This window comes from Streptomyces incarnatus (assembly GCF_001027185.1).
GTDB classification, from domain to species: domain Bacteria; phylum Actinomycetota; class Actinomycetes; order Streptomycetales; family Streptomycetaceae; genus Streptomyces; species Streptomyces puniciscabiei.
Genome location: NZ_CP011497.1, coordinates 5314543 through 5369277, shown reverse-complemented (window position 1 = coordinate 5369277; position 54735 = coordinate 5314543). Strand labels below are relative to the sequence as shown.

Below are 54735 nucleotides of genomic sequence, written 5' to 3'. Positions count from 1 at the left end.
CTCCGGCGCTCGACACCCCGGTTCACTCACGGAACGTCACAACTGGTCGGGGGCCTGAAGAACCCGTCCACGTGCGGGCAGAAACGATCTGTCAGAAACTGTGCTCCGTCCGGGACACTGGACAGTGGCTGGAAGGGCCCGGGGCCAGCCTCTATGATCGGCACACTTTCCGGCACGGACAGGCACGGACACAGATCGAGTGCACTGCGGGAGCGAGCGGTGAGCGGAACGTCCGAAGGGCCGACGCCCGCGGCAGACCTCGACCGGTCAGCCGTCACAGACAGTGACCACACCACCTACCACCGTGTCTTCGCGGCCGCCCCGGTCGCCATGGCCGTCGTGGACCGCGCCGGACTCGTGGCCGGCGCCAACGCGGCCTTCGGCGAGCTGCTCGGCACCGATCCGGACGCGCTCACCGGGCGGGTCGCCGCCGACCTGGTGGACCTGGCCTCGGACACCCGCAGCTGGCACGCCTACCGCGAGGTGCTGCGCGGCCGGCAGGCGAAGCTGCGCTGCACCCGCCGGCTGAAGCACCCCGAGGGGCACTCGGTGTGGGTGCAGGTGACCGTCGCCCCCCTGAGCGGGGAGGCCGGGGTGCTGCTGTCCGTCGCCGACATCAGTGCCCGGCGTGAACTCCAGGCGCGGCTGCGGCACTTGCAGATGCACGACCCGGTGACCCGGCTGCCCAACCGCACGCTGTTCTTCGAGCGGCTCACGGCCGCGCTGGAGGCGGAGTCGTACGAACAGAGCGGCACCGGCCGGATCGGCCTGTGCTACCTGGACCTCGACGGCTTCAAGGCGGTCAACGACACCCTCGGCCACCGCGTCGGCGACCGGCTGCTCGCGGCCGTCGCCGAGCGCCTGACCCGGGTGGCCGACGAGGCCGGTTACGCCCGCGCGGTGACCCCGCTGGTGGCCCGGCTCGGCGGCGACGAGTTCGCGCTGCTCGTGGAGGACTCCACCGGCACCGAACAGCTCGCGGAACTGGCCGAGTCGGCGCTCAACGCCCTTCAGGAGCCCTTCGACCTGGCGGGCCAGCGCCTGTCGCTGACGGCGTCGATCGGCGTCGTGGAGCGGCACGCGGCGGGCACGACCGCGACCGGCCTGATGCAGGCGGCCGACACGACCCTGTACTGGGCGAAGGCCGACGGCAAGGCCCGCTGGACCCTGTTCGACCCCGAGCGCAACGCGCACCGGATGACCCGTCAGGCCCTGTCGTCCACTTTGCGCCCCGCCATCGACCGGGGCGAATTCGCGCTCGAATACCAGCCGTTGGTCGGCATGGAGGACGGCCGCCTCGCCGGGGTCGAGGCGTTGATCCGCTGGAATCATCCTCAGTTCGGCACACTGACGCCGAATCGGTTCATCGGACTGGCCGAGGAGGACGGCTCGATCGTCCCGCTCGGCCGCTGGGCGCTGCGGACCGCCTGCCGGCAGGCCCGCCGCTGGCAGCTGGACCACCCCGAGGAGCCGCCCATCTTCGTCAGCGTGAACGTGGCCGTGCGCCAGGTGTGGGACTCCGATCTGGTGGCCGACGTGGCGGAGATCCTCTCCGACACCGGACTGGCCCCGCATCTGCTCCAGCTGGAGCTGACCGAGTCGGCGGTGATGGGCTCGGCGGGCCGCCCGCTCCAGGCGCTGCAGGCCCTCAGCGACATGGGCGTGCGCATCGCCATCGACGACTTCGGGACCGGCTACTCGAACCTGGCGTACCTGAGCAGGCTGCCGGTGAAGGTGCTGAAGCTGGACGGATCCTTCGTGCGCGGCTTCCAGTACGAGGAGGCGCCCAAGGGCGTGCCGCCCAATCCCGCCGACGAGGTCATCGTCGAGGCGATGATCCAGCTCGCCCACCGGCTCGGCATCACCGTCACCGCCGAGTGCGTGGAGACCTCGGCCCAGGCCACCCGGCTGCGCCGCATCGGCTGCGACACCGGCCAGGGCTGGCTGTACTCCCGGCCGGTGCCGCCGGATCGTATCTCCGAGCTGCTCGGCGAGCAGACCTACGTGGTCGGCAAGCCGTAGGCGTCCGCGATCAACTCGTAGGAGCGCAGGCGGAGTTCGCCGCGGTGGGCGTGGGAGACGAGCATCAGTTCGTCGGCGCCGGTGCGCTTGTGCAGGTCGTCCAGGCCGGAGCGGACCTCGTCGGCGGTGCCGTGCACGATGTTGGCCGTCCAGGAGGTGATGAACTCCTCCTCCATCGGGCTGAACTCGTGCTTCTCGGCCTCGTCCGGGTCGGGGAAGAGGCCGGGCCGGCCGGTGCGCAGCCGGAGCATGTTGAGGGCCACCGCCCGGGTCTGGCGGCGGGCCTCGCGCGCGTCGTCGGTGGCGAGGGCGGAGACGCCGATGAGGGCGTAGGGCTGGTCGAGGACCGCGGAGGGGCGGAAGGTCTGCCGGTACAGGTCCAGGGCCGGGATGGTGTTCTGCGCGGAGAAGTGGTGCGCGAAGGCGAACGGCAGGCCCAGCATTCCGGCCAGGCGCGCGCTGAAGCCGGAGGAGCCGAGCAGCCAGACCGGCGGGCGGTGCGGGGACTGCACGCCGCCCGGAGCGGTGGCCTGGACGGGGCCCGGGATCGCGTGGATCCGGCGGTACGGATGGCCGTCGGGGAAGTCGTCGTCCAGGAAGCGGATGAGCTCGGCGAGCTGCTGCGGGAAGTCGTCGGCGCCCTCGTTCAGGGTGTCGGTACGGCGTAGGGCCGCGGCCGTGGCGCCGTCCGTGCCGGGGGCGCGGCCGAGACCGAGGTCGATCCGGCCCGGCGCCATCGCCTCCAGCGTGCCGAACTGCTCGGCGATCACCAGCGGGGCGTGGTTGGGCAGCATGACGCCGCCCGAGCCGAGCCGGATGCGGTCGGTGTGGGCGGCGAGGTGGGCGAGGATCACGGCGGGCGAGGAGGAGGCCACACCGGGCATGGAGTGGTGCTCGGCGACCCAGTACCGGTGGAAGCCGCGGGCCTCGGCGAACCGGGACAGCGCCACGCTGGTGCGCAGCGCGTCGGTGGCGGTACTGCCCGCGCCGACGGTCACCAGGTCCAGTACGGAGAGCGGGACGGGCGCGGTCCCGTGCGCGGTGCCCCGGATCTCGTCTGCCTCGGCTGCCTCGTCTGCGGACACGGTGTGGGCCTCCTGTGTGTGGCGTGGGCTGTCCCGAGGCCTAACAGGAGGCAGTCTCCGCTTATTCCGTCGCCCCCTGCCCCGTCGGCTCCTGCTCCGTCGACCCCTGCCCCGTCGGCTCCTGCTCCGCCGCCCCTGCTCCGCCGACTCCTGCTCCGCCGCCCCTGCTCCGTCGCCCCCTGCCCGTCGCCCCCTGCTCCGTCGACCCCAGCCCCGTCGGCTCCGCGACGGCGCCCGTCCGGCCCGCCGGGACGCGCTCAGACCTGCACGATCGGCTCCCGGGTGAACAGCATCCCCAGGGCCGGCGCGTTCACCCGCCGGTCGGCCAGCCGCAGCCCCTCCCACACCGTCACCTGGTTCGCGGTGAGCACCGGCTTGGACAGCGCCTTCTCCAGCAACGACAGATGCGCGGCCGTGTGCAGGGCCGTGTCCGGGAGCAGTACCGCCTGCGCGTCCGGGACGTCGGCCGCCCGGGCCAGCGTCAGCACGTCCTCCTCGCCCCACGTGCCGACCTCCGCCGCCGTGATGATCCCCGAGGACCGCATCCCGGTCACCTCCAGGCCCCCGGCCCGCAGGAAGTCGGTGAACAGCGCGGCGATGTCCTCCGGGTAGGTCGCGCCGACCGCGACCCGCCGTACCCCGATCTCCCGGGCGGCGTGCACGAAGGCGAACGACGTCGAGGACGCGGGCATACCGGCCAGCCGGGCGAGCGTGCGCACCTGCTCCTGGGCGCCCTCCCAGCCGTGCACGAAGCCGCCGCTGGTGCACGCCCACACCACCGTCTCGGCGCCGGTCAGCCGCAGGCGCTCCATGCCCGCCGAGAGCCGCTCGGCGGAGCCCATCTCGCGCAGCGCCGCCACCCGGTGCGCGTCCTCGCCGATGTCGGTGTGGACCAGGTCCACCCGGATGTCGCTGCCCAGGAGCTGCTCGATGCGTGGATAGTCGTCCTCGGCGGAGTGGCCCGGGTAGAGGAATCCGAGTGCGGTCATGACCGTCCTTTTCCGTGTTCCGGCGTCGTTTCGGCGTCTTCAGCGTTCCGGCGTCTTCAGCGTTCCTGCGTCTCTTCCGGCAGTTCCCGCGTCGCTTCCGGCACTGCGGGGGGCCAGACACGCGCGGCCTCGTCCAGCAGCGCCTGATACGGCCCCACGGCCCGGGTACCCAGCCGGCGCAGCGCAGCCCACATCGTGACCTGGTTGGCCGACAGCACGGGGATGCGCAGCTCGGCCTCCAGCTGGGGGATCACGTCGTACGTCGGCAGGTTGGTGCAGGAGATGAACAGCGCGTCGGCGCTGCCGGGGCGGACCGCCTGCCGGGCCATGGCGACGACGTCCCGGTACGGCACCTGCCAGATGTGCCGGGTCAGCCCCATGAAGGCGCACCCGGTGACCTCGACGCCGGCCTCGGCGACGAAGTCCTCCAGCGCCCGGGTCACGGACACGGTGTACGGCGTGACCAGCGCGACCCGTCGGATCCGCAGCTCGGCGAGGGCCTCCAGCAGCGCGCCGGAGGTGGTCACCGAGGGCGGCGCGCCCGCGAGGCTCATCGCCGCGCACATCGCCCGCTCCCCGGCGATGCCGCCGACGAAGCTGCCGGAGGTGCAGGCGTAGGCGACGGCCTCGGGCGCGACGGCGGTCAGCGCGCGCACGGCGTCGCCGAGGGTCTCGTGCTCGCTCACCAGGCGGGCCAGGTCCAGGCTCACCTCGACCGGCACGAATGGGGTCCGCGTCAGATGCAGCGACACCTCGTCGGGCACCCAGCGCCACAGCTCGCGGTCGAGGGCGAAGTCGAAGGGGGCCACGACTCCCACACCGCGCTGGGGGCGGGGGCCGCCGAGAAAGGAGACGTCCATGGCTGGCACCGGCCTCACGCTGGGAGACGAGTGGGCAACGGATCGTCGGGGGAATGGTCGGACAGGCCCCCGGTACGCCCGTGTTGACGAAGGTAGGTTCGGGTGCGAGCGTGGTCAATCCGCGCATAGTACGCGCACGTCAGTACGCATGATCCGCGCACGCCGTTCGCTCGGAGCCGCCCCGTATGACGACCCTCCCGACCCTGCTGGTCCTGGACGCCGAGCCGCCGCCGCGCCTCGGCCGGCTCACCGGCCGCGCCCGGATCGTGCACACCGACGCCGCGCATCTGGCCGAGCGGCTGCCGCAGGCGGACGTCCTGCTGGTGTGGGACTTCGCCTCGCACGCGGTGCGCGAGGCGTGGCCGGGGGACGGGCCGCGCCCGCGCTGGGTGCACACGGCGAGCGCGGGCGTGGACCATCTGATGGGCCCGGAGCTGGCCGCGTCCGACACGGTGGTCACGAACGCGCGCGGCATCTTCGACCAGCCGATCGCCGAGTACGTGGCGGCGCTGGTGCTGGCGGTCGCCAAGGACCTGCCGCGCACGCTGGAGCACCAGCGGGAGCGGACCTGGCGGCACCGGGAGGGCCGGCGGGTGGCGGGCACGCGCGCGTGCGTGGTCGGCTCGGGCCCGATCGGCCGGGCGATCGTCCGCACCCTGAAGGCGCTCGGCGTGACGACGGCGCTGGTCGGGCGGGTGCCACGGACCGGCGTCCACGGGCCGGCCGACCTGGACCGGCTGATCTCCCGCGCGGACTGGGTGATCGCGGCGGCGCCGCTCACCGAGGAGACGTACCGCATGTTCGACACCCACCGGTTCGGCGTGATGCAGCCCTCGGCGTTCTTCGTCAACGTCGGCCGGGGTCAGCTCGTCGACGAGGACGCCCTCGCCCACGCCCTGACCCGGCGCTGGATCACGGGCGCGGCCCTGGACGTCTTCACCACCGAACCCCTCCCCGAGGACAGCCCGTTGTGGGGGCTGCCGGGGCTGATCGTCTCCCCGCACATGAGCGGGGACACGGTCGGCTGGCGGGACGAACTGGCCGCGCAGTTCGTGGAGTTGTACGAGCGGTGGGCGGCGGGCAGATCACTGGTGAACGTGGTCGACAAGAAACGCGGTTACGTCCCCGGTCACTGACCTCTCGGCCCCTTGGATCCCTTGGACCTCTTGGAGGGTGCATGCAGCTCACCGACCTGACGGCCGTCCAGCTCCTGGAGGGTTACCGCAAGGGCGAGTTCAGTCCCGTGGAGGCGACCGGGCAGGTCCTGGAGCGGGCTCGCCGGATCCAGCCGGAGGTGAACGCGTTCGTGCGCCTCACCGAGGAGGACGCGCTGGCCCGGGCGCGGGAGTCGGCGGAGCGCTGGCGGCGCGGTGAGCCGGCCGGGCTGCTCGACGGGGTGCCGGTGACGGTGAAGGACATCCTCCTGCTGCGCGGCCACCCGACCCTGCGCGGCTCCAGGACGATCTCCGAGCAGGGCGGCTGGGACGAGGACGCCCCCTCGGTGGCCCGGCTCCGCGAGCACGGCGCGGTGTTCCTGGGCAAGACGACGACCCCCGAGTTCGGCTGGAAGGGCGTGACCGACTCGCCGCTGACCGGCGTCACCCGCAACCCGTACGACCACGCGCGCACCGCGGGCGGCTCCAGCGGGGGCAGCGCGGCGGCGGTGGCGCTCGGCGCGGGCCCGCTGTCGCTGGGCACGGACGGCGGGGGCAGCATCCGCATCCCGGCCGCGTTCTGCGGGATCTTCGGGCTGAAGCCGACGTACGGCAGGGTGCCGCTGTATCCGGCGAGCGCGTTCGGCACCCTCTCCCACGCGGGCCCGATGACCCGGGACGCGGCCGACGCGGCCCTGCTGCTGGACGTCATCGGCGCCCCGGACGCCCGCGACTGGTCGGGCCTGCCGCCTGCGCCGGGCTCCTTCACGGAGGGGCTGAGGAGCGGGGTGCACGGTCTGCGGGTGGCGTACTCCCCGTCCCTGGGCGGCCAGGTCGCGGTCCAGCCGGCGGTCGCCGCGGCGGTACGGCGGACGGTCGCCGCCCTCGCCGACCTCGGCGCGTACGTGGAGGAGACCGACCCGGACTTCAGCGACCCGGTGGACGCCTTCCACACCCTGTGGTTCAGCGGCGCGGCCCGGGTCACCGAGCGGTTCTCCCCGCGCAAGCGGCAACTGCTGGACCCCGGCCTGCGGGAGATCTGTGTGCGGGGCGCCCGCTACAGCGCGCTGGACTACCTGGCCGCGGTGGACGTCCGCATGGACCTCGGCCGGCGCATGGGCCGCTTCCACGAGCGCTACGACCTCCTGGTCACCCCGACCCTGCCGCTGACGGCGTTCGAGGCGGGCGTGGAGGCGCCGAGGGGCGCGGCCCACCACCGCTGGACCGGCTGGACGCCGTTCACCTACCCCTTCAACCTCACCCAGCAGCCCGCGGCGACCGTACCGGTGGGCGCGGACGGCGACGGCCTGCCGGTGGGGATGCAACTGGTCGCCGCCCGGCACCGCGACGACCTGGTCCTGCGCGCCGCGCACGCGCTGTACGAGGCGGGAGCGGTGCCGGCGCCCGCCCCGCTGCCCTGAGCCCTGCCCTGAGCCGCGCGCCGGCCGGTCTCACGCCCGACGGAAACTCAGCGTCTCCCCCGCCGCCCCGGCGCGCCACAGGTCGTTGCAGGCCTCGGCCATCGCCTCCAGGCCCTCCACCACCTGGCCCCACACGATCCCCGGCACCCAGCCCACGTCACCGTTGAGGAGCAGGTTGTTGCGCTCGTAGAACAGGGCCAGGTCGACCACCGTGGTGCCGGGGCGGACCTCGCGGTCGTAGCCGTAGGCCTTCGTGCCCAGTTCGGTGCCGGCGAAGGAGAAGTAACAGAGGTCGCCGGGAATCGGGGTGACCGTCGGGTTCTCCAGTGGGGGTTCCGTGGAGGCGAAGGGCGGGAAGAGGGCGTAGATCTCGTTGCGGGCGTACTTGGCGTGGTAGACGTCGCCCGCGAGGGGGAGCGCCTGCCACACGGCCTCGCAGGTCAGGGGCGCGCGGTCGGCCAGCAGTCGGGCCGTGCAGTGCACATCGCGCTTCTGCAGCGAGACGGTGACGAATCGATCGGCCATGAGAACAAGGGTGCATAGCCCGGATCCGCTTGGGTAGCCGCGCCGCCATGGCTCCACCACTTGGGAACGACGTACACACATTCCGGTCGGAACTCAGACACGCCAGACACACCCGGCGCTCGGTGCTCGGTGGCCTCGCCGCCCTCGGTGTGCTGGGCGCGGCGGGCTGCTCCCGGGTGGCCGAGGCGTCCGGCAAGCGGGGCGGTGACCTGCTCGAACGCCTTCGCGCGCAGGGTGTCGTACGGCTCGGGATCGCCGGTGAGATCCCCTTCGGGTACATCGACAAGGACGGCCAACTCACCGGTGAGGCGCCCGAACTCGCCAAGGTGATCTTCAAGCGGCTGGGGGTCGGCCGGGTCCAGCCGGTGCCCACGGAGTTCGGCTCGCTGATCCCCGGGCTCAACTCGCAGCAGTTCGACGTCGTGGCGGCCGGGATGTACGTCAATCCGGAGCGCTGCCAGCAGGTGATCTTCGCCGATCCGGACTACCAGATGCTGGACTCGTTCATCGTCCGCAAGGGCAACCCGCTGGGCCTGCACTCATACAAGGACGTCGTCGCGAAGAAGGCGAAGTTCGCCACCGGCACCGGATACGCCGAGATCCAGTACGCGGTCGAGGCCGGGTACAAGCAGGGCGACATCCTCATCGTCCCCGACCAGGTCGCCGGGCTGAACGCGGTCGAGGCGGGCCGGGTCGACGTCTTCGCCGGTACGGCGCTCACGACGCGGGAAGTGGTGAAGAAGTCGAGCAAGGCCGAGGCCACCGCGCCGTTCGCGCCGCTGGTCAAGGGCAAACCGCACGTCGACGGCGGCGCGTTCGCGTTCCGGCCGACCGAGACGGCGCTGCGGGACGCCTTCAACGTCGAGCTGCGCAAGCTGAAGCGGAGCGGGGAGCTGTTCCGGATCCTTCGGCCCTTCGGGTTCACGAAGGCCGAGATGACCGACCTCACCGCGAAGGAGCTGTGCGGCGGATGACCTCGGGACTGTGGGAACTCGTACTCAAGGGCGTCTGGACCACCGTCCAGCTGCTGGTGTTCAGCGCGCTGCTGGCCGCCGCCGTGTCCTTCGTCGTCGGTATCGCCCGGACGCACCGGCTGTGGATCGTGCGGTTCGTCGCCGGCTTCTACACCGAGGTGTTCCGCGGCACCTCGGCGCTGGTGATGATCTTCTGGGTGTTCTTCGTGCTGCCAGTCGCCTTCGGCTGGCAGCTGGTGCCGATGTGGGCGGGCACGCTGGCGCTCGGGATGACCTACGGCGCGTACGGCTCGGAGATCGTGCGCGGCGCGCTGAACGCGGTGGACCCGGCGCAGAAGGAGGGCGGGATCGCGCTCAGCTTCACGCCCTGGCAGCGGATGCGGCTGGTCGTGCTGCCGCAGGCGGTGCCGGAGATGATCCCGTCCTTCTGCAACCTGCTGATCGAGCTGCTCAAGGGCACCGCGCTGGTGTCGCTGATGGGCATGGGCGATCTGACGTTCAGCGCGAACCTGGTGCGGCTGGCGCTGCAGCAGAGCGCGGAGATCTACACGTACGTGCTGCTGATCTACTTCGCGATCGCCTTCGTCCTGACGCGGCTGATGCGCTCGCTGGAGAAGCGGCTGAAGGCCGGGATCGGCAAGGACGCCGGTACGGAGTCGGCGGCGCGTGAGCTGAAGCGCGCCCAGACGACCGGAGTGGGGGGTCGGGTCGCATGAAGTGGGACTGGAACGCCGTGAGCGACTTCATGCCGGACTTCTGGCAGGGGTTGCTGGTCACCCTGGAGGCCGTCGCCCTGGGGTCGCTGCTCTCCTTCACCCTCGGTCTGGTGTGGACGCTGCTGATGCGGACGCCGAGCCGGTGGGTGCGCTGGCCGGTCGGGGTGGTCACGGAGTTCGTGCGCAACACCCCGCTGCTGGTGCAGCTGTTCTTCCTGTTCTACGTGCTGCCCGAGTGGGGCGTGACGTTCTCGGCGCTGACCACCGGTGTCTTCGCGATCGGCCTGCACTACTCGACGTACACGATGCAGGTCTACCGGGCCGGCATCGAGGCGGTGCCGGCCGGCCAGTGGGAGGCGGCGACCGCGCTGAACCTGCCCCGGCGGCGGACCTGGACCGTGGTGATCCTGCCGCAGGCGATCCGCCGGGTGGTCCCCGCGCTCGGCAACTACGTGATCTCCATGCTCAAGGACACACCGATGCTGATGACGATCACCGTGCTGGACATGCTCGGGCGTGCCCGGCTCTTCTCCCAGCAGCACTTCCAGTTCACCGAGCCCCTGACCGTGATCGGGGTGGCCTTCATCCTCATCTCCTATCTGGCCTCCCTTCTGATGCGAGCCCTGGAGCGACGCCTTGTCCGTTGAGACCCGAACGAAGCCGTCCCTGACCGACGCCCAGCCGGGCGAGCTGATCCGCCTGGAGAACGTCACCAAGCGGTTCGGCGCCAACACCGTGCTCGACGACCTGAACTTCACCGTCGACCCGGGCAAGCACGTGACCCTGATCGGCCCGTCCGGATCCGGCAAGACCACGATCCTCAGGCTCCTGATGACCCTCACCAAGCCGGACGAGGGCACGATCACCGTCGACGGGGAGCAGCTGTTCCCGGCGCCGGAGAAGCAGGTCCGGGAGGTCCGCAAGAAGATCGGGATGGTGTTCCAGCAGTTCAACCTGTTCCCGAACATGAGCGTGCTGCGGAACATCACCGAGGCTCCGGTGCAGGTCCTCGGCATGTCCAAGGACGAGGCCGAGGAGCGGGCCCGGGAGCTGCTGGAGCTGGTGGGGCTGTCCGACAAGTGCGACGCGAAGCCCACCCGGCTCTCCGGCGGACAGCAGCAGCGGGTGGCGATCGCCCGGGCGCTCGCGATGCGGCCCCGGGTGCTGCTGCTGGACGAGGTGACCTCCGCGCTCGACCCGGAGCTGGTCGCGGGCGTCCTCGACCTGCTCAGGGACATCGCCCGCAGCACCGACATCACGATGCTCTGCGTGACCCACGAGATGGGTTTCGCCCGGGACATCTCCGACCAGGTGCTGATGTTCGACGGCGGACGGGTGATCGAATCGGGTTCTCCGGAGAAGATCTTCACCGAGCCGGAGCAGGACCGCACCCGGGAATTCCTCAGCGCGGTCCTGTGACCACGGGGTGTGAATCCGGAAGATGCCGAGGTCCAGCCGTTGGGTCATGACGTTGGCATATGCCAGAGGGTCTGCGCCGCAGTTGGGAGGGGTCGGGCGGGCGGAAGAATCTCGCCAACCCCCTCTCCCCGTACCGGGTTTGCCCGTTATCGTGGTAGCGATCCGCCGACCGGATCTCGCGGCACACACAGGCGAGCGCAGGGGGATGCACCGTGGCGCTGATGCACGAGCCGACCGCCCCGTACCATTCGGCCCAGGACGCCCTGCGCGTGCTGGAGAGCGTCGCCCGCCACCCCGCCGGCGTCACCGACACCGAACTGGCCCGCCGCACCGGCCTCGGCCCCGAGCGGCTCACCGCCCTGCTGCGCATGCTGCGCCGGGAGGGCTACGTCGAGCAGATCACCGACGGGGCGTACGTCACCGGCGACACCCTGCGCCGCCTCACCTCCGCGCACGACCGGGAGCGGGCCCTGCGCGAGAAGCTCCAGCACACCCTGGACCGGCTGCGCGACTCGGTCGGCGCGGCGGTCTACATGAGCCGCTATGTCGACGGCGAGGTCAAGGTCACCCAGTACGCCGCCGGGCCCACCACCCCCGCGGTCAACGAGTGGGTCGACTTCCGCACCGCCGCCCACGCCACGGCGGTCGGCAAGAGCCTGCTCACCCAGCTCGACCACAACGCCCGCCGCGACCATCTCTCCCGGCACAAGATGGCCCGCCTCACCTCGCGCACCATCACCAGCGACAAGCTCCTGCTCTCCCGCCTGGAGTCCCAGCCGCCGACGGTGCCGGTCCTGGACCTCCAGGAGTACGCGATCGGCACGGTCTGCGCGGCGGTCCCGATCACGGCGGGTGCCTCGGTGGGCTGCCTGGCGCTGTCGCTTCCCGTGGAGCACGCGCACCGGCTGAGGAGGGCGGCGGAGACGCTGAACCGGAACGCGGCGCCGGTGCTCCTGTCGCTGACGATCTAGGTCCGAAGGGGTGGTCACGAGCACCCCTCAGGACCGGGTAGTATTTTCTTCGTCGCCAGCCGAGGAAGATAAAATCCGAGGTCGGCGGGAGTCATGCGCCGCTAGCTCAGTTGGTTAGAGCAGCTGACTCTTAATCAGCGGGTCCGGGGTTCGAGTCCCTGGCGGCGCACACGGACGAAGGGTCCTTCGCGATTGCGAGGGGCCCTTCGGCGTCCCCCTCCCTAAGCCTCCGGTAGGTCTCCTCCCCCGGCGGCCGCCACCACACCGGATCGGCGCACGCGTACCCCTCGCGCCGCAGCCGCGCCCGGTGGATCTTGTTCGTGGCCGTCACCGGCATCCGCTCCACCACCCGTACGAACCGGGGTGCCATCTTCGTCCCCAGGTCCGGCTGGGCCGCCAGGAACTCGGCGAAGCCCCTCGGATCGAAGGACCCGGCGATGGTCGCCATCACCTGGTCCCCGGTCACCGGGTCGGGCACCCCGTACACGGCGACGGCCACCGCGCCCTCGTACCGGGCGACGATGTTCTCGATCATCGCGGAGGCCAGGTTCTCCCCGTCGACGCGGATCCGGTCGTCGCCACGGCCCGCGAAGTACAGGTGGCCGCCGGCGTCCCGGTAGAACAGATCACCGGTCCAGTACGCCCCGCCCCTGCGCCGCTCGGCCTCGGCGGCCGGGTTCCGCCAGTACCCCTCGAAGGGGTTGGGCCCCCGGTTCACCAGCTCACCTATCGCCTCCTCCCCGTTCAGCAGCCGCCCCGAGGGGTCGAACCGGGCCGACGGGCACTCGCGCCCGGTGGCGGGGTCGAGCACCACAAGGCCCGGCCCCGCCGGCCCCACCGCGCCCTTCGGGGTGCCCGGCGCCCACTGGATCGCCGCCCCGCCCTCGGAGGAGCCGTAGCCCTCCACCAGCCGGACCCCGAACCGCCGCTCGAAGGCCGCCGCGTCCACCGCGCCCGCCTCGGTGCCGAAGCCGAGCCGCAGGGGATTGTCGCGGTCGTCGGCCCGCTCCTCGGTGGCGAGGACGTACTGGATCGCCCGCCCGACATACGTGAAGTACGTCGCCCCGTACCGGCGCACATCGGGCAGGAACCCGGACGCCGAGAACCGCCGCCGCAACGCGACCCCCGCGCCGGCGGCGAGCGCGGGCGCCCAGTCGGCGATCACCGCGTTGCCGTGGAACATCGGCATGCAGATGTAGTGCACGTCGTCCGCGCCCACCCCGAACTGCCGCACCAGCGCCTGCCCGGCCGCCGCCAGCCGGCCCTGGGAGCAGAGCGCGGCCTTGGGGGCGCCGGTCGAGCCGGAGGTGAAGTACAGCAGCAGCCGGTCGGCGGGAGCGGCCCGGGAGGGGTCGGGCACGGCGTCGGCGTAGGGGGCGAGGAGGGCGGCGTACTCGTCCCCGTCCGTCACGAGGATCCGTACGCCCGGCAGCTCCAGGCCCGCCAGCAGCGGCAGGTGGGCCCGCTCGGTGACCAGGAGCGGGCACTCGGTGTGCAGGATGTCCCGGGCCAGTTCGGCTCCCCGGCGCGTGGGGTTGATCCCGGCGACGGCCGCACCGGCCAGGGCGGCGGCGCCGAGCCAGAGCGGGAACTCCTCGGTGTTGTCGAGCAGCACCCCGACATGCGGTACGGCGCCCGCCGGCAGCAGGTCGGCCAGCAGTGCCGCCCGTGCGGCGGCGCCGGCGGCCGTCTCGTGCTGTGTCAGCACCCGCCCCTCGCACATGAGCCCCGGCCGGTGGTCCCCCCACCGCGCCGCGACCAGCTCGGCGACCGTGCGCGTCATGGACTCCATGGAGCCGCACGGTAACTGACTGAGCGTCAGATAGGGAGGGTCACGGCATCATGCCGCCCGACTCCGAGAACATCGTGTGGGCGGTGGTGATGAAGAAGACGCAGAAGGCGATGGCCGCGCCGAGGAAGGCCACCGAGAATCCGGTGCCTACGGCCAGCTTGGCGGGCGCGGGCGGGCGCGCGGTGGCCTGCTCGGGCCGCTCCGGCAGGTACCGCACGGCGGCGAAGTCGCCTTCCACGACGGTTGCCGGGCCGCCCGCCTCCTCGAAGCGAACGGTGCGGCCCTCGCGGGTGGTGAACTCGTAGACGTGGTGCAGGGTCGTCCGCACCGACGTGTCCCCGCCACCCCCGCTGGTCGTGGTGTACGCCCGCAGGCAGCACGCCTCGGCGGTCAGGCCGCGCGCCCAGATCCTGCTGATCCGCCGGGCGCGGACCAGCAGCCGGAAGGCGCCGCACCCGAGGCCGACGATCATGAGGGCGGGTATGGCGTAGAAGAAGAGATCGAACATGAGGTTCCCCCGAGGTCGGTACGCCGCCCCCGCTCGGCCGGCGTGCGAGGAACGTACCCGCCGGTAGGGGCGGCCGGCCTCAAGGGAACCTCAGTTTCCGTGCTGTGGCGGAACGGTCCTCAGAAGGTGACGTCCGAGCAGGCGTAGAACGCGTTGCCCGTGTCGGCGATCGTCCACACCGCGAGGATGACGTGGTGCCCGCTCAGCCCGGTCGGCAGGGTGCCGCTGTGGCTGAGGGTGGCCGGTGGGCGCTGGCCGTTGTAGGGGACCGTCAGGAACGGGGTGAGGTCGAGGTCCGAGCGGGACAGGGGGTGGTTCTGGTTCCAGCCCTGTTTGGTGACGAAGTACTTGAAGTCCGTCGTGGCGTGCTGGGCGGTGAACTGCCAGCGGAAGGTGTACGTCTGCCCGCCCGTCACCCGGGTCGTGGGCCAGGCGGCGCCGGACGGTGTGGTCGGCGAGCTGAGCTGGGCGAACCGGCTCAGGCCGCCGTTGCAGAGCTGGCCGTCGGCGGGCCCCGCGGCCGGGAAGCCCTTGGGGCCCTCGACGCTCTGCGGTTCGTACTGGATCTCGCCGCAGCCCGTCACCGTGCCGTTGGCGCAGAGTTTCTGCCTGCTGATGGGGAGGTCGGTGTAGCCGTGCCCGCTGGCGCCGCCGGTGGAGAGCGCGAACGCTCCGGCGGTCATCACACCCAGCACGACCGCGGACAACTTGGTCCTGGTGCGCATACTGCCGCTCCTGAAGAACGTGGGGAGTTCGATGAGCTGTGCAGGTAGGTCTAGACCAAGTGCCAGATTATTGCCGTCTGTTGACTGTGTCCATACAAAAGACGTGCCCATCGCGACCGCGGTGGAGCCCGCTCTACGACGGCTCCCCGCGCCCCGAGCAGAAGGCGACCGTCAGGTCCCGCACCAGCGCCTTCCGCTCGTCGTCGTCGGGCCCGACCAGCCCGCGCGCGGTCAGCCTGCTCATGGCGTCCTCCACCGCGTCCACCACCGAGTCGAGCAGACCGGCCCGCTGCCGGGCGTCCAGGCGGGTGATCCGGCGCCGACGGACGGCGTCGGCGACCTCCGGGGCGTACTCCACCCGGAGCGGCCGCACCGAGAACACCTCCACACCGACCGGCGCGGCCTCCTCCGCCACCAGCCGGGTCAGCGCCTCCCCGGCCGCCGTCACCCCGCCGCGCGTCCCGCCCGCCGGCTCCACCGGCACCCGCGCCAACGCCGCCTCCACGCACTGACGCAGATACGCCTCGTGGTCCTCGACGCCGAGCACCGCCCGTGCGGTGTCCCGCATCCGCCACACCACCAGCACCACCACCCTGAGCGGCATCCCGTCGTGATCCGCCGCCGGCATCGCCTCGCTGCGCCAGTGCCGCAGCCGCACATCGACCCGGCGCCGCCGCAGCAGGGGGTTCACCCAGATAAGGCCGGTGCGCCGTACCGTCCCCCGGTAGCCGCCGGACAGGTCGAGCACCCAGGCCCGCCCGGTACGCCCCCGGGCCAGCCCGCCGAAGCCGAGCATCGCCAGCGCCCAGGCCCCGGCGTACGCCGCCCACTGCGCCGGACCGGGCCCGGCAACCAGGGACGCGGGCAGCGACAGCGCCTCCGCCACACTCGGCGGCAGCAGCCCCGCCCACCAGGAGGTCACCAGAGTGCCGGTGACCCCGCAGACCCCTGCCAGCGCCCCGACTGCCCCCGGCAGCACCCGCGCCGGGCGCTCCACCAGCTCCGGGTCCACCTCCGGCAACTGCCGCCGGCGCACCGGCACCGGCTGTCCCGGCGACGGCTGCTCACCGGTACCCCGCCGACGGGCCACCACGGCGGGCTCGACCGGCACCTTCACCGGGTTCAGCGGGTCCGCGTCGTCGCGGAAGAGCAGATGGACGGGGATCTCGACGGTCGCCCCGCCCGGGACCGGCCGGCCCGGCCGCCCGACCGCCCCCGGGGCACCCTCCGGCTGCCCCTCGGACTCGGGCGTCGTGTGTGACGTGCTCGTACCCATGCGTGCCTCCAGCCTCCGCGCCAGACGCGTCGTTGAACAGGTGAGTTGAGATGGACAGGGGGATGGGGGTGGGTGATGAGGGTCGGGGGATGAGGGTGGGAGGGAAGGGGAGAGGGGACGGGGGGAACAGGTGCGGGTCGGGAGGGAAAGGGGCGGGAGGGGTAGGGGCGGGAAGGCAGGGATGCGATGAGCAGCGCTCTTCGGGCTCTTCGGGCTCTTCGGGGCGGGGATCGGCCGGCCCCTCGCCACCGCCGGATGCCCGGCGGCGGCGATCCGGATCGACCGCGGCCGCGGCCACGGTCGGGAGCGGTGTCCGCGTCGCGCGCGGTGGCCTCGGAACCGGGAGCGGCCTCGCGAGCGGTTGCCCGGAGACCAGGGGGCCGGGCCGGGTGGTCGGAGACCGGGTGCCCGGCCCGACGGCCGGAGCCCGGTCAACCGGCGGGCGCCCGGCGGCCGGTAGCCCGGCCCGTCGGCCGGACACCGGTCCCCGGCCGCCCGCCCGCCCCGGCGGTCAGAGGCCCCGCCTGCGGTCAGAGGCCCCCCTCGCGGTCAGAGGTCCGTCTCCCGGTCAGAGGTCCGTCTCGCGGTCGGGGACCGTGTCCGCGAACAGCCGGCGCCAGGTCTCCGGCCCCGGAAAACCGTCCGCCGCGCCGCCGCGCCAGCCCTGGGCGCGCTGGAAGGCCTCCACCGCGCGCCGGTCCGCGTCGCCCCAGCGCGGGCCGGGATCGGCGGTGTAGAACGTGCCGTATCCCTTCTCCACCAGTCGCCGGCCCAGTTGCGTGACGTACGCGTTCTCCGCACCCGGGCGGAAGTGGCCCCGGCCCGGATAGCCGACCACCCCGTGCGAGGCGGGCACCCCCTGCGGGGCGGGCACCCCCTGCGGAACCGGCGCCGCCTGCGCGGCGGGCACGCCTCCGCCGGCGACGGGGCCGAAGCGGGCGACCCCCGGGTCGGGGGCCTGCTTCCCGGCCGGGTCGGGCGGCGCGCCCTCCTTGCCGTCGGTCAGTCCCTTGTAGCGGTAGGGGACGTACTTGTCGGCGTTGCTCCAGTAGGGATACGGCGTGGGCTGGGAGCGGGCGTGCGGGGGTGTCTGCTCGTACACCGTGTAGTAGGTGTGCGCGGAGTCCGTCCAGCCGCCGAAGATCACCACATGAGAGCCTTTCTCGGGGTTGTCGGGATTGTGGTAGAGCAGCATGTCACCGGGCTGGAGATCGGCCTTGGTGATCTTCGTGCCGAACTGGTCGAGGCTGCCCGTCCATTCGTTGCTCGGCAGGCCCCAGGCCATGGAGACGTAGCCCGAGCAGTCCTGCCGGTATCCGTCGGTCCAGTAGCTCTCCATGCTGTACGGCACCTGGGCGGCCACCCAGACCTTGGCCCGCTCGATGATCTTGGCCCGGGTGGTGGCGGGGGTCGGTACGGTGCCGGGTCCCGCCGGGTTGCCCTTCGGGCCGTACAGCGGGCCCCTGGGGCCCTGGGGGGTGTCGGTCTCGTCGTCGTCGGGGGCGTGGACGCGCTCCTCGACGGTTCGGTCGGGGGTGACGGCGGCGGCCTGGGCGGGCGCGCCGAGGACGGCGGACGCGGCGGCCAGGGCCACGATTCCGCAGGCGGCCGGGCGCACGCCGGGTCGGCCGGGCGCCTGGCCGGGGCCGGCCCGTCGCTCCTGGGCGCAGCCGGGGCAGTCGCAGTCGCCGACGGGGTCGAATTCCTGGAAGACGGGAGCCGTCGCCATGCGATCTACCTCACATTCGGAGGGGATTTGTCCGCGAGTGTGCACGTTGATCAGTTTGCTAACCGGCCACCGCGCCGCCACTTTGACGGTCCGAATGATGTACACGGCCGCCCCGAGCCCCCGCCGATCATCCGGGGGTGGTCACGGGCACCCTCCAAGGTCAGGTAGAGTTATCTCCGTCAGCAGGCGCCGCTAGCTCAGTTGGTTAGAGCAGCTGACTCTTAATCAGCGGGTCCGGGGTTCGAGTCCCTGGCGGCGCACCGACCGGGAGGCCCCTCGCGAAAGCGGGGGGCTTTTCGCATGTCCGGAAATCACCTCCTGTCCGGAACCGAGCCCTCCCCCCGACTGGCCGGATACCCTCTCGCCATGGCAGCCCGGGACCTCCAGGAGCGGATCAAGAAGCTGATCGTGGACCGGCGGCTGCCCTCGGGCGCCCCGCTGCCGACCGAGCCCGAGCTGATGGAGTACCTCGGAGCCAGCCGGAACTCCGTCCGGGAGGCACTGAAGGCGCTGCAGGCCATGGGCATCGTGGAGATCCGGCACGGGTTCGGGACGTACGTCGGCTCGATGTCGTTCGCACCCATGATCGAGGGGCTGGCCTTCCGCACCGTCGCCGGGCACTACCGGGGCGAGGACTCCCTGCTGCAGCTGCTGGAGCTGCGCGAGGCCGTGGAGACCGGGCTGGTCTCGCGGCTGGCCGGGCGGCTGCCCGATGCGGACCTCGTTGAACTGAACGCCCTCGTGGACCGTATGGAACGGGAGGCCGCCGAGGGGGCGGGCCTCGCCGAGACCGACCGGGCCTTTCACGCCACCCTCTACCGGGGGCTGGACAACGTGTTGCTCAGCGAGGTGCTGGAGGCGTTCTGGGACGCCTTCCACCGGGTGCAGCGCGATCTGGTGGACGTGCCGCAGGACCCCAGGGTCACCTGCCGCCAGCACCGGGAGATCCTGGACGCGGTCCGGTCCGGCGACTCACTGCGGGCGGAGGAGGCCATAAGAGATCACTTCGGCAACATCCGCGCCCGGCTCTCCACCACCGGCACACCACCGCCGTCCGGAGCCACCGGCACAACCCGGCCACTGGGGACCACCGGCGCGCCCTCGTCACCCGAGCCCCACCCGCGCCACAATGAACGGGTTTGACCGGTAAACACCGCGTTTCGCGTCTTGCGATCATGCGGAGCGCCGTAGACCCTGGATGTCCAAGCTGCCGCCGTTTCGCGGCAGTTGGGGGGAAGCAAACGGTTGCTGGACGGCGGGGAGGGGGCCCCGCCCATGAACCGATGCCGAGGGGGGCATCATGCAACCGGAAGGGCGCCGTCCCGTGTCTGTACGGTCGGGGAGACGTGGGGACTGCGCACTACCACAGCGATCGAACACGCGGTGATCTGCGTGTGGGGGGAATGACTCATGACGTCGACGCCGTCGGGCGCCGGACAGAGCCACGTTCACGACGACCCGTCACAGACCACACAGCTCAGGGTGATCGGCCACCGGACCGGCCAGATACGCCGGATCAAGAAGAGCCTGCCGAGATACGACTACGAGCACTACAGCCGGCTCGCGGGCCCCCTCACCCAGCCCGACCCGGGCAAGCCGTACACGGTGCAGTACCGGTCGCTGCTCTCGCAGGAGCCGCACCGCGTCCGCGCCGCGCTCATGCTGGGCGCGGCCCCCATCCTCTCCCTGGTCCTGCTGTTCTGGCTGCTGCAGCCGGAGCACTGGACCGAACGCGACTATCCCGCCTACGACTTCCTGCCGGCGCTCGACGTCGTCATGCTCGTCTCGATCGGCCTGATCGAGTTCTTCCGCTGCATGAACGTCCTGTCCAACGCGCACGCCACCCTCGTCGCCCGCGACCCGGTCCCGGTGGTCCCGGAAACCGGCACCAGAGTCGCCTTCATCACCACCTTCGTGCCCGGCAAGGAGCCGCTGGAGATGGTGACGAAGACCCTGGAGGCGGCGGTGAGGCTCCGTCACCGGGGCCTGCTGCACGTGTGGTTGCTGGACGAGGGCGACGACCCGGCCGTCAAGGAGGTCTGCGCCCGGCTCGGAGTGCACCACTTCACCCGCAAGGGCGTCGAGCGGTGGAATCGGCCCAAGGGCCCGCACCGCGCGAAGACCAAGCACGGCAACTACAACGCCTGGCTGGAGGCGCACGGCGACGAGTACGACTTCTTCGCCTCGGTCGACACCGACCACGTGCCGCTGCCCAACTACCTGGAGCGGATGCTCGGTTACTTCCGCGACCCGGACGTCGGCTTCGTCATCGGCCCGCAGGTGTACGGCAACTACGACACGTTCGTCACCAAGGCCGCCGAGTCCCAGCAGTTCCTCTTCCACGCCCTGATCCAGCGCGCCGGCAACCGCTACGGCGCCCCGATGTTCGTCGGCACGTCCAACGCCGTGCGCATCAGCGCCCTCAAGCAGATCGGCGGCCTGTACGACTCGATCACCGAGGACATGGCGACCGGCTTCGAGATGCACCGCGCCAAGAACCCCGCGACGGGCCGGAAGTGGAAGTCGGTCTACACCCCGGACGTCCTCGCGGTCGGCGAGGGCCCGAACGCCTGGACGGACTTCTTCACCCAGCAGCTGCGCTGGTCCCGGGGCACCTACGAGACGATCCTCAAGCAGTACTGGAAGGGCCTGTTCACCCTGCCGCCGGGCAAGCTCTTCAACTACACGATGATGATCATCTTCTACCCGATGTCGGCCCTCAACTGGATCCTAGCGGCGCTGAGTTGCGCCCTGTTCCTGGGCCTCGGCGCCTCGGGCGTGAACATCGACCCCACCGTCTGGCTGATGCTGTACGGCAACGCCTCCGCCCTCCAGATCGGCCTGTACATCTGGAACCGGCGGCACAACGTCTCCCCGCACGAGCCGGAGGGCTCCGGCGGTGTCGCGGGCATGGTGATGTCCGCCCTGTCCGCGCCGATCTACGCACGCTCGCTCATGGACGCCGTACTACGCCGCAAGAGCAGGTTCGTGGTGACGCCCAAGGGCGAATCGGCGAGCCCCGACACGCTGTTCGGAACGTTCCGGGTCCACTGGTTCTTCATCCTGGTCTTCGCCGGCTCACTCGCCGCCGGCTTCGTGTTCGGGCACTCCCACCCGGCGATGATCACCTGGGCGTCCTTCGCCCTGCTGATCACCGCCTCGCCGATCTTCGCCTGGCAGTACACGCTGCGGCAGGAGAAGAAGAAGCCGAAGCCCGCGGCCGCCGCGCCGGTCGCCGAACCGCAGGACGCGGTGCCCGCGCCGCACGCGGCCCACGCCCCGCAGCGGCGGCCCACCTGGGTGGCGGGCCCGCCCGACGGCTCGACCGGGGAGAACGAACAGACCATGCAGATCGCCCTTGGCGGACTTGGGGGACGTAAGGAATGAAGGACCAGGCCGGCCGCCGTCGCGCTCGCAGGCTCGCGATCGGTACGGCGGTGGTACTCGCGCTGGCCGGGATGAACGGGCCGTGGGTCTACCGCTTCGCGACCGCGCAATACCACCAGTACAAGATCAACAGACCCGAGTACAAGGCCGAGAACGGCCACTGGGACGTCATCGAGTTCCCCCCGGAGTACCGCCAGGACACCATCCACGCGGCGCTGCTGCACACCGGCAAGGTGCTGCTGGTCGCCGGCTCGGGCAACAACCAGGACAACTTCAACAAGAAGAAGTTCGACACCCGGATCTGGGACCCGGTCAAGGGCACGATCAAGAAGGTCCCCACGCCCAACGACCTGTTCTGCACCGGCCACACCCAGCTGGCCAACGGCAACCTGCTGATCGCGGGCGGCACCAAGCGGTACGAGAAGCTCAAGGGTGACGTCAAGAAGGCCGGCGGCGTCATGATCCTCTACAACGAGAACCCGGACAAGCCGATCACCCTGCCCGCGGGCACCAGGTTCACCGGCAAGCAGAACGGCAGGACGTTCGTCTCCCAGGATCCGGTGCTGGTCCCGCGCGCCACGAAGGTCTTCGACAGGACCGGCAAGTGGCTGCGGAACAACCCCGGTTACGGCCGGGTCTACGTCGAGGCGCCGAAGGAGGGCGCCAAGTACGAGACCGGCACCCAGGACAACTACCGGATCCAGGGCCTGACCGGCGCCGACGCCCGCAACACCTACGGCATCGCGCAGAAGCTCGCCCTCGACAAGAAGGACTTCGAGGGCATCAAGGACGCCTACGAGTTCGACCCGGTCGCCGAGCGGTACATCAAGGTCGACCCGATGAACGAGGCCCGCTGGTACCCGACGCTCACCACCCTGTCCGATGGCAAGATCCTCAGTGTGTCCGGCCTCGACGACATCGGTCAGCTGGTGCCGGGCAAGAACGAGGTCTTCGACCCGAAGACGAAGAAGTGGACGTACACGAAGTCGGTCCGGCAGTTCCCGACGTATCCGGCGCTGTTCCTGATGCAGAACGGGAAGATCTTCTACTCGGGTTCGAACGCGGGGTACGGACCGGACAACGTCGGCCGCGACCCCGGCATCTGGGACGTCGGCACCAACAAGTTCACCAAGCTGCCCGGGCTGAGCGACCCGAACATGATGGAGACGTCGGGGACGGTGCTGCTGCCTCCGGCGCAGGACGAGAAGTTCATGGTGATCGGGGGCGGCGGCGTCGGTGAGTCGAAGCTGTCCAGCAACAAGACCCGGCTGATCGACCTGAAGGCGAAGAACCCGAAGTTCGTGGACGGGCCCGAGCTGGAGAAGGGCACGCGGTATCCGCAGTCCTCGATCCTGCCCGACGACACGGTGCTGGTCTCCGGCGGCTCGGAGGACTACCGGGGGCGCAGCGATTCCAACATCCTGCAGGCGCGGCTGTACCACCCCGACAGCAACAGCTTCACCCGGGTCGCCGATCCGCTGGTGGGCCGCAACTACCACTCCGGGTCGATCCTGCTGCCGGACGGGCGGGTGATGTTCTTCGGGTCCGACTCGCTCTACGGCGACGAGGCGAACACCAAGCCGGGCAAGTTCGAGCAGCGGATCGAGATCTACACGCCGCCGTATCTCTACCGGGGGTCCCGGCCGACGCTCGGTGGAGGTCCGCAGACGATCGCCCGCGGCGCTTCGGGGACGTTCACGTCGGATCACGCGGCCAGCATCAAGAAGGTGCGGTTGATCCGGCCGAGTGCGTCCACGCATGTGACGGACGTCGATCAGCGGTCGATCGCCCTGGACTTCAAGACGTCCGGGAACAGGATCACGGTGACGGTGCCGAAGAACGGCAACCTGGTGACCGCCGGGTGGTACATGCTGTTCGTGGACGACGATCAGGGGACGCCGAGCGTGGCGCAGTGGGTTCGGGTGCCGTAGCGCGAAACGGGGTGGGGGCTGCGCGAGTTCGGCGGCTGCGGGCTCGCCTTGGTTACTCGCGCAGTTCCCCGCGCCCCTTAAGGTCGGCTGTTCTTCGCCAGTTCGAGAGCGTAGGTCGCCCACCAATCCCCCGCCTTCGGGCCCCCCTTGCACGTGCCGTCCGACTCCCCCGGCCGTTTGACCCACAGGTAGGCGTCCACCAGGGGGTCGGCCGTCTTCGTCGTCGGGGTTTCTCCCAGGGCCCGGCCCGGCGGGTTGCACCAGCGCTGGGCCGGGTCGCCGCCTGTGTAGGGGCCGTTGCCGTTCCTGCTCGTGTCGATGACGAAGTGTTTGCCGCCGACCTTCGCGGAGAGCTGCTTGCCGTAGGCGATGGAGTCCTGGGTGGAGTAGAAGTTGGAGACGTTGACGGAGAAGCCGTCGGCCTGGTCGATGCCGGCCTGCTCCAGGGGCTGGAAGATCTGGTCGGGGTGGCCCCAGCCGGCGTTGCCCGCGTCCAGGTAGACCTTGGTGTTCTTCAGGGACTTGAGCTTGGCGACGGCGCCCTTGAGGAGGTCGTAGCGCTCCTCGTGGAACCGGTCCGGGGTGCAGCCGTCGACGAGGTGGAGCACGGCGTCCGGTTCGAGGACGACGATGGCGGGGCGGTCCCCGATGCCCCGGGCCACACCGTCGATCCAGGCGCGGTAGGCGTTGCCGTCGGCGGCGCCGCCTTCCGAGTACTGGCCGCAGTCGCGGTGCGGGATGTTGTAGAGGACGAGCAGGGCCGTGCGGTCGGAGTTCGCGGCGGCCTCGGTGAAGCCGCGCGCCTCCTGCTCCGGGTTCTCCGGGCCGATCCACTCCCCCACCGGCTGCTCGGCGATCTTGCGGATCTGCGCGGCCTCGGTCTTCTTGCCGGACTTCTCGTAGGCGGCGAGCCGGCGGGCCGCGGTGCCGTCCGGGTTGACCCAGAACGGGTCGGCGGCCTTGGGCTGTTGGGTGATCCGGGCCCCCGGGTCGCCGCTGTCGTCCCCGCCGCCGGAGGAGCATCCGGCGAGCAGCAGTGCCGCCCCCAGCACCACGGCCGCCGACGCCCGCGCGGAAGCACGGGCCCCCCTGCTGTCGTACATGCGAATCCCCCCTGGGCGCACCGGTCCGGGTGCCAATCCTGGCATATCCGGCCGCTCCGTCACGAGGTCGCGAGGTGGCGCGGCGGGGCGTACGGGGTGGGGTGTACGGGGGTCAGCCGGTGGTTCCGGTGAGGTAGGCGGAGACCACGACGTTGGCCATGTAGCTGTGGGCGGCGCGGTCGAAGGAGCCGCCGCAGGTGATGAGCCGGAGCTCGGCGCGGCCGGGGTGGCGGGCGCCGTAGGCCTGGTGGGCGTCGAAGCCGGCGCGGGGCAGGACGCGTACGTCGTCGATGGTGAACCGGGCGACCTTGCCGTCCGAGCGGACCACCCGGACCGTCTCGCCGGGCTTGAGGGTGCTGAGCTGGTAGAAGACGGCGGGCCGGGTCTCGGTGTCGACGTGCCCGACCAGGAGCGCCGCGCCCCGGGCGCCGGGTGCGGGGCCGGCGCCGTACCAGCCGACCACGCCCGGCTGGTCGAGCGGGGGCGGGTCGACGGCGCCCTGGGCGTCCAGGCCGCGGCTCACCACCGGCGCCTGGACGCCCAGCTGGGGGATGTCGACGCGCTGGGGCACGGCGTCGCCGAGTGGCGTGGCCGGGCTGGGGAGCCGGGCAGCCTCGGCGGGTGTGAGGGCGAACAGGTTCCCCGTGGCGGGGCCGCCCGCGGGGTGCGGTACGCCGGTCAGCCCGCGCCCCCACAGCCACAGCCCGAGCAGCAGCACTGCCCAGGTCAGGCCGGAGATGAACCGCTCCCTGCCGGGCTTGCGCGCGCCGTCGTCGGACATGGGCCGCGCTCAGCGGGTGCGGCGGGCCAGGCGGGCGCGGAGCCCGACGGCGACCGCCGCGGCCCCGGCGAGGGCCAGTCCGGTCAGCGTCTGGGCGGTGTCGGGGCCGGACTCGGTGGTGGCCACCGTGGCGAAGTGGGCGGTGCCACCGCCGCCCGCGGGGACGGGAGCGACGGGCGAGGCGGGCGTGGTGGGCAGGCGGCCGGGATCCGCGTACTGCCCGGTGGCCCGGGCGGGCCCCGACCCCCGGTCGACCACCGTGATCTTGCCGCTGATCACGTAGTCGGCGCAGGTGATCCTGATGTCGTAGGCGCCCGGCTTGAGGGAGGAGCGGACGCGGGTCTCGCCGGCCAGGGTGCCCTCCCTGCCGGTCAGCCGGGCGTCGGCGACGAACGCGGCCGAGACGGCGGTGCCCTGCGGCCCGGAGCAGCCGTGGACCCGCAGGGACACGTCGGTGCCCGGTGCGGGGGAGGCGGGGGTCACGGAGACCGAGCCCGAGTCGGCCGCGTGGGCCGCCGGGGCGAAGGCGGCGACGGCCAGGATTCCGGTACAGAGAGTGAGGCGTAGTGAGCCCATCGTGAACCTCCAGTTATCAGGAGGCTCCCCCGCCCCGGGCGCCTCCGCATCCTCGGGAGGCGCCCGATTGCTCCGAACGGGTGGACCCAGGTTTGAAAACCCCTGGTCAGAACCGCTCAGGTCGGATCGGACCAGTCAGGCCGGTTCAGACGAGGTCGACCAGGTCCGCGATGGAGTCCGCGACCTGCGAGGGCCGGAAGGGGTAGCGGTCGACGTCGTCGGGCTGGGTGACGCCGGACAGCACCAGGAAGGTGCGCATTCCGGCCTCCAGGCCCGCGAGGACATCGGTGTCCATGCGGTCGCCGATCATCGCGGAGGTCTCGGAGTGGGCCCCGATGGCATTGAGCCCGGCCCGCATCATCAGCGGGTTGGGCTTGCCCACGAAGTACGGCTTCTTGCCGGTGGCGGCGGTGATCAGGGCGGCGACCGAGCCGGTGGCGGGCAGGTCGCCCTCGGTGGAGGGGCCGACGTTGTCGGGGTTGGTGGCGATGAACCGGGCCCCGTCGTTGATCAGCCGCACGGCCTTGGTCAGCGCCTCGAAGGAGTAGGTGCGGGTCTCGCCGAGGATCACGAAGTCGGGGTCGTGGTCGGTGAGGATGTAGCCGATGTCGTGCAGCGCCGTGGTCAGACCGGCCTCGCCGATGACATAGGCGCTGCCGCCGGGCCGCTGGTCGTCCAGGAACTGGGCGGTGGCCAGCGCGGAGGTCCAGATGTTCTTCTCCGGCACCTCCAGGCCCATGCGGCGCAGCCGGGCGTGCAGGTCGCGGGCGGTGTAGATGGAGTTGTTGGTGAGCACCAGGAAGGGCCGGCCGGACTCGCGCAGCTTCTTCAGGAAGGCGTCGGCGCCGGGAATCGGAACGCCCTCGTGGATCAGGACACCGTCCATGTCGGTGAGCCACGACTCGATCGGCTTGCGGTCTGCCATGCTGTGCGTCTCCTGGCGTGCGTACGGTCAAGAAAAGCGGGGGCGCCGGAACCACGGCGTACCGACGCCACCAGCGTAGTCAGCGGGGCCTGATCTCGACCCCGGCCGTCCGCGGGTTGGTCCCGGCGGCCCGTCTCACCGGTCTCCCCGCAGCAGCGCGGGCAGGCCGGCGACGGAGGCGAGGACGTGCGTGGCGCCGGCCGCCCGGAACTCGGCGTCCCCGTGGGCCCCGGTCAGCACCCCGGCGACGACCCCCGCGCCCGCCCGTACGCCGCTGAGCACGTCGTACGAGGTGTCCCCGACGACGGCGACCTGGCGCACGTCCTCGGCGGCCTTGGTGCGCACGAACGCCTCCAGGACCATGTCCGGGTACGGCCGCCCGCGTCCGCCGGCGTCGGCCGGGCACAGGGTGAGCGGGACGAGGTCGCGCCAGCCGAGGGCGTCCAGGATCGCGTCCTGGGTGACGCGGGCGAAGCCGGTGGTCAGGACGACGGTACGGCCCTGGGCGGTGAGGTCCTCGATGGCCTCGCGGGCGCCGGGGACCGGGGCGATCAGGCCCGCGCCGACCAGGTCGCCGTACGCCTTCTCGAAGGCCGTGTTGGCGCGCCGGGCGCGGTCCTCGGTGCCGAACAGGTGCCGGAAGACGGAGATCTTGGACTCGCCCATGGTGGCGCGGACGTGGGCGAGGTGCTCGGTGTGCTCGGCCGAGCCGGGCTCGACGCCCAGTTCGGCGGCCGCCGCCGCGAAGGCGCGCTCGACCAGCCCGCCGTCGGCGACGGTCGTGCCGGCCATGTCGAGGACGACGAGACGGATGTCGGTCAGGGTGTTCAACGTGCTCACCAGCCCAGTTCGTTCGCGGTGGTCTCGGCTATCGCGGGGGCGCAGGTCATGCCGCGCCCGCCGGGCCCGGTGACCAGCCACACCCCCTCGCGCACCTGCTGCCGGTGCACCACCCGGCCGGGTTCGGTGGCTTGCGCGTAGACGCCCGCCCAGCGGCGCCGGATGCGCGGCAGCGGCCGGCCCAGCAGCGACTCGACGACGCCGGTGAGGTGCTCGTAGGGCTCCTCGACGGTGTCGAAGGCGAAGGGGTGCTCGTACTCGTGGGTGTCGCCGATGGTCAGTCCGCCGTCGGCGCGCTGCACCATCAGCAGCTGCATCCGGTGCCTGGCGGCGGTCTCCGGCTGCGGCTGCTCGGCGTTGAGCCGGTCGAGGGCCGGGGAGGCGTAGGCGGGGTAGTAGCGGAAGCTGTCGGCGTCGGCGACGGAGGTCGGCAGCGGCTCGCCCAGCGGGTCGGTCTGCATCATCTGCAGGCGCACCCGGCGCACGGGAAGGTCCGGCCCCGCGAGTTCGCGGACCAGTCCGCCGAGCCAGGCGCCGGTGCACAGGACGACCGTGTCGGCCCGGTGCACGTCCCCGTGGTCGTCGCGGACGGTCCCGGCGCCGACGACCTCGCGTACCTCCCGGCCCGGCAGGAAGGTGTAGTTCGGGGACTTCAACAGCTCGGCGCGGAGGGCGAGTTGGGCGGTGCGCGGCTCGACGGCCGCGTCCCGCTCGCAGTGCAGGGCGGCGGAGAAGTCGCCTCGCAGCGCCGGGTTGAGGGCGCGGGCCTCGCCCGGGGTGAGGAGCTTGTAGCCGCGGACGGCGGCGTCCGCGCGGGCCACGGCGGCCTCGGCGACGGCGAGTTCGAGGGGGCCGCGGACGGGGGTCAGGGACCCGTTCGCCCGGAAGCTCAGCGCCGGTACCCGTGCGCCGATCCGCTCCCACAGCTCCCGCGCCCGCAGCGCGGCCTCCAGTTCCTGGCCGCCGGCGCGGCCGCTGACCCAGATCTGCCCGAAGTTGCGCAGCGAGGCACCGCGCGCCTCGGCCTCGCGCTCGATCTGGACCACCTGGTGGCCGCGCTGGACGGCGTGCCAGGCGTGCATGGTGCCCACCACGCCTGCTCCGACGACTGTCACTTTCATGCTCACACCGAGAGCGTGGACCATCCAAGCACATTTGGACTAGACCCGTTATCCTTTCGTGACATTGAGGCGGGTGCGGATATCGGTGCTTTTCAGCCCTTGAGGTGGGTGGTGAAGGAGAACCGGTCCCCCCGGTACAGCGAGCGCACGCGCTCCAGGGGCCGGCCCTCCGTGTCCCGGGAGACGCGGTGGATCAGCAGCATCGGCAGGGCGGGCGGGGTGCCGATGAGCAGGGCTTCGCGGGGCGTGGCCAGCACGGTCTCGATCCGCTCGTCGGCGTCGCCGAAGGAGATGCCCTGCGCGGCGAGATAGCCGTAGAAGGAGGAGTCGGGGTCGAAGTCGCTGTCCAGCCGGGGCAGCCGCTCGACGGCGACGTACGTGCTCTCCAGGCCGACCCGCTCCTCGTCGGCGAGCAGCAGGCGCTCCAAGTGCCACACGGGCTCGCCCCGGGTGAGCCCGGTCTCGGCGGCGAGCGCGTCCGGGCAGGGGAACCGGTCGAGGCCGATGAGCGTACGACCGGGCGTACGGCCCTGCCGGCGCACGCCCTCGGTGTAGCTCGCGAGGGACAGCGGCTGGGTCAGCTTGGGCCCGGCGACCACGGTCCCCCGCCCCTTGCGCCTCAGCCGCCCTTCCAGCACCAGCTCCCTCACGGCCTGCCGTACGGTCTCCCGGGCGACGTCGTACCGCTCGGCGAGGTCCCGCTCGGTGGGGATGACCCCGCCCTCCCCCAGCTCCTCCAGCAGCGCGGCGATGCGTGCCTTCACCGCGTAGTACTTGGGGATGCGCCCGTGCTCGGGGATGCCGGAGCGGACGGGGGCGCCGGGGGCCTGGTCGTTCGGGTAGTCCACGCAGGGATCGTCGCAGACGGGAGCGGTGGCCGTGGTACGGCCCCGGCGCGGCGGCGGTCGCCGCGGTCGTGGCGATCAGTGTGGGGCGTCGTACGACAGCGCTCAGCGGCTCGGCGGCTTCTGCGGTTCAGCGGCGCTTGCGGGTCAGCAGCAGCGCGACGCCGGAGGCCCCGAGGGCCGCGGCGGCGGCCGCGAGCAGCGCGTTGATGAGGCCGGGCCCGGTGAGCGCGAGCTCAGTGGACTGCTCCTTGGCCTCCTCGGGGGAGGCGGGGGTGGCTGGAGTGGGGGCGGTGGAGGGAGCGGAGGTACCGGTGCCTGGTGTGGCCTGCGGGCTGCCGGACGCGCTGGGTGGGCTGGATGGGTTGGACGGGCTGGATGGGCTGGATGGGCTGGATGCGCTCGGCGACGCGTACTCCCCGATCCCGAACCGGTAGGCGTTGGACTCCCCGACCCAGTCCCCGTCGGCGCCCCGGCGCTGGACGACGGCGGCGTTGGCGGTGACCTGGTCGGCCGCGGTGCCGGCGGGGAACACGAGTCTGACCTTGACGCTGACGGTCCTGCCGGGCGGTACGGCGAACCCGGCGAACCCGGCGCCGTCGAGCACGCCGACCAGTTCCTGCTCGTCGGTGCCCTCGAACGTCACCGGCCGGGCCCTGGGGCCGTCGTAGAACTCCAGCTTGGGCTGGTCCGGCCGCAGCGCCCGCTTGTCGTCGACGAGGACGATCACCGGGTGGACGCCGGTGCAGGTCCGACGGGTGGTGTTGGTGAGGTCGAGGTACCAGGTGCCGTATCCGCCGCCCGCCTCGTAGGAGGCCGGGCCGCCACGGATCCGGGCAGCCAGCGGGAAGGCGCGCGGGTCGCCGCCGACGCAGGCCGGGGGCGGGTCGGCGAGGGCGGCGGCCGGCGTGGCGGGGGCGACCACACCGGCGGAGACGCCGACACAGGCGGAGGCGGACGCGGCGGCTGCGGCGAGGCAGCGGGACAAGCGGGACAGACGTGTGCACAGTCGCATAAACACATGATCATGTCGGGCGTGTCGGCACACCCGCGACCGCCAATCCGGTAACGGCCGCGAAGTCCGCTCGATCGGCGGGTCGGCCGGTGTCGTCAAGCCCAGCCAGTGTCCTGTGAGGCTTGTGCGGCTGGGGTCAGCTCGTGACGGTGACCTCCACCGTGACCACGGCGTTCGGATCGGAGGCGCAGACCAGGTAGATGTGCGCGACGCCCGGTTGCACGTTCCGCTCGATCCCGGCGAACCCGGCGAGGGTGTCCCTTGTCGTCGGCCTGAGCTCGACGGTGCGGATGGGGCTGCGTTCCGATGTGTGCCGGCCGACCTGCTTCCCTTCGGCACGGCCGCCCTGGCTGGGATCACTGCATCCCGTGAGCTTGAGGGAGACGACCTGCCCGGGCTTCACCGTGGTCGGGCTGACCGTGCCGACCGGTGCGGCGGTGGCCGTCCCGGCGAGGACCATGACACTGGCGGCGACGAGGGTTGCGGTGGTGATGCGGGTGCAGCGCATGCTCACTCCTCACTGCAGCAAGAGTGCGTTCGGTGTGACGGCGGTAATCTGAAGTCGCCGTTGGTTCGCTTGATGCGCTGGTTTCCATTGTGGACAGTGGAGCAGGCATCCGCAGCCCGTGCGCCGGAGGAGCGAGCAGCATGAAGATCGACTCGTCGCAGAAGATCACCACGTTCCTGATGTTCGAGGGCGACGCCGAGGCGGCGCTGACCTTCTACACCTCGCTCTTCGACGACGCCGAGGTCATCAACATCGACCGGTACGGCGCCGGTGGTCCTGGCAAGGAGGGAAGCGTGCGGCACGCGACCTTCTCGCTCGCCGGCCAGCAGTTCATGTGCGTCGACAGTCCCGCGCACCACGAATTCGGCTTCACGCCCGCCGTCTCGCTCTTCGTACAGTGCGAGAACGAGGCCGAACTCGACCGCCTCCACACGGCCCTCTCCGACCAGGGCACGGAACTCATGCCTCCGGGGAACTACGGCTTCAGCACCAAGTTCACCTGGATCAACGACCGATTCGGCGTCTCCTGGCAACTGAACCTGCCGGCGTGAACCGGCCGAGGCGACGCCCGCCCGGCAGCGGCAGCCGTGCCCACATAGCTGCGGGCAGTCGTGCCGCTGGGGCGGCACGGGTGGGCGCAGCGGCACCCCGCCGGCGCGGGCAAGCCAAACCCACCCCCGGCCGGCCGCAGCGCGCGGCACCCGAAAGGCATCGGCCCGCGAGTCACCCCGCCACAGCACAGCGCAGCGTCACGCATCCCCCCGCCCGAACACCGGCGCCAACAGCAACTGCGCGGCCCCCTCCGCCACCACCCGCTCCCCCCGCGGAGCGACCCGCACCGGCGCCGCACCCCCCTCCGCACCCTCCCGCCGGGCCCGGGCGTCCAGCACCTCACCGACACCCCGCACATACACCTCCGGCGCCCCCGCGACCGTCCGCCCCCCGAGCAGCACCGCATCGATGTCCAGCAGCCCGACCAGGTTCGCCGCCGCCACCCCCAGCACCCGCGCAGCCTCCCCCGCCTCACCGCGCCCCACCGCCGCCAGGCACAGCGCCTCCACGCAGCCCCGGTTCCCGCACTCGCACGGTGGCCCGTCCAGCTGGATCACCTGGTGCCCGAACTCCCCGGCCCCGGTCCGCGCCCCCCGGTGCACGCGCCCACCGATCACCAGCCCTGCCCCGAGCCCCGTACCGAGGTGCAGATACGCGAAGGAGCCGCCCTCGCCGCCCTCGCCCCCCACCGACAGTCCGAGCGCGGCGGCGTTGGTGTCCTTGTCCACCACGACCGGCACCCCCAACCGCTCCCCGAGCGCGTCCCGCAGCGGAAACCCGTCCCACTCGGGGAACCCGGTCACCCGGTGCAGCACCCCGCGTGCGTGATCGAGCGGCCCGGGAAGCGCCACCCCCACCCCGAGCAGCGAGGCGACCGCCCCGGCAGCCCCCTCCCCGGCCGGCCCTGTCTCGCCCGGAAACGCGCCCAGGGTCTCCCGTACCACTCCCTCCACCGCGTCCCCGACCACCGCCAGCACGGCCTCCGCCCCGGCCCCGAGGTCCAGTGCGGCCCGCCGCTCCCCCACCACGGCGCCGTCCAGATCGACCAGCACGACCCGCAGCTCGTCCCGGTCCAGATGCACCCCCACCGCGTGCCCCGCCTCCGGGACCAGCCGCAAGACGGTCCGCGGCTTGCCCCCCGTCGACGCCCGCCGCCCGGCCTCCGCCGCGAAGCCGTCCTCCCGCAGCCGCGCGGTGATCTTGCTGACGGCCTGCGGGGTCAGCCCGGTCCGCTCGGCGAGTTCCAGCCGGCTGATCCCCTCCGCCCCGGCATCCCGCAGCAGCCCCAGCACCAGCGCGGTGTTGTGCGACCGCACCGCGACGAGATTGGCTCCCGCCCCCGTGCCCGATCCGGCCCGCGTCCCCGTTCTCGTCCTGTTCACGCCACCCATTGTCCCCACCACTTGCACTTTGGCAACAGCGTTGCGAAAGTAGGGAGCCATGGGATCCATGACAGGACGCACGACCGCCACCCCCCTCCGCGTCGGCCTGATCGGCTACGGCCTCGCCGGCTCCGTCTTCCACGCCCCGCTGATCGCCGCGACCGAGGGCCTCGCCCTGGACACCGTGGTCACCTCCAGCCCGGAGCGGCAGCAGCAGGCCCGCGCCGAGTTCCCGGACGTGACGCTCGCGGCCACCGCCGAGGAACTGTTCGACCGGGCGGACGCGCTGGACCTGGTCGTCATCGCCTCCCCGAACAGGACGCACGTCCCGCTCGCCTCCGCCGCCCTGAAGGCCGGTCTGCCGGTCGTCGTCGACAAGCCGGTGGCCGGCACCGCGGCCGAGGCCCGCGACCTCGCCGCCCTCGCCGAGGAGCGCGGCCTGCTCCTGTCCGTCTTCCAGAACCGCCGCTGGGACAACGACTTCCTGACGCTGCGCAAGCTGATCGCCCAGGGCGACCTGGGTGACGTATGGTGCTTCGAGTCCCGCTTCGAGCGCTGGCGGCCCCAGCCCAAGGGCGGCTGGCGCGAGTCCGGCGACCCGGCAGAGATCGGAGGTCTGCTCTACGACCTCGGCAGCCATGTCGTCGACCAGGCCCTGGTGCTCTTCGGCCCGGTCACCGAGGTGTACGCCGAGACGGACATCCGCCGCCCCGGCGCCGAGACCGACGACGACACCTTCCTCGCGCTCACGCACGCGAACGGCGTCCGCTCCCACCTCTACGTCTCCGCGACGACGGCCCAGCTCGGCCCCCGCTTCCGCGTCCTCGGCTCCCGCGCGGGCTACGTGAAGTACGGCCTCGACCCGCAGGAGGCGGCCCTGCGCGAAGGCCTGCGCCCGGGCCCCCGGTGGGGCGCGGAGCCGGAGTCCCTGTACGGCCGTATCGGCGCCGGAGAATCCCCGCTGACCGGCGGCGGCACGCCCGTACCGACCCTGCCCGGCGACTACCCCGCCTACTACACGGCCGTCGCCCGCGCCCTGACCGGCGCCGGCCCCAACCCGGTGACCGCCCTGGAGGCGGCCGCCGCCCTCGACGTACTGGAAGCGGCCCGCACGTCGGCCACGGACAAGGTGACGGTGACCCTCTGATGCCACACCACCAGCAGCACCACCCGCAGATCACGCCCAGGACCACCCCCGAACTCACGCCATCCGTCGAGGAACTGGAGGCACAGGAACGCCGCCTGGTCTTCCGGCAGTTCACCCACGACGACGCCTGGGCCCTCGGCTCCCTGCTGGTCGGACTGGCCCGGGAGCGCCAGGCCCCGGTCGCCATCGACATCCACCGCTCCGGCCAGCAGCTCTTCCACGCGGCCCTGCCCGGCTCCACCCCCGACAACGACGCCTGGATCGCCCGCAAGCGCCGGGTCACCGAGCGCTACGGCGCCTCCTCCTACCTGGTCGGCGCCCGCTTCCGCGCCAAGGGCACGACCTTCGAGGACTCCTCCCGCCTCGACCCCGACACCTACGCGGCCCACGGCGGCTCGTTCCCGATCAACGTCGAGAACGTGGGCGTCATCGGCGCGGTGACCGTCTCCGGCCTGCCCCAGCTCCAGGACCACCGGTTCGTGGTGGAGGCGCTGGAGGAGTTCCTGAAGGTGTGACACCCGGCGGGATTACGTGACGCGTCCCTCCGGTTGGGAATGGCTGCAGACGTGATGATCACGGCCCCACCCGGAGGGATCGCAGCATGAGCACCGTGAAGGACAGGATCGGCCGGTACGGCATCTGGAGCATCGGCCTGCGCGCGGAGGACCCGGCCCGCCGCGGCGAACTGGCGGAAGCGGCAGCGGAGTTGGAGGAGCTCGGCTTCGGCGCCGCATGGCTGGGCGGCAGCAGCGCCGCCCGGCACGCCGTACCCCTCCTGGAGGCCACCGGCACGCTCACCGTCGGCACCAGCATCCAGAGCATCTGGCAGTACGACGCCGGGACGAGCGCGGCGTCCTTCGCCGAGGTGGAGGCCGCGCACCCCGGCCGCTTCGTGCTCGGCCTCGGCGTGAGCCACGCCAAGCTCGCCGACCAGTACCGGCGGCCGTACTCGGCGCTGGTCGCCTATCTCGACGCCCTGGACGAGGCCGGGGTGCCCGCCGGTCGCCGGGTCCTGGCCGCCCTCGGCCCGAAGACCCTGGAGCTGGCCCGCGACCGGGCGGCGGGCGCGGTGCCGTACCTGGTCACGCCCGAGCACACCGCCCGGGCCCGCGAGGTCCTCGGCGCCGGCCCGCTGCTCGCCCCGGAGCTGAAGGTGGTCCTGGAGACCGACCCGGCCCGCGCCCGCTCCGTCGCCCGCGACACCCTCGCGATGTACCTGGCCCTGCCGAACTACACCAACAACTTCCTGCGCCACGGCTTCACCGAGGCCGACCTGGCCGACGGCGGCAGCGACCGCCTGGTCGACGCGGTCTTCGCCTGGGGCGACGAGAGCAGGATCCGCGACCGCATCGACACCTTCCACCAGGCGGGCGCCGACCACGTGGCCCTCCAGATCATCACTGACACCGAGAGGGACACCCTCCCGAGGGAGGAATGGCGCAGGCTCGCTTCTCTACTGGGTTGAGTGGAAGCGCCCCGAAAGGGGCGCGGGGCTGTATCGATATGCGGCTCCGCCGCGTGGGCGCGAGCAACCACAGGCGACCCGCACCCGCCGAACTCGCGCAGCCCCCAACCCCTTACGCGTCTTTCAACTCCTGCCGCTGCCGGCCAAGCCCCGCGATCTCCAGCTCAACCACATCCCCGGCCCGCAGATACGGCTTCGGCTCGGGCTGCCCCATCGCCACCCCCGCCGGCGTCCCCGTGTTGATGACGTCTCCGGGGTAGAGCGTCATGAACTGGCTGACATACCGCACGACCTCTCCCACGGGAAAGATCTGCTCGGCCGTCGCACCGTCCTGCTTCAACTCGCCGTTGACCCACAGCTTCAGCGACAGGTTCTGCGGGTCGGCGACCTCGTCCGCCGTCACCAGCCACGGCCCCAGCGGATTGAACGTCTCGCAGTTCTTGCCCTTGTCCCAGGTGCCACCGCGCTCGATCTGGAACTCCCGCTCGGACACGTCGTGCGCCACCGCGTACCCGGCGACATGCGCGAGCCCCTCCTCGGCCGAGCCGAGGTAGCGGGCCGTACGCCCGACGACGACGGCGAGCTCCACCTCCCAGTCGGTCTTGCGCGACCCGCGAGGGACGAGCACCGTGTCGTTCGGCCCGACCACCGTGTCCGGCGCCTTGAAGAAGACGACCGGCTCGGCGGGCGGTTCGGCGCCGGTCTCGCGGGCGTGGTCGTGGTAGTTGAGCCCGATGCACACGATCTTGCCGATGCGGCCGACCGGCGGCCCGATGCGCAGCCCCGTCGCGTCGAGGCGGGGCAGCTCGCCGGACTCGGCCGCCGCCCGTACCCGGTCGAGCGCGGCCTCGTCGGCGAGGAGCGCGCCGTCGATGTCGTCCACGATGCCCGACAGGTCCCGCAGGGTCCCCTCGGCGTCGAGCAGCGCGGGCCGCTCGGCCCCCGCCGTACCGACTCGCAGCAGCTTCATGGTCACCATCTCCCTCGATCGCGGGCGCCCCGTCGATGTGTGCAGCCATCGGAGGACTGGTCGATCCTCCAATCCCTCGGTCCACCAGACAAGACCCTGTTCACGTACTGGACCGTAACCGCGCCCCTACCGGCCCCGCTCCACCGGTTCCGCTCTACCGGTACAGCGCGGCCCGCTCGACCGCCGTCCACGCCGTGCTCGTGACGACGTACAGCGCGGCGGCCAGCGGGACGACCGCCACGGTGACGAGCGTGAAGAAGGACATGAACGGCATGACCTTGTTGACCGCCCCGAGCCCCGGCACCTGCTCGCCGCTCCCCGCGGTCACCGCGACCGGATTGTCCGCCATCATCCGCTTGGTGCGCAGGTAGTTGAAGGTCGCGACGGCCGCGACGACGACGAAGAGCCCGAGGTAGACCAGCCCGGCCGGCCCGAACACCCCGCCGCCGGCGAGCGCGTCGGCCCACCGCCCGCCGAGCGGCGCCGCGAACAGCCGGTGGCCGAGCAGACCGTTGGTCTCGCCGCCGATCGTGGAGCTGGAGAAGAGGTGGTAGAGCAGGAAGAAGGCGGGCAGCTGGAGCAGGCTGGGCAGGCAGCCGGACAGCGGCGACACCTTTTCCCGGGCGTGCAGTTCGAGCACCGCCTGCTGCAGCCGCCGCGGGTCCTTGGCGTGCTTCTCGCGCAGTTCGGCGATGCGCGGCTGCAGCGCGGCGCGGGCGCGCTGGCCACGGGCGGCGGCGCGGGACAGCGGGTGGACGAGGAGTCGTACGAGCGCGGTGAACAGGACGATCGCGGCGGCGGCCGCGGAAGCGTGGAAGAGCGGCTGGAGCAGGTCGGCGAACTGCCCGACCAGGCGGGCGAAGAGGGAGAAGACGGACATGGCTGAGCCCTCCGGGGGTCTCGTCGTGCCGGAATCCGGGATGAACCGGAAGGAAGGGGAACAACGGCATGACGACCCGCGCGGGGTCACGCGGCTGGAACGAGTGACGTGCCCTGACGTGCCCTACGCGGCGGTCGCCGGCAGGGCGTGCCCGGGTGCCCTGGGCCGGCGCCTGCCGGGCGCGTCGGGATCGCGCTGGGGCAGGAAGGCCGTACGCCGGGCCCGGTCGCGGATCGCCGTGCGCACCCGGGTGGGCGGGACGGCGGGCGCGGAGCGGGCGGCGCGGAGGGAGCAGAGAGCCAGCGCGGAACCGGCGGCGGCGGTCGCGGCCAGTGCCACGGTGGTGGGGAGGGTGCCGGTGTCGAGCAGCATGACCGGCAGCAGCAGGAGCAGCAGCGCGCCGAGCGCACGCGACCGCGCGAGCCTGTGGATCACTCGTCTCCCCTCCCCTCGGTCTCAACCGCCGACGTCTTCCTGCCCTTTATACCTGTAGACGACCTGACCCAGCACCGAAGGGCCCTTTATGCCGCGCACCCCCCTCTGCGTCCTGAGCGACACCTCCCCGGCACGAGTCGGTGACGGTCACGCGGTGGACCGGTTCGTCGAGATCGGCTCCTTCACCAAGGTCCTCACCGGTACGGCGCTCACGCGCATGGCCGCCGCGGGCCTGCTCGACGTGGACGATCCGGTCGAGCGGTGGCTCCCCGCCGCCCCGCGCACCGGCATCACGCTGCGGCACCTGGCCGAGCACACGTCCGGGCTGCCCCGGCTCCCACCCGGCACCGGGGTCCGCGATCCCTATGCCCCGTTCGACGGCGACGCCCTGCACCGGCTGCTCGGCCGGCTGGACGGGATCACGGTCCGGCCGCCGGGACAGCAGGAGGAGTACTCCAACCTCGGGTACGCCGTGCTGGGCGCGGCGCTGGCCGGTGCGGCGGGTGCGCCGTACGAGGAACTGCTCGTCGACCATGTGCTGCGGCCGCTGGACGTCCATGAGGTGAGCGCACGTCCGGACACCAGGGGGCGCCTGCTCGCTCCGGGGTTCCTGGGCAGGGACCGCAGGCCGTGGACGATGACCGGGGCGATCCTTCCGGCGGGCGGCTTGTGGGCCACCCCGCGCGCGGTCGCCGATCTGCTCGTCCGGCTGGCGGTGGAGCGCCGGCTGGGCGATCCCGCGCCCTCCTGGCAGCGGACCGGCGCGCTGCTCTGGCACAACGGCGCGACCCGCCACGCCTCCGTCTTCGCCGGTGCCACGGCGGACGGCCGCTGGGTGGTCGTGCACCGGCTGGGCGGCCGGTCGGACGACACCGACCGGATGGGCGTCGACCTGCTCAGGAGCAACGGCTCGCAGCCCTCCTGAGCGGCCCCCGAGCGACGGGAAAGGCCCCGCGGCGGCCGCCCTCCCGGTCAGGCGGGTTCCGTCTCCAGCGGCTCCAGCAGCCGCTTCGGCTTCAGCAGGGCCTTGCTGACAGGATCCGCCGGGTCGGGATCGAGGTCCGGGCCGGGCTCCATGACCACGTCACCGACCGGTACGACGACTCCGCACGCGGGGCATTCGCCGTACGGCCCGAGTTCGGTGCCGCATTCCGCGTGCCGGAAGTAGCGCAGCCGGGTCCCGGAGAAGTGCTCGCGGCCCCACAGTCCGAGGGCGCGCAGGGTGGGCCACAGGGCGATGCCGCGCTCGGTGACGACGTACTCGTCCCGCGGCGGCGACTGCTGGTAGCGGCGCTTTTCGAGGATGCCCTCGGCGGTCAGGGTCTGCAGCCGGGCGGCCAGGACGGCACGCGGGATGCCGAGGTGGACCAGGAAGTCGTTGTACCGGCGCACGCCGTAGAGCGCGTCCCGGACGACGAGCAGCGTCCAGCGCTCGCCGACGATCTCGAGCGCTCGGGCGATCGAGCACTCCTGTGTCGCGTAGTCCTTGCCCAGTGCCATGCCGTCCACTGTAGCCACTTTCCGACATCTTGGTTCGTTGACCGAACCGACGTGTTACGGTGGCCGGGTCAGGTCAGTTCAATGACCGAACCATGGGTCGGTTCGCCGGGTGATCCACCGGTTCGCCGAGTGATCCGCCCGTCACCGCAAGGCCCCTCAAGGACAGGACCACGCCATGACCGGGCTCGACTCCGCCACCACCCCCGCCACCGCGTCCGTACGCGGCACGACCGCCCGGGACGCCCCCGCGCGCCCCCGGGCCACCCTCGCCCTGACCAGCGCGGCCACCGCCGTGGCCCTGATGACGTACACCGCCCCGATGGTCACGCTCCCCGACACCGCGGCCGCCCTGCACACCCCGCTCTCCGGCCAGGCCTGGCTGCTGAACGGCACCCCGCTGGGGCTCGCCGCCCTGCTGCTGGTGGCCGGCAGCCTCGCCGACGACTACGGCCGCCGCCGCGTCTTCCTCGCCGGCACCCTGGCCCTCGGCCTGACCACAGCGCTCGGCGCCCTCACCACCTCGACCTGGCTGTTCACCCTCGCCCGGATCGCCCAGGGCGCGGCGAGCGCGGCGATCCTGGCGAGCAGCCTCGGCCTGCTGGTGGCGGCCTTCCCCACGGCGCGCGGCCGGCTGCACGCGACCGGCGTGTGGGGCGCCTTCGTCAGCGGCGGCATCGCGGTCGGCCCCCTGGTCGCGGGCGCGCTGCCGACCTGGCGGGTGGCGTACGGCGTCCTGGGCGCCGCCGCCGTCCTCGTGGGCGCGCTGGGCACCCGTGCGCTGGCCGAGTCCCGTGCCCCGCGCGGCGGCCGCCCGGACATCCTCGGCGCCGTGACCTTCGGCCTCGCCCTGGTCGCCCTGGTGGCGGCCCTGACCCTGGGCCGCGACGGCTGGCTGCGGGCACCGGTGGGACTGCTGCTGGCCGCCGCCGTCCTGCTGATCGCGGCCTTCGCCGCCGTGGAAAGGCGCACCGGCACCCCCATGATCGACCTCGGTCTGCTGCGGCACGCCCGTTTCCTGGCCTCCGCCGCCGGCGGCCTGTTCACGGGCCTCGCGGTGATCGGCATGTTCAGCTTCCTGCCGGCCCTGCTCCAGCAGACGCTCCGGCTGTCCCCGATGCGGACGGCCTGGCTGTTCCTCCTCTGGTCCGGCCTGAGCTTCGCGGTGGCCCTCCAGGTCAAGCACCTGGCCGGCCGCATCGCCCCGCGCGCCCAACTGGCCGTCGGCTTCGCCCTGCACACGATCGCCGTCCTGACCATGCTCGGCGCCCTGGCCTCCGGCTCCTGGACCCGGCTGCTGCCCGGCCTGGTCATCGGCGGCGTGGGCAGCGGCCTGCTCAACGGCGCGCTTCCGCTGCTGGCCGTCGAGTCGGTCCCGCGCGAGCGCGCCGCGATGGGCTCCGGCGCCCAGCAGACCTTCCGCTACATCGGCTCCTGCGCCGGCGTCGCCCTGACCATCGCCCTCGCCACCTCGACCCGCGACCTGGCGCACGGCGCGAACATCGCCCTGCTGGTGTCGGCGGGGCTGGCGGCGGTGGGGGCGGTGAGCGTGGTGGCGCTGCGGGAACGGGCGTAGGCGCGCGACGGGGCGAACGTCGCCCGTTGGGGCACTAGCGGGGCCGCATGGACACCAGCTTCCCCCACACCGCCATCCGGTAGCGCGAGGTGAACTCGGGGGTGCAGGTGGTCAGGGTGATGTAGTAACCCGGCTCGGAGTACCCGTACGCGGGCCGCACGAGGGAGCGCGGGACGGGCCGGATGACCCCCGAGTCCGTCGCGGACGTCTGCGGCAGGATCTGGTCGACGTCGTACGTGTACGTCGCCGTCCGCGTCTCCACCTCGATGGCGTCCCCCCGCCGCAGCCGGGGCAGGTACCGGAAGGGCTCGCCGTGCGTGTTCCGGTGCCCGGCGAGCGCGAAGTTGCCCGCCTGCCCCGGCTGCCCGGTGCCCCGGTAATGGCCGACGTACCCCTTGTTGAGGACGTCGGCCTTGCTCACACCCTCGGCGACGGGAACGCGCAGCCCCAGCCGGGGGATGGTGAGGACGGCGTACGCCTGGGAACTCCGGGGGAGGCCGACCGGCGTGTACGACCGCCGCGGCGCGGGGGACCTGGCGGTCTCCGGGGCCGACTGGGGGCCCGTGGGCGACCCGGAGGTGCTGGGCGGCGGGGCCGCGCCACCGGCGCCGTACCCCTGATGGCCCCACTCCCGCTCCAGCGCCGCCACCTGCCGCTCGGCGCCGCGCCTGGCCTCCCGGTTGGTCCACCACAGCTGGTGCACGACCAGCAGCATCAGCAGCACACCGACGGTCACGAGCGCCTCGGCCCCGCCCCACAGCGCGCGCCGCCGCCGGGCACGCCGACGCCGATCGCTGTGCCGTACGACCCGCACGCCCGACCATGCCGGCATCCGCACCCACCTCCACGGGAGCCGCCCGCAGGGTAGGTGCAACGGGCACAACTGGCCAGAGCCACAAGCGATTCAACGACCTCGGCGCGCTTCCTCAACTGCTTTTAGAAACCACTGTCAGAATCCTCGACAACCACACCCGCCACCCCCGATGCTTCCTGCTGCCGGAGCCGCAACGGATGAGGACGCAGAGGGCGGAGAGAGCGATGATCCGACGCAGAACACTGCTGGCCGCGGCGGGCGGCGGCATCCTGGGCAGCGCCCTGGCCACGGGCACGGCCCGGGCGGACGCGACGACGGTCGTCAACCCGTCGACAACCTACGGCACTTGGGAGGGCTGGGGCACGTCACTGGCCTGGTGGGCGAACGTCTTCGGCGCGCGGGACGACTTCGCGGACATCTTCTTCACGACGAGGACGACGACGTACAACGGCACGGCCCTCCCCGGCCTGGGCCTGAACATCGCCCGCTACAACCTGGGCGCGTGCAGCTGGAACAGCGTGAGCGGCCAGTCGATGGCCGCCTCCCCCGGCATCCCGAAGTTCAAGCAGATCGAGGGTTACTGGCAGGACTGGACGAACGAGGACCCGACGTCGTCGGCCTGGAAGTGGACGGCCGACGCGACCCAGCGGGCGATGCTGGTGAAGGCCACCCAGCGAGGCGCGATCAGCGAACTCTTCGCCAACTCCCCCATGTGGTGGATGTGCCTCAACCACAACCCCTCGGGCGCCTCGGACGGCGGCGACAACCTCCAGTCCTGGAACTACCGCCAGCACGCCTCCCACCTGGCCTCGGTGGCCCTGTACGCGCAGCAGAACTGGGGCGTGACCTTCACGACGGTGGAGGCCTTCAACGAACCGTCCTCCTCCTGGTGGACGGCGACGGGCACCCAGGAGGGCTGCCATATGGACGCCACCGTCCAGTCGGCCGTACTCCCCTACCTGCGCGGCGAGTTGGACAAGCGAGGCCTGACGGCGACGAGGATCTCGGCGTCGGACGAGACGAGTTACGACCTGGCGCGCACCACCTGGAACTCCTTCTCCGCCACGACCAAGGGCTACGTGGACCGGGTGAACGTCCACGGCTACCAGGGCTCGGGCGGCCGCCGCGACCTGCTCTACACGGACGTGGTGTCGACGGCGGGCAAGGCCCTCTGGAACTCGGAGACCGGGGACAGCGACGCCACGGGTCTGACCCTGGCCGGCAACCTCCTCTACGACTTCCGCTGGCTGCACCCCACGGCATGGGTCCACTGGCAGGTGATGGACCCGAGCGCGGGCTGGGCGACGATCGCCTACGACGCGAGCACCCTGCAGCCGGGCGCCGTACAGACGAAGTACTACGTACTGGCCCAGTTCACCCGCCACATCCGCCCGGGCATGACGGTCCTGGACACGGGCGCGAGCTACGCGGCGGCGGCCCTGGACAGGCAGGCGAACCGCCTGGTCATAGTGGCCGCGAACACGTCATCCTCCGCCCAGACCCTGACCTTCGACCTCTCCCGCTTCTCCTCGGTGACCGGCGGCCCGGGCGGCCTGGTCCCCCGCTGGAACACGGTGACGACGGGCGGAGCAGACCTTTACACCGCGCACACGGACACCTACCTCTCCGGTAAGTCCCTGTCGGTCCCCTTCGCGGCGAAGTCGGTCCAGACGCTGCAGGTGGACGGAGTGACGGTGTAGGGAGACCGGGGAGAACCCAATGATCCGGCCTTGCTCCACCCCGTCACCGCTCGGCAGTACGGTGTCCCTCATGCGCCCCGACACGCCTGCCGAGAACGTCGACCACACCGCCGAAGCGGCACGCCTGGAGCGGACCGCCGGACTGTATCCCGAGGACGCCGAGGCCCTGCTGCTGCGGGCGGCGGCCCACCTGGAACTCTCCGGCGACCGCCCCGCGGCCACCGCGCTCTACGACCGCCTGCTGTCCACCGCGGACGGCCTGGACAGCCCCGCCCTGGTCCGCGCCCTGAAGGCCTCCAACCTCTGGGAGTACGGCCACGAGGCGGAGGCGAGGGCGATCATCGAGGGCATCCGGACGGCCGCCCCCCACGACCCGGCCCCCTGGGTGATCATCGCCGAGTCCCTGGAGTCGCACGACGAGCTGGAGGCGGCGGAGGAGACCTTCACACAGGGAGCCAACCTGCTCCTGCCCACCGACGCGGACACGGAGCCGGCCCCCGCCACCCACCCCCTCCTCTACGGCCGCCACCGCGTCCGCCGCATGCTGGGCGTGCCCCACGACGCCTGGGACACCCTGGCGGACACCCTCCACACGTCCCCCGTGTCCCTGGACGAACTCCACGACCCCAAACGCGTCTGGTCCCTCGGCTCCGACAACCCCGCGGAACTGGTGGCCGAAATCTCCCGCCTACGAGCCGAACTGGGCGCCTACCGAGAGGCCCTCTCCCGCCCCTTCCCGGTAGCCATCCTCCACTGGCCGGCAGGCGAGCTGGCCGAGCTCCTGTCGGCCTACCCGACCCTGACCACGGAGTACCCCTCCCACGAGACCCACCTGGCGACCATAGAGTCCTCCCTCCGCGAACTCTCCGCCTCGGGCACGGGCAACCTCGGCATCGTCACGGGCACGGTCCCGTCGTACGAGGCCTTCGCCGCGTCGGAGGGCTCGTCCCCGGCAGACGCGACCCTGCTCCCGCAGTACGCGACGACGTTGGCGGCGCGGGGGCGGGCGGTTGCCTGGCCGCCAGTCAGGGGGGCGGAGTGCTGGTGTGGCTCCACCCAGCCCTACGACGGCTGCCACGGAGCATAAATCCCACCCCTGCTCACCCCCGGAAGCCGCCCGCACACCCGGCCTGCCCCCACTCCGCAGACACGCTCCGCCGCCGCCCGCCCTTCGCGCGTCCCGTACGACCCCCAACCCGGGGCCCGCTTCCCCTGGGCCGCCCGCTCGCTTGTCCTCCGAGAAGCGGGCGGCCCCAACGGTTGCTGAAGACCCCGGTGGCCTGTTTTCGGCGCACACCGTTCGCCTGTCAGTGGCTGCTGTTAGAACTGATCCATATCGGCGCGCAAGGTCGTGTACGAGCACCACAGGGGATCAGGGGGGCAGCCGTGGCAGAACCGATGAGCCGATTGGAGCCGATCGCTGGCGTCTACGAGAAGCTGATCACGGACGACGTACGTGACGAGTTGGAGCGATTCGAGGCGGCTGGCTGGAAAGCCATTGACGCCGAGGTCAGCTCAGAGTCCGCTCCCCACGTCCTGGCTCGCTACATCGGTGAAGCTGTCGGCCAAAGGCTGGCTCAAGTTCCCGCGGAGGACCGCGTCAAGGTCGCGAACCGCATCCTCGAGGCACTGACCGCGACAAACACTCCGAAATCGAGCGATGCCGACTCTGTCAGTTCCATCATCGAAGGTCCGCGACAGCTTCTCACTCTCGCGCGGCAGGAGGCTCCCGGTGTATACGCCCTACGCCCCTTGACGCCTCTGTCCGAGACGTCGCTCATCACCAACTCCCCAGAGGACCTCAACCTCGGTTCCGAGCTCAGGGCAGAGCTGGCTACGGCAGACCGCATCGACCTGCTGTGCGCTTTCGTGAAGTGGTATGGCATTCGCGTCCTGGAGGACTCGCTGCGCGCCGCGAGGGAGCGGGGCGTGCCGATACGCGTCATAACGACCACCTACATCGGCGCCACTGACCGTCACGCGCTCGACCGCTTGGTCCGGGACTTCGGTGCCACGGTCAAGGTCAACTACGAGACCCGTTCCACTCGACTGCACGCGAAAGCCTGGCTGTTCAGGCGCAGGACGGGCTTCGATACGGCGTACGTCGGCAGCTCCAATCTTTCGAAGGCGGCGCTGCTCGATGGGCTGGAGTGGAACGTCCGCCTGTCGTCCGTCGCGACACCCGCCGTACTGAACAAGTTCGAGGCGACCTTCGACGCGTACTGGAACGACACCGCCTTCGAGACATACGACCCCGACCTCCACAGTGCACGCCTAGATGAAGCGCTGGCCCAGGCGAGCGGCACCAACGCCAGCACGGACCTGAAGATCAGCCTCTCTGGTCTCGAGGTTCGCCCCTATCCGCACCAGCGGGACATGCTGGAGCGGCTCACCGTCGAGCGGGAGCTCCGCGGGCGGCATCGAAACCTTCTGGTCGCGGCGACCGGCACCGGCAAGACGGTGATGGCAGCCCTCGACTACCGCAGTCTGAGCCGCCAGTCGGAGGGTGGCCGACCGAGGCTGCTGTTCGTGGCGCACCGAAAGGAGATCCTCAAGCAGTCGCTGCGTACCTACCGTGAGGTGCTGGACGATGCATCCTTCGGAGAGCTGCTCCACGCAGGGCAGGATCCACGCGAGTGGAACCACGTCTTCGCCAGCGTCCAATCGCTCAACGTCCAGCGCCTTGAGCAACTCGCGCCGGATCACTTCGACATCATCGTCATCGACGAGTTCCACCACGCAACCGCCGCCACCTACCGACGCGTGATCGACCACTTCACGCCGAAGGAACTGCTGGGCCTGACGGCCACCCCTGAGCGGATGGACGGACTGAACGTCCAGGACGAATTTTTCGAGGGCCGGATCGCGGCTGAGATGCGGCTCTGGGAAGCCCTGGAGAACGACCTGCTCTGCCCCTTCCACTACTTCGGCATGCCCGATGGGACGGATCTGACAAATCTCGGCTGGCAGAAGGGTTCGTACGCCGACCAGGAGCTCGGGAACCTCTACACAGGCAACCACGCGCGTGCCCGGATCGTCGTGAAGCAGATCCGGGACAAGGTCTCCCACCCTGGCGCCATGCGAGCGCTGGGCTTCTGCGTGACCAAGGCACACGCCCACTTCATGGCGGACTTCTTTCGAGAGGCCGGCTTCCAGGCAGTGGCGCTCGACAGTGACTCACCCGCTGAAGTGCGCTCCCAGGCGTTGTCCGACCTTCGCGACGGAAAGCTCCAAGTCATCTTCTCCGTCGACCTGTTCAACGAGGGCCTCGACATCCCTGACGTAGACACGCTGCTCCTTCTGCGCCCCACCAACAGCGCCACCGTGTTCCTCCAGCAGTTGGGTCGAGGACTGCGGCGCACCGAAACGAAGCCAGTCCTCACCGTCCTCGACTTCATCGGTCAGCACCGGGCCGAGTTCCGCTTCGAGGAGCAGTTCCGAGCTCTGACCAATCTGTCGCGGAACCGACTCCTCGACCACATCGAGCACGATTTCCCCCAGCTGCCGTCCGGCTGCCAGATCATCCTGGAAGGCAAGTCGAAGGACCTCGTCATCGACAACATCCGGACTCAGCTGGGTGCCACGGTGAAGACACTGATAAAGGAGGTCCGGGCTTACGGCACTCCGCGCCTCTCCACTTACCTTCGGGAGAGCCGCCGGGAGATCAAGGAGCTGTACAAGAGCGACAACTCCTGGACGACCGTGCTGCGGCGAGCCCGCCTGATCGATGAGCCCGTGCCCTCTGGCGAGGCCGCACTTCTGAAGCGTGTCCACGCCTTCCTGCACGTGGATGACCCGGAGCGCGCGGAGGCCTACCTTCGCCTCCTTCAGGATGACGCTCCGCCGTACGAGGACCTCGAACCCACTGACCAGTCGTTCGCCCGCATGCTGTTCTTCAATCTCTGGGACAACGCAGGTGGCTTCACCAGTTTCCAGGAGGGCCTGGATTCGCTGCGGGACCAGAGGGTGTTTCGAGACGAGCTACGGCAGGTGATCTCACACGTCATCGAGCAGGCCGATCACGTCCCCATCTCACTCTCCGGCCCCCTCAGCCATGTCCCGCTGAAGGTTCACAGCGCCTACAACCGCTCCGAGATCCTCGCCGCCCTCGGCGTGGCTCGCTTCGGCGGTCAGATGCCCCGCTCCTTCGCGCAGGGTGTGCAATGGGTTGAGGAACTCAAAACCGACGCACTTCTCATCACGCTGGAGAAGGACGAGAAGGATTTCTCGCCCACCATCCGGTACAGGGACTACGCGTTGAGCCCGACGCTCTTCCACTGGGAGTCCCAGAACTCAACGGCCGCGAACTCGCCCACGGGCCTGCGCTACCAGCAACACAAGGCACGCGGCAGCCACGTCCTGCTGTTCATGCGGCGCTACAAGAACACGGACATAGGCAAGTCCCAGCCCTGGATGCTGCTCGGCCCAGCAACCTACGAAGGACACTCCGGCAGCAAGCCGATGGCGATCACCTGGCGCCTGAAGCACGAACTACCGGCCGACGTGTGGACGTACTCGGCGATCACTGGGAGCTGACCCCCGCTACCCGTTCAGCGGCTTACAAGTCGGCTTCGAAGTGGATCTGGGCCCGCTCCAACGCCTCGTCCGGGTCCCGGCCGTGAGCACCGAACCAGTGCAGGAGGTCGGCGATCACATTGATCGCCGCCTCTTCCGCCACTGCAGCGCCCAGCCGGCCAAGCGTCGCCCCTGAGGGCAACTTCGCAACGTCGGCGTAGAACGCGAGAACGTTGGTGGCCCGAGTGACGCTACTGCCTGTGGTGTGCCCGTCGGCCGCGTTGAGGTTCGTGCGGAGCTCGCACCAGGTCGCCTTGCGTCCGGGGGCAAGGTCAACGCCCCATCGGTCGGTGATGGCCTCGATGAGGGCCATCCCCCGCCCTGTTTCGGCATCCGCGTCTACGTCTGTCAGCGTCGGAAGTGCCCGAGGGTCGGGGTCATGGACTTCGATACGCAGGCGCGTGCCGCTCATTGATACGGCGAGCGTGGTCGGAGTGCCGGGACCTACGTGCTTGATGACGTTGGCCACGAGCTCGCTGACGCAGAGTTGCGCGGCTTCGCTGAGCTCCTGCAACCCCCAGCGTCCAAGGTGAAGCCGCAGGAGCCGTCGCAGTGCGGCAACTTCTTCCGCCTCAGCCAGGAACGGCAGCTTCCACGCCCTTCGTGGCATACAACCCGTGCAGTCCATGACTTGCTCCGCTCCTTCGCTCACGTTACCCGTGACGCCCTGTGCGCCAAGTAACCTCACAGCAACTAAGAGTTGCAGTGAGACTTCCAAAATGGAACTCTCATCTGGCTCGAAGAGGAGCGCAAGACGGGCAACGCGCCCCGGCGCGCACCACCTTGCAGTCCTCCAGACGGATGGGGACGATCTACCGCATGGACAGGAAGGGCCGTGGGCATGGCAGTTGGACCGACGACTCGTAGGCGCCAACTAGGCGCTGATCTCCGCCGACTCCGTGAGTTGAAAGAGCTGACCTTGGAGGAGGCGGGCGCTCGCGTCGGCATCTCGAAGGCGACACTGAGCCGCTACGAGACGAAGGAAGGCACCGTCAAGTGGCCGGTGGTCGACGCTCTCTGCCGCGAGTACGACGCCACAGACGAGGAGCGCTCGGCACTGATTGAGCTAGCCAAGGGCGCAAAGATCCAGGGCTGGTGGCGTTCCCTGGCCGACCCCATCCCCGAGTCGATGAACCTCATGCTGACCTTGGAGGACGAGGTCGTACGAGAGGACCACTACGCGTGCATGTACATCCCCGGCCTACTTCAGACCCGGGCGTACGCCGAAGCCGTACACCGGGCTTCGGAGGTGCAGTGCCCGGAGCGGGAGGTTCAGCACATGGTCGATATCCGCATGAAGCGCCAGGAGTTGCTGGACCGTGCAGAGCCACCGCACATCTGGTGCGTGATCGACGAGGCTGCTATCCGTCGGTTGGTCGGCGGCCGAGAGGTCATGTGTGAGCAGTTGGAACACCTGCTCACACAATCACAGCGGCCCCACATCACAGTCCAGGTACTCCCGTTCGCACGGGGCGCGCACGCAGCGGCTGTAGGCAGCTTCGCCGTGCTGCGCGGGCAAGCTCGAGAACTCGACGTGGTGTACGTGGACCTCATTGGCGGTGGCCTCTTCATGGAGAAGCCGCAGGAACTGGACCGCTATAAGTTGGCGTTCGAGTACCTGAGTGCCCAAGCACTCGACTTCGAGTCGTCAGCCGAGCTCATCGAGCAGATCAGCAAGGAGCCTTGATGGCAGCATCGTCAGACCTTCACTGGTTCAAGTCCACTTACAGCGGCGGCAGCGGGACCGAATGCGTGGAGTGCGCATACACCAGTACTGGGACATTCATACGCGATTCAAAGCGAAGGGCCGGCTCGGTGATCCGGGTCCAACCTGTCACGTGGGGCGCCTTCATAGGATTCCTGGCGCCCAAAACTGGCTCTACTACCTCCCGATCTACCAGACGCTGCACGACATGAACGGAACACTTGTCACCGGCTGATATGACGGCGGATGAAGCACCCCACCCGCCCCTTCACCCCTCGGTTCCGCGATCGCAGGCTTACGCCGGCCATCCACCGGAAGACAACGGAGTATGCGACCGTGCCCCTGAAGAACTCCCGACGCTGCCGCCGCGTGGTGTGGGCCGGCGCCGCGTTGGTCTGCCTCGCGGGAGCCGTGACCGGCTGGATGGTTTGGGACGACTCGTACAGTCACGACTCGGCCGTACTGGACGACGTGCTCATGAGCAACCACGGACGTACCCTGACCACCCCTATTGCATGGACGGACTGCGAGGACAGGCCCCGCCTCGAAGCCCACGAATCCGCCCACGGCATCACGCTGGCAATGAAGGAGAAACAGCAGTCGTTGCGGAGCATCAACGATTCGTGCGGCGACACACACGAGGGACTGGCCAGCACCTCTCTCGACAGCCCGGTGGGTGACCGGAAGATCACCGACTCCGTCACCGGGTCGCGCATCATCCCCTTCGACGACGCGCACTTCCCCTATCCCCGATACCTGCCGCCCGGCTTCACTCTTACCGACAAAGTCATCGCGGTGAGCAAGATCGGAAATGCGCCGCCTATCAGGGGTGACAAGCCCACATGGACCTACAGCTACCAACGCAACCTCGGCAAGGGAAAGCAGGCCGGAGCCGTGAGCATCACGGCGGTCACCGGCGAGACCACACCCACACAGGGGACCCTGATATCCGTCAACGGTCATCCCGCCCGGATCCAGAAGACAGGAGGCTCCGGACGGATGCGGACGGCAGTATGGACGCAGAACGGATACACCATCACCGTCTGGGCCGACGACCCGGTCATGACCGACGTCGAGTTTCTACGAATCGCGCAGCGCCTGAGGAACTAGATGTATTGATCACGAGCGCCACCCGCCACAACCACGTCCTCGCCTACCTGCGCGCCCTACTCGTCCTCGTGAGCCTCGAAGTCAACCCCTGACAGACGATCTACCCCACAGACTGCCACCCACGACCAGCATGAGCACCCCGACAGCCCGTCGCACCAGCTCTTTGACCTGCGGCTTCAAGCTGATGGAGGCTCAACCCTTGGCGCTGGCACGTGCGTCAGTCCGTCGAGTCGTTGAAGTTCTTGATCAGCCCGCAGAGTTCCCCGAGACCCTCGACCCTGAAGCTCGGGAGCCTCTCGGCCTCCGCCGAGCTCCACTGGATCGTGGCCCATGGTCCTCGGCGGACCAAGGCGGTGTGCATGCCTGCGGCACCGGCCGGCCGGATGTCGTTGTCGATGCGGTCGCCGACGTAGAGGATTCCGTCCTTGCTGAAGGGGACCGCCTCGGCAAGACGGTGGAAGAAAGCCGGATCCGGCTTGCCGGCGCCCCAGTCGTCCGAGGTTCCGATCAGGTCGACACCATCCGCGAAGAGCTCCCGGAGGATCTTGCCGGCCCGGATCGTCTGGCTGCCTGCGATGCCCAGCCAGAAGCCGTCCGACCGCAGCCTGGTCAGGCTCGGTCGGACGTCTTCGTACAGGTCCTCTTCACCGAACGTCTCCGGCTGCCCGGACGCGGCTCGCTTCTCACCTTCCTCGCACAGATCGAAGCCGGGGCGGAACTCCTGGAATACCTCGCGGTCGTCACGCCCCTGGGCGATGACGGCGCCGAACATCGCATGGAAGGTGTGGCGGGCCACGCCGAGCCAGTCGGCCCGGGTGCCGTACTCCCTGGTTTCGTCTACGCGGCACTCGCCGACGTCGAACACGACGGCAAGAATCATGGGAGCGGCCTAGTAACAGGTCGTCTCCATCCGCGGCGGCCCAGTAGCAGACGGGGGGGGCCAGCAGCCGAAGTTGAGCCGGCGTCCGGACGATCTCAGGGCGAATCGCGCTCACCGCTGCGCTCGGCATGCAACATGAGGCGTCCCGGAACACACTCAGTCAAGGGCCTCGATCGCCTTGGTCATCAGCGCCCGGGCAGTAGCGCCGTGGACTGCGATTGCAGACATCTCTGCGAACGCTTTGAGGTATGTGCGGATCTCCCCGGGCGCCGTGACGTTGATCTCCGCTGTGAGAGTCTCGACGGCCACTTGGGCGTCGTCGAAGGCGTAGAAGGCTTCCAGCGGCCACATGGTTCGCCGCGCCGTGCAGGGGATGATCCCGAGAGACACGTTCGGTCGGGACATGACGTCGAGCATGTACCGGAGCTGATCGGCCATCGCTGCTGTCTCGCAGACCCGGTAGTAGAGCACCGCCTCTTCGAGCAGGAGCGCGAACCGGTGGTTGCCCTCGTGCACGACGCGGGATCGGTTCAGCCGGGCCTGCACGGCGTCGGCCACGTCGTCAGGGGTGCGCTGGAAAGCGGTGATGGCGCGCAGGAGCCCCGTCGCGTACTCGGCGGTCTGGAGCATGCCAGGAACCACGTTCGAGGCGTAGACGCGGAAGTGGGTCGTGCGCTCGTACAGCGGGACAGTCTTCTCGTGGATCTGCCGCATGCCGTCGCGGTGGATCTGTCGCCACTGGACGTACATTGACTCGGCGGTACGGGAGGCGGCGATCAGGTCCGCCGCTTGGTTTTCGGCGTCGCATGCCCGGCACCATGCGCGTATGTCGTCGTCGGAGGGGGCGGTCTTGGCGCGGGCGATGCGGGATGCCTTCGACTTGTGCCAGCCACACCGCTGCGCCAGCTCATGCCCGGTGATCCCCGCGTCCTTCCTCATGTCGTCCAGGCGGACGGCGATGGCCACGCGCGCGGCGTGGGCAGTGGAAAGCGGCGACGAGGGCATGAGCTGGCGTACCGGTCTTCTCAGATGACGTATTTCTCGTGCGGGATGGCCCGCTCCCAGACGGCGTCGAACGCGGCCGAGCACAGCCGGGCCACTGCCGGCTCGTCGGCCTGGTCCGTGTGAACCCAGCGGCCTTCACCGTCGAAGATGTTGAACTGCACGACCCGGCTGTCGAAGAGCCAGAAGTCATTTCCCGGCAGCGCGAGGTCGGAAGCCTGCCGCCTCGGCAGCCAGCGGATCTCCTCGCCAGCGGCGACGTTGGTGAACGTGAAGGAGTGCTCGTATCGGATGTACTCGCTCACCGGTTCCGAGACGATCCGTGCCCGGCGCATGACGACGCCCTTGGCGGTGACCTCCTGGACGAGATCGAGCCAGGGGCGCCACCACGACTCACGGTCGTCGGGGTTGAGAGTGTGGCCCTGCTTCCAGGCCATGAATCCCTCGTCCTCGCCGGGGACCGCGTACGCGTCGCGCATCTCGAGGTGCATGGCGGAGCGCTCGGCTGACCGGATCAGGCTGGCAAAGCTACTCAGGCTTTGCGCCATCAAGTGCCTCCCTCAACAGCGGGATCATGCGCTGCGGTAGCCGGATCACGCCTTCGTGGTCCGGAAGTGGGCTGTCCTGGACAGTCCGGGCGACCGTACCGGCGTCGGCCCTGATGCCCTGGATGACAAGATCCATCGTCTCCTCGTCCACCCACACGGCCGGGCAGCCGTGATCTCCGGACTCTGGATCTTTCCCGACAAACCGTAAATGCATCGCCCCTCCGTCCACCGAGTCGGTTGCTTCCCGTTGCCCGAGCGTCACGGCTCTCCGGCCAGGGCGTCAAGGCAGCGACAGACCACGTGCAACGGCGTGCAACATCGTGGACTGGCTCGTTCCTGGCTTCCTACGGTCGTTGTCAGCGTCAGGAAGAGTCGGGAGCGCTGATGGCCACGAAGTACCCCGGACCCCCCAAGGGCGCCCCATCGACCTGCCAGTGGGGTATCACGCCTGGCTCTTGGACTGTGCTCCCATCGCCGGCTGCGCGACCTGCCAGTCCGAGTCACGGCACCTTCACGAGGCGAAGGCCGCCGGAGACATCACGCAGCCGCAAGGCATGCCACGAACATCCGCGATCACGCCTCCGGGGCCCACTGACGGCGCCGGCACCGACGACTCGGGGGTGGCGGTCGACGCCCACTCCGGCCAATGGCCCTAGAAAGCAATCAGCGTGGGCCAGCAGGTGAAGGACGGCGCGGAGACCGACTCTCCGCACAGCAGTTGCATCAGGAGGACTGTCCATGAGCCGTGACCTCTACTCCCTGTCCACCGACGGCGCCGAGTTCCAGCAGTTCTGCGGCGGCAACCTCCAGGGCGAGCACGAGTCGTGTGTCAGGTTCGCGAAGATCCCCGGCGCGGAGTCGGCTTACGTCCTCACGGACTCCAAGCCGGAGGGCGCCGGCAAGGAGGTCCGCTACAGCGAGACCGAACTCGACACGTTCGTCGTCGGCTACGCCAAGAACAGGGGCCTGAGCCTCTAGTCTGGCCCCCCTCCCCACCACGCACCCGGCGGGCCGTCCTGCACGGCGGGGCGGCCCGCACCTCTCAGAAGGGCGCAAATGACCTGGTCAGGGCACTTTCACGGGTACGGCCCGTGGATCGGGACTCCCGAGAGCTACCACAAGGAAGGCAACCGCCGGCCTCCCCACCCTGACCACCCGGCGCCTCCGGCATCACCCGACGACAAGCAGGCTGAGCGAGTGCTCGCGCGCTATCGCGAGGTCGCGGCCGAATTCCCGACTTCGAACCTGCCGCCCCTGATGACGGGGCACTGGCTGCTGAAGCGCAACCAGACCTCCGCC

The 54735-nt window shown here is 70.8% G+C and carries 52 protein-coding genes, 2 tRNA genes and 1 pseudogene (1 of these 55 only partly in view); 27 read left to right on the top strand and 28 right to left on the bottom strand.

Going from position 1 to position 54735, the window contains the following annotated elements; all coding sequences use genetic code 11:
• Positions 1-219 precede the first annotated feature (219 nt).
• The gene (locus ABB07_RS24205) at positions 220-2022 is read left to right on the top strand and encodes a putative bifunctional diguanylate cyclase/phosphodiesterase (RefSeq protein WP_208900672.1); all 1803 of its coding nucleotides are present in this window, start codon (positions 220-222) and stop codon (positions 2020-2022) included.
• Here the strand turns inward: ABB07_RS24205 and ABB07_RS24200 are convergent.
• From ABB07_RS24200 to ABB07_RS24190, 3 genes are all read right to left on the bottom strand, one after another.
• Positions 2001-3107 carry an LLM class flavin-dependent oxidoreductase gene (locus ABB07_RS24200; protein WP_208900671.1) on the bottom strand — a complete coding sequence of 369 codons (1107 nt, stop codon included), beginning with the start codon at positions 3105-3107 and terminating at the stop codon, positions 2001-2003. The genes ABB07_RS24205 and ABB07_RS24200 overlap by 22 nt on opposite strands.
• Before the next feature lie 257 nt (positions 3108-3364).
• Positions 3365-4096, bottom strand: a complete 732-nt coding sequence (locus ABB07_RS24195; protein WP_208900670.1) for a maleate cis-trans isomerase family protein — start codon at positions 4094-4096, stop codon at positions 3365-3367.
• A gap of 56 nt (positions 4097-4152) precedes the next feature.
• Positions 4153-4956, bottom strand: coding sequence for a maleate cis-trans isomerase family protein (locus ABB07_RS24190; protein WP_208900669.1), 804 nt, complete (start codon positions 4954-4956; stop codon positions 4153-4155).
• Between the two features lie 185 nt (positions 4957-5141).
• On the opposite strand from ABB07_RS24190, the gene ABB07_RS24185 reads away from it, so the two are divergent.
• Both ABB07_RS24185 and ABB07_RS24180 read left to right on the top strand, forming a co-directional pair.
• A complete protein-coding gene (locus tag ABB07_RS24185) occupies positions 5142-6092 on the top strand; it encodes a D-2-hydroxyacid dehydrogenase (RefSeq protein WP_208900668.1) in 951 nt (316 codons plus the stop codon).
• Positions 6093-6133: 41 nt separating this feature from the next.
• Positions 6134-7531, top strand: coding sequence for an amidase (locus tag ABB07_RS24180; protein WP_208900667.1), 1398 nt, complete (start codon positions 6134-6136; stop codon positions 7529-7531).
• Between the two features lie 30 nt (positions 7532-7561).
• Here the strand turns inward: ABB07_RS24180 and ABB07_RS24175 are convergent, their stop codons facing one another.
• Complete coding sequence (locus tag ABB07_RS24175; RefSeq protein ID WP_208900666.1) at positions 7562-8056, bottom strand: DUF3830 family protein; 495 nt, start codon at positions 8054-8056, stop codon at positions 7562-7564.
• A gap of 47 nt (positions 8057-8103) precedes the next feature.
• On the opposite strand from ABB07_RS24175, the gene ehuB reads away from it, so the two are divergent.
• The 6 genes from ehuB (at position 8104) to ABB07_RS24145 (ending at position 12305) form a co-directional block, all read left to right on the top strand.
• A complete protein-coding gene (gene ehuB / locus ABB07_RS24170) occupies positions 8104-9030 on the top strand; it encodes an ectoine/hydroxyectoine ABC transporter substrate-binding protein EhuB (protein ID WP_208900665.1) in 927 nt (308 codons plus the stop codon).
• Positions 9027-9746, top strand: coding sequence for an ectoine/hydroxyectoine ABC transporter permease subunit EhuC (gene ehuC, locus ABB07_RS24165; protein WP_208900664.1), 720 nt, complete (start codon positions 9027-9029; stop codon positions 9744-9746). The genes ehuB and ehuC overlap by 4 nt, the downstream gene beginning before the upstream one ends.
• Complete coding sequence (gene ehuD, locus ABB07_RS24160; protein WP_208900663.1) at positions 9743-10393, top strand: ectoine/hydroxyectoine ABC transporter permease subunit EhuD; 651 nt, start codon at positions 9743-9745, stop codon at positions 10391-10393. The genes ehuC and ehuD overlap by 4 nt, the downstream gene beginning before the upstream one ends.
• On the top strand, positions 10383-11165 hold the full coding sequence (ehuA, locus tag ABB07_RS24155) for an ectoine/hydroxyectoine ABC transporter ATP-binding protein EhuA (RefSeq protein WP_208900662.1): 783 nt from the start codon (positions 10383-10385) through the stop codon (positions 11163-11165). The genes ehuD and ehuA overlap by 11 nt, the downstream gene beginning before the upstream one ends.
• A 212-nt stretch (positions 11166-11377) precedes the next feature.
• The gene (locus ABB07_RS24150; protein WP_208900661.1) at positions 11378-12136 is read left to right on the top strand and encodes an IclR family transcriptional regulator; all 759 of its coding nucleotides are present in this window, start codon (positions 11378-11380) and stop codon (positions 12134-12136) included.
• A 95-nt stretch (positions 12137-12231) separates the two neighbouring features.
• Positions 12232-12305: transfer RNA gene (locus ABB07_RS24145), tRNA-Lys, on the top strand.
• Here ABB07_RS24145 and ABB07_RS24140 read toward each other — a convergent pair.
• From ABB07_RS24140 to ABB07_RS24120, 5 genes and pseudogenes are all read right to left on the bottom strand, one after another.
• Positions 12271-13928 (bottom strand): annotated as a pseudogene (locus tag ABB07_RS24140) (AMP-binding protein). The gene ABB07_RS24145 and the pseudogene ABB07_RS24140 sit on opposite strands and share 35 nt — an antisense overlap.
• 40 nt (positions 13929-13968) lie before the next feature.
• On the bottom strand, positions 13969-14436 hold the full coding sequence (locus tag ABB07_RS24135; protein ID WP_208900660.1) for a DUF3592 domain-containing protein: 468 nt from the start codon (positions 14434-14436) through the stop codon (positions 13969-13971).
• A gap of 119 nt (positions 14437-14555) precedes the next feature.
• Positions 14556-15161, bottom strand: a complete 606-nt coding sequence (locus tag ABB07_RS24130) for a lytic polysaccharide monooxygenase auxiliary activity family 9 protein (RefSeq protein WP_208900659.1) — start codon at positions 15159-15161, stop codon at positions 14556-14558.
• 133 nt (positions 15162-15294) lie between these two features.
• Positions 15295-16437 carry an SPFH domain-containing protein gene (locus ABB07_RS24125; RefSeq protein ID WP_208900658.1) on the bottom strand — a complete coding sequence of 381 codons (1143 nt, stop codon included), beginning with the start codon at positions 16435-16437 and terminating at the stop codon, positions 15295-15297.
• Positions 16438-17005: 568 nt separating this feature from the next.
• On the bottom strand, positions 17006-18166 hold the full coding sequence (locus ABB07_RS24120; RefSeq protein ID WP_208900657.1) for a peptidoglycan-binding protein: 1161 nt from the start codon (positions 18164-18166) through the stop codon (positions 17006-17008).
• A 186-nt stretch (positions 18167-18352) separates the two neighbouring features.
• Here ABB07_RS24120 and ABB07_RS24115 point away from each other — a divergent pair.
• The 4 genes from ABB07_RS24115 (at position 18353) to glxA (ending at position 23484) form a co-directional block, all read left to right on the top strand.
• A tRNA-Lys gene (locus ABB07_RS24115) sits at positions 18353-18426 on the top strand.
• A 106-nt stretch (positions 18427-18532) separates the two neighbouring features.
• Positions 18533-19309, top strand: a complete 777-nt coding sequence (locus ABB07_RS24110) for a FadR/GntR family transcriptional regulator (protein WP_244189492.1) — start codon at positions 18533-18535, stop codon at positions 19307-19309.
• A gap of 267 nt (positions 19310-19576) precedes the next feature.
• Complete coding sequence (locus tag ABB07_RS24105) at positions 19577-21553, top strand: glycosyltransferase family 2 protein (protein WP_208900656.1); 1977 nt, start codon at positions 19577-19579, stop codon at positions 21551-21553.
• Entirely contained in the window at positions 21550-23484 is a 1935-nt protein-coding gene (glxA, locus tag ABB07_RS24100; protein WP_208900655.1) for a radical copper oxidase GlxA, read from the top strand. The genes ABB07_RS24105 and glxA overlap by 4 nt, the downstream gene beginning before the upstream one ends.
• Before the next feature lie 77 nt (positions 23485-23561).
• On the opposite strand, the gene ABB07_RS24095 is transcribed toward glxA, so the two are convergent.
• The 9 genes from ABB07_RS24095 to ABB07_RS24055 form a co-directional block, all read right to left on the bottom strand.
• The gene (locus tag ABB07_RS24095; protein WP_208900654.1) at positions 23562-24587 is read right to left on the bottom strand and encodes a glycoside hydrolase family 6 protein; all 1026 of its coding nucleotides are present in this window, start codon (positions 24585-24587) and stop codon (positions 23562-23564) included.
• Between the two features lie 112 nt (positions 24588-24699).
• Positions 24700-25368, bottom strand: a complete 669-nt coding sequence (locus tag ABB07_RS24090) for a class F sortase (RefSeq protein WP_208900653.1) — start codon at positions 25366-25368, stop codon at positions 24700-24702.
• Positions 25369-25377: 9 nt separating this feature from the next.
• The gene (locus tag ABB07_RS24085; protein ID WP_208900652.1) at positions 25378-25944 is read right to left on the bottom strand and encodes a hypothetical protein; all 567 of its coding nucleotides are present in this window, start codon (positions 25942-25944) and stop codon (positions 25378-25380) included.
• A gap of 145 nt (positions 25945-26089) precedes the next feature.
• On the bottom strand, positions 26090-26869 hold the full coding sequence (locus ABB07_RS24080; RefSeq protein ID WP_055710275.1) for an HAD-IIA family hydrolase: 780 nt from the start codon (positions 26867-26869) through the stop codon (positions 26090-26092).
• 135 nt (positions 26870-27004) lie between these two features.
• On the bottom strand, positions 27005-27709 hold the full coding sequence (locus ABB07_RS24075; protein ID WP_279617399.1) for an HAD family hydrolase: 705 nt from the start codon (positions 27707-27709) through the stop codon (positions 27005-27007).
• Positions 27706-28830, bottom strand: coding sequence for a TIGR03364 family FAD-dependent oxidoreductase (locus ABB07_RS24070; RefSeq protein WP_208903594.1), 1125 nt, complete (start codon positions 28828-28830; stop codon positions 27706-27708). The genes ABB07_RS24075 and ABB07_RS24070 overlap by 4 nt, the downstream gene beginning before the upstream one ends.
• Positions 28831-28922: 92 nt before the next feature.
• On the bottom strand, positions 28923-29678 hold the full coding sequence (locus ABB07_RS24065) for a GntR family transcriptional regulator (RefSeq protein ID WP_208900651.1): 756 nt from the start codon (positions 29676-29678) through the stop codon (positions 28923-28925).
• A 127-nt stretch (positions 29679-29805) separates the two neighbouring features.
• Entirely contained in the window at positions 29806-30690 is an 885-nt protein-coding gene (locus ABB07_RS24060; protein ID WP_244189491.1) for a hypothetical protein, read from the bottom strand.
• 136 nt (positions 30691-30826) lie between these two features.
• Positions 30827-31198 (bottom strand): hypothetical protein, encoded by a 372-nt coding sequence (locus ABB07_RS24055; protein ID WP_208900649.1) that lies wholly within the window; start codon positions 31196-31198, stop codon positions 30827-30829.
• Positions 31199-31338: 140 nt separating this feature from the next.
• Between ABB07_RS24055 and ABB07_RS24050 the strand changes: the two genes are divergently transcribed.
• Entirely contained in the window at positions 31339-31749 is a 411-nt protein-coding gene (locus tag ABB07_RS24050) for a VOC family protein (protein ID WP_208900648.1), read from the top strand.
• Between the two features lie 198 nt (positions 31750-31947).
• Here the strand turns inward: ABB07_RS24050 and ABB07_RS24045 are convergent, their stop codons facing one another.
• Positions 31948-33141 carry an ROK family transcriptional regulator gene (locus tag ABB07_RS24045; protein ID WP_208900647.1) on the bottom strand — a complete coding sequence of 398 codons (1194 nt, stop codon included), beginning with the start codon at positions 33139-33141 and terminating at the stop codon, positions 31948-31950.
• Between the two features lie 58 nt (positions 33142-33199).
• Here ABB07_RS24045 and ABB07_RS24040 point away from each other — a divergent pair, with 58 nt between their 5' ends.
• The 3 genes from ABB07_RS24040 (at position 33200) to ABB07_RS24030 (ending at position 35744) form a co-directional block, all read left to right on the top strand.
• Positions 33200-34279: a Gfo/Idh/MocA family protein gene (locus ABB07_RS24040; RefSeq protein WP_208900646.1), complete on the top strand. Its 1080-nt coding sequence runs from the start codon at positions 33200-33202 to the stop codon at positions 34277-34279.
• Positions 34279-34794, top strand: a complete 516-nt coding sequence (locus tag ABB07_RS24035) for a heme-degrading domain-containing protein (protein WP_208900645.1) — start codon at positions 34279-34281, stop codon at positions 34792-34794. The genes ABB07_RS24040 and ABB07_RS24035 overlap by 1 nt, the downstream gene beginning before the upstream one ends.
• Positions 34795-34880: 86 nt before the next feature.
• On the top strand, positions 34881-35744 hold the full coding sequence (locus ABB07_RS24030) for an LLM class F420-dependent oxidoreductase (RefSeq protein ID WP_208900644.1): 864 nt from the start codon (positions 34881-34883) through the stop codon (positions 35742-35744).
• A 112-nt stretch (positions 35745-35856) separates the two neighbouring features.
• On the opposite strand, the gene ABB07_RS24025 is transcribed toward ABB07_RS24030, so the two are convergent.
• The 3 genes from ABB07_RS24025 to ABB07_RS24015 form a co-directional block, all read right to left on the bottom strand.
• Complete coding sequence (locus ABB07_RS24025; protein WP_208900643.1) at positions 35857-36714, bottom strand: fumarylacetoacetate hydrolase family protein; 858 nt, start codon at positions 36712-36714, stop codon at positions 35857-35859.
• 154 nt (positions 36715-36868) lie between these two features.
• Entirely contained in the window at positions 36869-37594 is a 726-nt protein-coding gene (locus ABB07_RS24020) for a YidC/Oxa1 family membrane protein insertase (protein WP_208900642.1), read from the bottom strand.
• 123 nt (positions 37595-37717) lie between these two features.
• On the bottom strand, positions 37718-38029 hold the full coding sequence (locus ABB07_RS24015; RefSeq protein WP_208900641.1) for a DUF6412 domain-containing protein: 312 nt from the start codon (positions 38027-38029) through the stop codon (positions 37718-37720).
• An 88-nt stretch (positions 38030-38117) separates the two neighbouring features.
• Between ABB07_RS24015 and ABB07_RS24010 the strand changes: the two genes are divergently transcribed.
• Positions 38118-38954 (top strand): serine hydrolase domain-containing protein, encoded by an 837-nt coding sequence (locus tag ABB07_RS24010; protein ID WP_208900640.1) that lies wholly within the window; start codon positions 38118-38120, stop codon positions 38952-38954.
• A 47-nt stretch (positions 38955-39001) separates the two neighbouring features.
• Here the strand turns inward: ABB07_RS24010 and ABB07_RS24005 are convergent, their stop codons facing one another.
• Positions 39002-39529 carry a winged helix-turn-helix transcriptional regulator gene (locus ABB07_RS24005; protein ID WP_425264755.1) on the bottom strand — a complete coding sequence of 176 codons (528 nt, stop codon included), beginning with the start codon at positions 39527-39529 and terminating at the stop codon, positions 39002-39004.
• Positions 39530-39704: 175 nt separating this feature from the next.
• On the opposite strand from ABB07_RS24005, the gene ABB07_RS24000 reads away from it, so the two are divergent.
• A complete protein-coding gene (locus tag ABB07_RS24000) occupies positions 39705-41102 on the top strand; it encodes an MFS transporter (RefSeq protein WP_208900639.1) in 1398 nt (465 codons plus the stop codon).
• A 34-nt stretch (positions 41103-41136) separates the two neighbouring features.
• On the opposite strand, the gene ABB07_RS23995 is transcribed toward ABB07_RS24000, so the two are convergent.
• Positions 41137-41934, bottom strand: coding sequence for a class E sortase (locus tag ABB07_RS23995; protein ID WP_208900638.1), 798 nt, complete (start codon positions 41932-41934; stop codon positions 41137-41139).
• Between the two features lie 206 nt (positions 41935-42140).
• Between ABB07_RS23995 and ABB07_RS23990 the strand changes: the two genes are divergently transcribed.
• The 3 genes from ABB07_RS23990 to ABB07_RS23980 all read left to right on the top strand — a co-directional run bounded on the left by ABB07_RS23990 (position 42141) and on the right by ABB07_RS23980 (position 48152).
• Positions 42141-43616, top strand: coding sequence for a glycoside hydrolase (locus tag ABB07_RS23990; protein WP_208900637.1), 1476 nt, complete (start codon positions 42141-42143; stop codon positions 43614-43616).
• 70 nt (positions 43617-43686) lie between these two features.
• A complete protein-coding gene (locus tag ABB07_RS23985; RefSeq protein WP_208900636.1) occupies positions 43687-44703 on the top strand; it encodes a hypothetical protein in 1017 nt (338 codons plus the stop codon).
• A gap of 311 nt (positions 44704-45014) precedes the next feature.
• On the top strand, positions 45015-48152 hold the full coding sequence (locus tag ABB07_RS23980) for a DEAD/DEAH box helicase (RefSeq protein WP_208903592.1): 3138 nt from the start codon (positions 45015-45017) through the stop codon (positions 48150-48152).
• Between the two features lie 22 nt (positions 48153-48174).
• Here ABB07_RS23980 and ABB07_RS23975 read toward each other — a convergent pair whose 3' ends face one another.
• Complete coding sequence (locus ABB07_RS23975; RefSeq protein ID WP_208900635.1) at positions 48175-48819, bottom strand: ATP-binding protein; 645 nt, start codon at positions 48817-48819, stop codon at positions 48175-48177.
• Between the two features lie 213 nt (positions 48820-49032).
• Here ABB07_RS23975 and ABB07_RS23970 point away from each other — a divergent pair, with 213 nt between their 5' ends.
• From ABB07_RS23970 to ABB07_RS23960, 3 genes are all read left to right on the top strand, one after another.
• Positions 49033-49878 carry a helix-turn-helix domain-containing protein gene (locus tag ABB07_RS23970; protein ID WP_208903591.1) on the top strand — a complete coding sequence of 282 codons (846 nt, stop codon included), beginning with the start codon at positions 49033-49035 and terminating at the stop codon, positions 49876-49878.
• Entirely contained in the window at positions 49878-50108 is a 231-nt protein-coding gene (locus ABB07_RS23965; RefSeq protein ID WP_208900634.1) for a DUF397 domain-containing protein, read from the top strand. The genes ABB07_RS23970 and ABB07_RS23965 overlap by 1 nt, the downstream gene beginning before the upstream one ends.
• 124 nt (positions 50109-50232) lie before the next feature.
• Positions 50233-51006: a DUF4367 domain-containing protein gene (locus ABB07_RS23960; RefSeq protein WP_244189489.1), complete on the top strand. Its 774-nt coding sequence runs from the start codon at positions 50233-50235 to the stop codon at positions 51004-51006.
• 217 nt (positions 51007-51223) lie between these two features.
• Here ABB07_RS23960 and ABB07_RS23955 read toward each other — a convergent pair whose 3' ends face one another.
• From ABB07_RS23955 to ABB07_RS23945, 3 genes are all read right to left on the bottom strand, one after another.
• Positions 51224-51886 (bottom strand): HAD family hydrolase, encoded by a 663-nt coding sequence (locus tag ABB07_RS23955; protein WP_208900633.1) that lies wholly within the window; start codon positions 51884-51886, stop codon positions 51224-51226.
• Positions 51887-52042: 156 nt separating this feature from the next.
• Positions 52043-52891 carry a helix-turn-helix domain-containing protein gene (locus ABB07_RS23950; protein ID WP_208900632.1) on the bottom strand — a complete coding sequence of 283 codons (849 nt, stop codon included), beginning with the start codon at positions 52889-52891 and terminating at the stop codon, positions 52043-52045.
• A 20-nt stretch (positions 52892-52911) separates the two neighbouring features.
• Positions 52912-53436 carry a DUF6879 family protein gene (locus ABB07_RS23945; protein ID WP_208900631.1) on the bottom strand — a complete coding sequence of 175 codons (525 nt, stop codon included), beginning with the start codon at positions 53434-53436 and terminating at the stop codon, positions 52912-52914.
• Positions 53437-54174: 738 nt separating this feature from the next.
• On the opposite strand from ABB07_RS23945, the gene ABB07_RS23940 reads away from it, so the two are divergent.
• Together ABB07_RS23940 and ABB07_RS23935 are read left to right on the top strand one after the other, a co-directional pair.
• Positions 54175-54414, top strand: coding sequence for a DUF397 domain-containing protein (locus tag ABB07_RS23940; RefSeq protein ID WP_208900630.1), 240 nt, complete (start codon positions 54175-54177; stop codon positions 54412-54414).
• 219 nt (positions 54415-54633) lie between these two features.
• Positions 54634-54735: the start of a hypothetical protein gene (locus tag ABB07_RS23935; protein WP_244189488.1), read on the top strand. 264 nt of this gene lie beyond the right edge of the window; the window shows 102 of its 366 coding nt (coding positions 1-102); its start codon is at positions 54634-54636; the stop codon falls past the right edge of the window.

Excerpts from the sequence above, each read along its gene's own strand:
- ABB07_RS24195 (WP_208900670.1), bottom strand. The coding sequence starts at position 4,096 with ATGACCGCACTCGGATTCCTCTACCCGGGCCACTCCGCCGAGGACGAC.
- ABB07_RS24190 (WP_208900669.1), bottom strand. The coding sequence starts at position 4,956 with ATGGACGTCTCCTTTCTCGGCGGCCCCCGCCCCCAGCGCGGTGTGGGA.
- ABB07_RS24185 (WP_208900668.1), top strand. The coding sequence starts at position 5,142 with ATGACGACCCTCCCGACCCTGCTGGTCCTGGACGCCGAGCCGCCGCCG.
- ABB07_RS24180 (WP_208900667.1), top strand. The coding sequence starts at position 6,134 with ATGCAGCTCACCGACCTGACGGCCGTCCAGCTCCTGGAGGGTTACCGC.
- ABB07_RS24175 (WP_208900666.1), bottom strand. The coding sequence starts at position 8,056 with ATGGCCGATCGATTCGTCACCGTCTCGCTGCAGAAGCGCGATGTGCAC.
- ehuB (WP_208900665.1), top strand. The coding sequence starts at position 8,104 with ATGGCTCCACCACTTGGGAACGACGTACACACATTCCGGTCGGAACTC.
- ehuC (WP_208900664.1), top strand. The coding sequence starts at position 9,027 with ATGACCTCGGGACTGTGGGAACTCGTACTCAAGGGCGTCTGGACCACC.
- ehuD (WP_208900663.1), top strand. The coding sequence starts at position 9,743 with ATGAAGTGGGACTGGAACGCCGTGAGCGACTTCATGCCGGACTTCTGG.
- ABB07_RS24135 (WP_208900660.1), bottom strand. The coding sequence starts at position 14,436 with ATGTTCGATCTCTTCTTCTACGCCATACCCGCCCTCATGATCGTCGGC.
- ABB07_RS24130 (WP_208900659.1), bottom strand. The coding sequence starts at position 15,161 with ATGCGCACCAGGACCAAGTTGTCCGCGGTCGTGCTGGGTGTGATGACC.
- ABB07_RS24125 (WP_208900658.1), bottom strand. The coding sequence starts at position 16,437 with ATGGGTACGAGCACGTCACACACGACGCCCGAGTCCGAGGGGCAGCCG.
- ABB07_RS24120 (WP_208900657.1), bottom strand. The coding sequence starts at position 18,166 with ATGGCGACGGCTCCCGTCTTCCAGGAATTCGACCCCGTCGGCGACTGC.
- ABB07_RS24110 (WP_244189492.1), top strand. The coding sequence starts at position 18,533 with ATGGCAGCCCGGGACCTCCAGGAGCGGATCAAGAAGCTGATCGTGGAC.
- ABB07_RS24105 (WP_208900656.1), top strand. The coding sequence starts at position 19,577 with ATGACGTCGACGCCGTCGGGCGCCGGACAGAGCCACGTTCACGACGAC.
- glxA (WP_208900655.1), top strand. The coding sequence starts at position 21,550 with ATGAAGGACCAGGCCGGCCGCCGTCGCGCTCGCAGGCTCGCGATCGGT.
- ABB07_RS24095 (WP_208900654.1), bottom strand. The coding sequence starts at position 24,587 with ATGTACGACAGCAGGGGGGCCCGTGCTTCCGCGCGGGCGTCGGCGGCC.
- ABB07_RS24090 (WP_208900653.1), bottom strand. The coding sequence starts at position 25,368 with ATGTCCGACGACGGCGCGCGCAAGCCCGGCAGGGAGCGGTTCATCTCC.
- ABB07_RS24085 (WP_208900652.1), bottom strand. The coding sequence starts at position 25,944 with ATGGGCTCACTACGCCTCACTCTCTGTACCGGAATCCTGGCCGTCGCC.
- ABB07_RS24080 (WP_055710275.1), bottom strand. The coding sequence starts at position 26,869 with ATGGCAGACCGCAAGCCGATCGAGTCGTGGCTCACCGACATGGACGGT.
- ABB07_RS24070 (WP_208903594.1), bottom strand. The coding sequence starts at position 28,830 with ATGAAAGTGACAGTCGTCGGAGCAGGCGTGGTGGGCACCATGCACGCC.
- ABB07_RS24060 (WP_244189491.1), bottom strand. The coding sequence starts at position 30,690 with ATGCGACTGTGCACACGTCTGTCCCGCTTGTCCCGCTGCCTCGCCGCA.
- ABB07_RS24055 (WP_208900649.1), bottom strand. The coding sequence starts at position 31,198 with ATGCGCTGCACCCGCATCACCACCGCAACCCTCGTCGCCGCCAGTGTC.
- ABB07_RS24050 (WP_208900648.1), top strand. The coding sequence starts at position 31,339 with ATGAAGATCGACTCGTCGCAGAAGATCACCACGTTCCTGATGTTCGAG.
- ABB07_RS24045 (WP_208900647.1), bottom strand. The coding sequence starts at position 33,141 with ATGGGTGGCGTGAACAGGACGAGAACGGGGACGCGGGCCGGATCGGGC.
- ABB07_RS24040 (WP_208900646.1), top strand. The coding sequence starts at position 33,200 with ATGACAGGACGCACGACCGCCACCCCCCTCCGCGTCGGCCTGATCGGC.
- ABB07_RS24035 (WP_208900645.1), top strand. The coding sequence starts at position 34,279 with ATGCCACACCACCAGCAGCACCACCCGCAGATCACGCCCAGGACCACC.
- ABB07_RS24030 (WP_208900644.1), top strand. The coding sequence starts at position 34,881 with ATGAGCACCGTGAAGGACAGGATCGGCCGGTACGGCATCTGGAGCATC.
- ABB07_RS24025 (WP_208900643.1), bottom strand. The coding sequence starts at position 36,714 with ATGAAGCTGCTGCGAGTCGGTACGGCGGGGGCCGAGCGGCCCGCGCTG.
- ABB07_RS24020 (WP_208900642.1), bottom strand. The coding sequence starts at position 37,594 with ATGTCCGTCTTCTCCCTCTTCGCCCGCCTGGTCGGGCAGTTCGCCGAC.
- ABB07_RS24010 (WP_208900640.1), top strand. The coding sequence starts at position 38,118 with ATGCCGCGCACCCCCCTCTGCGTCCTGAGCGACACCTCCCCGGCACGA.
- ABB07_RS24005 (WP_425264755.1), bottom strand. The coding sequence starts at position 39,529 with ATGGCACTGGGCAAGGACTACGCGACACAGGAGTGCTCGATCGCCCGA.
- ABB07_RS24000 (WP_208900639.1), top strand. The coding sequence starts at position 39,705 with ATGACCGGGCTCGACTCCGCCACCACCCCCGCCACCGCGTCCGTACGC.
- ABB07_RS23995 (WP_208900638.1), bottom strand. The coding sequence starts at position 41,934 with ATGCCGGCATGGTCGGGCGTGCGGGTCGTACGGCACAGCGATCGGCGT.
- ABB07_RS23990 (WP_208900637.1), top strand. The coding sequence starts at position 42,141 with ATGATCCGACGCAGAACACTGCTGGCCGCGGCGGGCGGCGGCATCCTG.
- ABB07_RS23985 (WP_208900636.1), top strand. The coding sequence starts at position 43,687 with ATGCGCCCCGACACGCCTGCCGAGAACGTCGACCACACCGCCGAAGCG.
- ABB07_RS23980 (WP_208903592.1), top strand. The coding sequence starts at position 45,015 with ATGAGCCGATTGGAGCCGATCGCTGGCGTCTACGAGAAGCTGATCACG.
- ABB07_RS23975 (WP_208900635.1), bottom strand. The coding sequence starts at position 48,819 with ATGGACTGCACGGGTTGTATGCCACGAAGGGCGTGGAAGCTGCCGTTC.
- ABB07_RS23970 (WP_208903591.1), top strand. The coding sequence starts at position 49,033 with ATGGCAGTTGGACCGACGACTCGTAGGCGCCAACTAGGCGCTGATCTC.
- ABB07_RS23965 (WP_208900634.1), top strand. The coding sequence starts at position 49,878 with ATGGCAGCATCGTCAGACCTTCACTGGTTCAAGTCCACTTACAGCGGC.
- ABB07_RS23955 (WP_208900633.1), bottom strand. The coding sequence starts at position 51,886 with ATGATTCTTGCCGTCGTGTTCGACGTCGGCGAGTGCCGCGTAGACGAA.
- ABB07_RS23950 (WP_208900632.1), bottom strand. The coding sequence starts at position 52,891 with ATGCCCTCGTCGCCGCTTTCCACTGCCCACGCCGCGCGCGTGGCCATC.
- ABB07_RS23945 (WP_208900631.1), bottom strand. The coding sequence starts at position 53,436 with ATGGCGCAAAGCCTGAGTAGCTTTGCCAGCCTGATCCGGTCAGCCGAG.
- ABB07_RS23940 (WP_208900630.1), top strand. The coding sequence starts at position 54,175 with ATGAGCCGTGACCTCTACTCCCTGTCCACCGACGGCGCCGAGTTCCAG.